The organism is Streptomyces sp. NPDC002446 (genome assembly GCF_053595675.1).
The window spans coordinates 1-55965 of the sequence record NZ_JBSFYC010000047.1 but is presented as its reverse complement, the minus strand read 5'-3'; the positions used below and the strand labels follow the sequence as shown (position 1 = coordinate 55965).

Below are 55965 nucleotides of genomic sequence, written 5' to 3'. Positions count from 1 at the left end.
GCGGCGGCCCGGAACAGCGCGGCCAGCAGCGTGATCTTCCGCGAGCGCGCCGATGTCGCGGCGACCGCCCCCGACACCTGCGCGAGATCGGCCAGCAGCATACGGCCATGGTGCCCCCGCGGCGCCGTCGCCGCCCGCCCGGCCCGCGCCCGCGTATCGTGCGGACGTGTGGAGCGGTCCCGACGCCTCGAAGCCCTGCACTGCGCCCCGGACGCCGTCCACGCGCTGCGTCCGGAGCGGCTCTGGTACGCCGCGTACGGCTCCAACATGCACCTCGACCGGCTGACCTGCTACCTCGCCGGCGGCCGGCCCCCCGGCGGGCTGCGCGACCACCCCGGCTGCCGGGACCCCCGGCCGCCCGCCCGCACCGCACCGGTCGTGCTGCCCGGCCGGATGTACTTCGCCACCGAATCGCAGGTGTGGACCGGCGGCCGGGCCTTCTACGACCCCGACCACCCGCCGGGATCGCGCGCTGACGCCGAACTGCCCGCCCGCGCCTATCTTCTGACGCTCTCTCAGTTCTCGGACATCGCCGCCCAGGAGATGTACCGGGAGCCGGGCACCGACCTCGATCTGACCGAGGTGCTCACCCACGGCCGGGCCCGGATCGGCCCCGGCCGGTACGAAACCCTGGTGTGCGCCGGGCTGCTGGACGGTGTTCCGGTGCTGACCTTCACGGCCCCCTGGAGCGGCGAGGACATCGCCGCTCAGCTGAATCCGCCCTCCGCGGCCTACCTGGAGCACATCGCCGCGGGAATCATCGCGTCCCATGGATGGACCGCGCCCCGGGCCGCCGCGTACCTGGCGACCTGCCCGGGAGCGGACGGCCACTGGACGGCGGCGGACATCGCGGAGCTGCTCGGCACACCCGGGACTCCCTAGCCGGACAGTCCGGGCAGCTCGGGCAGGTCGGCGAAGGAATCGAGCACATGGTCCGGTGTGCCGTCCGCCGCACGGTGCGTCTCCGGCAGGTACTTGCCGGTCTTGACGAGCACACCGGTGATCCCGCATCGCTGGGCCGCCAGCACATCGCCCTCGATGTCATCGCCGACCATCAGCGTCTCCGCGGCCGACGCACCGAGATGGGCCAGGGCGGTGGCGAAGAACGCCGCGGCGGGTTTGCCGGTGACCACCGCCTCGACCCGGGCCGCCCGCTCCAGCCCCAGCAGGAACGCGCCGGTGTCGAGGTCGAGCCCGGCGTCGGTGCGCCAGTACAGATTCCGGTGCATGGCGATCAGCCGGGCGCCGCGCTGCAGATGCCCGAAGGCGGCGTTGAGGGCCGGGTAGCTGAACTCCTCCCCCGCCCCGCCGAAGACCACCACGTCCGGCGCCGCGCAGTCCGCGGCCCGGTCGCCGCTCTCCAGGATCTCCACGCCCTCCAGATCGTCCCGTACATCGCCGCTGCTGATCAGCAGACAGCGCCCGCCCGGATGGTGTTCCCGCAGGTAGGCGGCGGTGACGGCAGGGGCCGTGAGGATGTCGTCGGCATCGACGGGAAACCCCTGCCCGGCCAGTTTCCGGGCGATCACGGCGCGGGTGCGCGAGGTGGTGTTGGTGACCAGGGCCAGCGGGACCCCCGCGGCGCGCAGCCGCTCCATGGCCTCGACGGCGCCGGGCAGCGCCTTCCAGGACACGGTGAGCACGCCGTCGATATCGATCAGAGCCGCTCTGATTCCGTCCATACGCCGACGGTAACCACGGCCCGCCGGAGGGGGCGTACGGCGGCGCGGCACCGGCCGCCCGACTTGCGAAGCACCGGCATCTGCGGTTAGTTCGAAATGAGGTGTGGACGTGGCTTCCGTCTCCCCTGGGTAGGGGGTGCACACTGTGCTGTTCACCGACCGTACGGACGCGGGGAAGCGCCTCGCCGAAGCGCTACGGCACCTGAAGGGGGAAGATCCCGTCGTTCTGGGCCTGCCGCGCGGCGGGGTCCCGGTGGCCTTCCAGGTGGCGCGGGCGCTCAAGGCGCCGCTCGATGTGATCGTGGTCCGCAAGCTGGGGGTCCCCTACCAGCGCGAGCTGGGGTTCGGCGCCATCGGAGAGGGTGGCGTACGGGTGATCAGCGACGACATCGTCCGTCGCGGCCGGCTCGATCAGACGGACCTGGACTCCGTGCAGCAGGCCGAGGAGGCGGAACTCCTGCGCCAGGCACACCGGTTCCGCGAGGGACGGCCCCGGCTGCACCTGGAAGGGCGGACGGCGATCGTGGTGGACGACGGGATCGCCACCGGTTCCACGGCGGCCGCGGCGTGCGAGGTGGTACGGGCGCAGGGCGCGGCCCGGGTGGTGCTGGCCGTGCCGGTGGCGCCTCCGGACGCGGCCGACCGGCTGCGCAGCAAGGTCGATGAATTCGTCTGCCTGTCCACCCCGTTCGGCTTCGCCGCCGTCGGCGAGTGGTACCGGGACTTCTCCCAGACCCCGGACGACGAGGTGGTCTCCCTGCTGGCACAGGCCGCGCACGGGGCGGGTGCGGAGAGTGACACCGACCCGCTCGCCCGGGGGCCGGGGGACACGGACGTGGTGGAGGAGGTGGCGATCGACGCCGCCGGGGTCCGGCTGACCGGTGACCTCAATCTGCCCGCCGGTGCGAAGGCCATCGTGATGTTCGCCCACGGCTCGGGCAGCAGCCGGCGCAGCCCGCGCAACCGCCTGGTCGCCACGGCGCTGAACCGGGCGGGCCTGGGCACCCTGCTCTTCGACCTGCTCACACCGGCGGAGGAGGCCAACCGGGCGAACGTCTTCGACATCGCGACGCTGGCCGAGCGGCTGACCGGTGCCACCGACTGGATGCGCGGCCGCGCGGACGTCCCGATCGGCTACTTCGGCGCGAGCACCGGCGCCGCGGCGGCGCTGCGGGCCGCCGCCTCCCCCCGGGCGGACATCGGCGCCGTGGTCTCCCGCGGCGGCCGTCCGGACCTCGCGGGAGAGCTGCTCGTCGGCGTGCGGGCCCCGACCCTGCTCATCGTCGGCGGCAACGACCCCCTGGTCCTCGACCTCAACCGCGAGGCCGAGGCGGCGCTGCGCTGCGAGACCCAGCTGGAGATCATCCCCGGCGCCACCCATCTCTTCGAGGAACACGGCGCCCTCGACCAGGTCGCCGCTCTCGCCAGGGACTGGTTCCTCGGCCACCTGGTCGGGTAAGGCCTGGTCGGCCAGGGCCTTTTTGCCCCTGGCCCGTCGGACGGGCCCTAGTCGATGGTGATCTCGCCCATCGCGCTCCAGCCGTCCGCGCCCTCGATGGTGGTGCTCACGATGTCGGGCGTGCGGCGCAGCAGCGGGCGCATGGTTTCGAGGCCGGCGCGGAAGTGGTCGGAGTTGACGTGCGCCTCGGCGGCGTCGTCCTTGAACGCCTCTACCAGGACGTAGGTGTGGGGGTCCTCGATGCTGCGGGACCACTCGAACCACAGGTTGCCGGGTTCCTCGCGGGTGGCGCTGGTGAAGGCTTCGACGTGCCGGGGCCAGTCCTCGGCGTGCTCGGGCTTTACGGGAAACTTGACGACGATGAAGATCATCCATCGATGATAGGAGATCTGCGGTCATCTGCCGTCAACCGGGTCATTCAGGGGCGATGCCCCCTGTCAGCCCGTCACGGCCGACACCCCCCCGGCAGGCCCAAGGGGCACCCGGGTGCTCGGGTGCCCCTTGGGCGAGGGACCGGGTGCGGTCCTCAGGTCAGCACTGCGGACGCTTGCCGTGGTTGGCTCCGCCCTTGCGGCGGGCCCTCTTCTTGCGACGGCGCTTCGAGGACATGACGTCTCCCTTCTCCGTACCTCAACAATACGTTTCGCGGAATTTCTACCACTTCACAGTGGCGCCCCGCCCCGTGCCGAGAGGTCCAGGTACCGCCAGACCCGTCGCGGAACCAGGCCCGCCGGTGCTCACGAGCGGGGCGGCATCCAGTGGTCGACCTTGAAGTCGCCCTTCTCCAGGGTCTCGAAGGGGGCGGAGCCCAGGCACTTGCCGACGCTGTTCTTCGGCAGGCCGTCCATGGCCCAGCTGTAGCCCAGCCGGTCCTTCTTGCCGTCGTCCAGCACGGTGAAGCCGAACCGCTTGCCCTTCAGATCACCGATGTGCGGCATGCCCGGTGCGTCGTTGAAGTGCGACTCGGTCACCACGCCGGTGGCCACGGCGACCGGGCCGCCGGTCACCAGGCAGTCGATCCGGCCCTTGGCGTAGCCGCCCCACTCCTTGCCGACGTGGTGGCTGACGTAGAACGTGCCGCGCGCCTTGTCGGCGAAGCCGTGGGCGTCGAAGGCGAAGTGCACCCTGTCGCCCGGCTGGCGCTTGAGCTTGGCGGAGCCCGTGAGCGAGGGTTCGTCGACGGTGTGCCGGGCGGCCTGCGGCCCGCTCTCGACGGCCGATGCCGGCCCCGTCAGACCCAGGGTCAGCACGGCCGCGGTACCCGCGGCGAGAGCAGTGGCGGCCTTGACGAGGGGGCGACGCATTCCAGGCATTCTTTCTCCAAGGGCGATATGAGGGTCGAATCCGGTACGGCGGGGCGGAGTTCGGGACTTCCCTGCCGATCTCCACACTCCTCTTCGCCGCGACACCGCACCTCACCCCACAGGCGGAACGGCCTCCGCCGCGCGGCGGAGGCATGGGCGCGACTCCCCCGCCCCGCGGTGTGGATCACACAGAGCGCCGCATGGTCCAGCGGTCCATCCCGTCATTGATCGCGACATGTCCGAAGTACGGGAGCCGCCGGCAAGGCATCTCCACGGAAGCGTCACAAAGTCTTCGTACTGTCTTCCACAGCTGCCGTTTAGCGTTGCTAGCCGCTCGATCCTGCGTGCGAAGGTGAATCAGGTCGTCGGCGTCCCTGGCGGCGCAGGCAGCAGAGAAAGATCGCAGATGGACTACTGCTCGTCGTGCCACCGGAACCTCAACGGGGCTCTCGTGTGCCCGGGATGCGGTGATTACGCCCCGGACATCGCCCCGCCCGCCTACCGCGGCGGCTCGGCGGTCCCGACGGCCGCCACCACGACGGCCTGGGAGTCATGGGACGCGTGGCAGCCGGAGCAGACCCCGGTGCCCGGTCACGGGGACGGCAGTCCCGACGCCACCGCGCCGGTCGACGACCTCGCGCCCGAGGAGGCCGGGGCGGACGATTCCGGCACCGGTGCGGGCAGCGTCCCGGTCGGCGCCGCCACCGGGCAGGGGCGGGCGGCCCGGCGCCGGCAGCTGGCGCGCTGGAAGAAGCACAAGCGCCGTGCCGTGGCGGCGACGGCCTTCGCGATCGCCGGCGGTGCCCTGACCGTTGCGCTGCTGCCGGACAAGGGCGGCAACGGCCAGACGCATGCCACCGCGGCGGCGGACCCCGAGAGCGCGGCCAAGTCCCTGCCGACGGCCACCGACGCGTCGGAGCAGCCGGCGGAGCGGGCCTCGCGGCACCCCGGCACGCGTCCGTCCCTCCCCACCGGCCGGCACCGCAAGCCCACCGCCGACACGGCGCCCGCCGCCACGACGCAGCAACAGCAGCCGGACAGCGGTCCCACGGCCCGCCCCTCCACGCCTCCCAGCGCAGCGCCGCACACGGCACCCGCATCCGCCGACGAGGCGCACACCGACGACGCCGACGCCCCGGCGCCGAAGGCGGCCGCGCCCGCACCCCGCGGGCGCTCCGACGCCGGCTCACCGCCCGAGAGCAGCGAGCCGACGACGGCTCCGAGCACGCCGGAGGCCGAGCCGGCCCCGCCGTCGGACGAGCAGGCATCGCCGTCGGACGTGTGTCTGCTGGGAGTGGTCTGCGTCGGCTGACGGCCGGTCACCCCGCGCAGTACACGTCCCGCTCCGAACGCCGGCCCTCGACGAGGAACGCGGTGACCCCGCGGTCGCCGCAGGCGTTGCCGGTGCCCAGGTAGACGCCGTGCCCGCCGCGGCCGACGCTGATCAGGCGGGCCCGGTCGCCGAGCGCCCTGCGCATCTTCAGGGCGCCGGAGTACGGGGTGTAGGGGTCCCGGAGGTTCTGGATCATCAGGATGTTGGAGGGGCCCTCCGCGGTGATCCGGGTGGGCCGCTCGGCCGGTGCGTCCTTCCAGAAGGCGCAGGGCGAGACATTGACCGTCATCCCGGCCGTGAGCGGATGCCGGGCGCGGTCGGCGGCCACCGCGCGCCGGTACACGGAGACCCGGCCTGGCCAGCGGACGTCGTTGCAGATGACCGCGGTGGTGACCGCCGCGTCCTGGTCGCGCAGGGGCGCGGCCAGTGCGGCGGGCAGGGCCGGCTTTGCGGAGGGGTTGCGGGCCGCCCGGACGAGCCGGGCCAGCGGGGTGAAGGCTTCGTCGTTGTCGAGGGCGTTCTGCAGCGCCTGCCGCAGGCGGTTGCCGGTCAGCGGGACGCCCGGCGTCGTCGACTCCTTCGGCGCGCGGTCCAGCTCCGCCGCCAGCCTGAGGAACAACGGCCGGATGTCCTCGGCCCGTCGGGCCAGCCGCAGGCCCTCCTCCTCCCGGGCGGGGTCCGATGCCCAGGCCGCGAAGTCGGGGAAACGGTCGTCCGCGCCCACCGCCATGTTCGCCAGCCAGCCCCGTGCGACCCGGGACGGGTCGGGGTCGCCGCTGCTGTCCAGCACCCAACGGCCGGTGCGGTGAGGGTACTTCTGCGCATAGACGGCGCCCGCATAGGTGCCGTACGAGACGGCCCAGGCCGACAGCTTCTGCTCGCCCAGCGCCTGGCGGAAGCGGTCGATGTCGCGGACCTCGTTCGCCGTGGTGAAACTGCGCAGCACGGCACCCCCGTGGCGGGCACACGCCGCGGCGGTACGCCGGGACCGCGCGACGTTCTCCTCGATCCCGCCGTCCGGTGCCGGCCAGGAGCGCAGGTGCACCAGATGCCGGTCGTCCGCGCCGAGTGCACAGCTCGCCGTCGTACTGCCGCCCACCCCGCGCGGGTCGAAGCTGACGATGTCGTATGCGCCCGCCGTCTCCTTGCGCAGCGCCTCCCCCTGCTGCCCCAGCCACCGCACCCCGGAGCCGCCCGGTCCGCCGGGGATCATCAGCAGCGTCCCGCGCCGCGCCGCAAGCCGCTCGCCGCGCAGGCGGGACACGGCGAGGGTGAGCTGCCGGCCGTCGGGATCGCGGTAGTCGAGCGGTACGGGCAGCTCGGCGCACTCCTGCCCGGCGGGCCCGGCGCCCTGGGCGCAGGGGTGCCACGCCAGGGCGGGGACGGCGGCAGCGGTTTTGGCCCCCGTCCCCGGGGTCGCGGCGGCGGGCAGGGGCATCGCGGCTGCCGTGGCGGAGAGCGCGAGGAGGAGGGGGAGCAGGCGCCGGAGGGGAGCGCTGCGGGGATAAGTCGTCATGGGACAAGGGTTGTTGAGCCGGGCTCTTTCCCCCATCCGGCAGACCTGATGCCGGTGGTGGGGGTATCCCCCGGAAGTCGCCCGCGGCGTGGGCGCGCACCGGGGGCTCCCCGTTCCGGCGGGGCCGCGGCGGGTGCCCCGGCCGGGTCTGCCCGGCCCGGTCTCCTCAGCTCGCCGGGCCGTGGATCAGGCGGTGGGACAGCGCCCACCAGATCTCCGCGAGATCGGCCGGGTCGCGCAGGCTGGTGCCGGTGATCTCCTCGAAGCGCCGGAGCCGGTTGCGCAGGGTGTTGGGGTGGACGTAGAGGGTGCGTGCGGCGGCCTCCAGGCGCAGGCCCTGCCGTAGGTAGGCGGCCGCGGCCTCCTCCAACTGGGCGCAGTCCTCGCCCCGTTCGGCCAGCGGCGCCAGGCGCAGCCGCACCAGCTGCTCGCCGATGTCCGGCATGGCCACGACCGTGGCCCGCAGCCCCAGTTCCTCGCGGGTGAACACCCCGACGAGCCCGGAGCCGACCGCGGCGCGGAGCGCATGGGTCGCCCGGGTGAACTCGGTGGCGAGCCCCGACGCGGGCACCGGGGCGCCGAGCCCCACGACCAGGCTGTGGCACAGTCCGCCCGGCCGCCCCGCCAGCAGCCCCGCCACATCCCCGTCCACGGTCGTGACCAGGGGCTTTCCCACGGCGTCCAGGGCGAGCCAGGGGCGCAGCAGATCGACGGTGCGGGCGAGTGCGCGGTCGCCGGTGCCGGAGTCGGAGTCGGACCCGCGGGGGTGGGAGCCGCTGCCGGTGGGCCCGGGAGACGCGGGCAGCCGCGCGCGGAACGGCAGGCGCAGGGCGTTGTGGTCGTAGGCGCGGTCCACCTCCCCGTCAGCGGGCCGGCCGTCGGACGGTCCGGTGCCCACCGCGCCGCCCTTGAGGGAGGGTTCGTCCCCCCGCGCCTCGCCGAGCAGCAGCGCGCGGACCAGCGCCGCCCGCCGGTCGTCGGTCATGGCCACCGTGCGCGGCTGAAGGCCGGTCCGGCAGCTGCGGACGATGCGCAGGGTGAGGGCGTCGGTCCAGGCGCGGAGCGTCTCGGCGATCGGCAGCAGCTCCTCGGCGGTGCCCTGCCGGGCGGCCATCTCCTCGCCGAAACGCCGCCAGACGATGTCCGTGCCGATCCGGTAGGCGGAGATGATGTCCTCGACGGGCAACGAGCGGGCCAGGGCCGCCACTTCGGCGAGGTGCGCGGCGGGAATGTCGTAGGTCCGGCCGCCGCGTCCGGCGCGCTGCGGTGACCTGCGGTCCTCGGCGGACCAGCGCTGCACCGCCGACAGGCCGTTCTGCAGGGACGCCAGCACCCGCGGCCGGAGGACGTCCGCCGGCACCGCCGCATAGGAGGGGAGTTGGGCCCGGAGGCCGTCGACGACCTCGTCGGCGAGGGGGCCGATTCCGGCGTGCAACGCGGCTACGGCCTCCGGCACCGTTGTGGAAGTCTCCACCCGTCCCCTCCCGACTCGGTGTCTTTCCCCATGGCGAAAGCGATCATTCGTCGCCATGCTACGAGGAAGCCGCCCGAACCCCTACAGATGTTCGATCCTGGACGACTTTTGAGCAGTCGTAAGGATCCGTCTGTCGTTCGGTAGGCGGCCCTGCTTTTCCTTCCCCGTCACCCCCCATCATCAAGGAAATCCATGGCTGTTTCCTGGCGCCGTATCGCGGTGCCCGCCGCCGCGGTCGGCGTACTCGTCCCCGCGGCCCTCGGCACCCACGCACTGCTCTCGGACTCCGGTGGTCCCGGCGCGCCCCCGGCCGGTATACGGGCCACCGGGTCCGCGGGCCCGGACACCGCGCCGGAGAGCAGTGGCACGGCCGCGGGGCCGGAGGGCGGTGCCGTCGTCGCCAAGCCGTCCGACGCGCCCGCCGGTTCCGGCCGTTCGGTCTCCGTGCGGCTCTCGTCGTACGACGCCCGCAGCAGGCAGGCGGTGCTGAAACCGTCCGCGGGCAAGACCGTGCGCACCGGCGATGTCGTCGCCGCCGCGCCGAGCCGGCACGCCCCGTCGGGGGCGCTGTTCAAGGTGGGCAAGGTCACCGGGACGCGCGACGGCGAGGTCCGGGTGACCACCTCCCCCGCGACGCTCTCCGAGCTGCTCGGCGAGCAGAAGGTGGACCAGCGGGCCGCCCTGCGGGCCGGTGAACTCACCGTCAAGCCGCTCTCGTCCGGCGTCACCGTACGGAAGCCGTCCGCCGGCGACGGCCAGGAAGGCGGCACCCCCGCCACGCCGCCCGGCGAGGCGAGCCCTTCCGCGAGCGGCAGCCCGGACCCGGCCACACCGAGCCCCTCCGCCTCCGCTTCCTCCTCCGCCTCCGGGGCGGTGCGCCCCCAGCTCGCCCGCACCTCCCCGCGCGGTTCGGTGCCGCCGGGTGCGGCCAAGGCGCTCACCACCCTGCGGCTGGGCGTCAATGTGCCGCTTCCCAAGGGCGTGGAGGCGACCGGCAAGTCCCCCGCCCGGCTGTCCGGCGAGGTGACGTTCCGGCCCGAGCTGATCTTCCAGTACGAGAAGCGCGGCGGGCTGAACCTGCTGCCGCAGCGCGCGGCCATCGGCCTCGGCGGCTCCTACGCCTACGGCTGGCAGGTGCACGGCAAGGTGCGCGGCACCGCCGACACCGGGCAGGTCGCGGTGCCGCTGGCGGCGGTCACCGGACGGCACGTCTTCTGGGTGGGTCCCGTTCCCGTCGTGGTCAGCACGGAGGTCACCTTCACCTACCGCTTCACCGCGGGCGGGCGCGTGGTGCTCGACGCCGACCAGCGCACCTCCGGTTCGTTCGCCGTCGGCGCCCGCTACGACCGCGGGCACGGGTGGCAGCCGCTGCACGAGGCGCGCCAGCAGACCAAGGGAGCCACTCCCCGGGTCGAGGGCGCGGCCACCGCAACGGCCCGCGTCGGCGCGCAGGCCCAGGTGTTCCTGTACGACACGGCGGGCGTCGGCGGCGAGCTGTCCGTCCACCTCACCGGGCGGGCCGCGGCGGCCACCGGCGGCCGCGCCCCGGCGTGGGCGCTCAGCGCGGGCTACGACCTCAAGACCCAGCTGATGCTGCAGCTGAAGATCTTCGGCATCCAGATCGTGGACCTGAGGACCACGCCGTTCGCCCTGCACGACGAACGGAAGCTCTTCGGCCACGGGAAGCTGCCCCCTGCCTGAGCGATCCGCTCGCGCAGACGCCCGGCCGGGCTTCCGGCCGGGCGTCTGCCCGTTACTCCTCCAGCCAGATCTCCTCCATGTTGCCGATGGCGTCCTCGGTGTGCCGCACGCGGAAGACGGACACCGTGCGGCCGGTGCGGTCGAGGGGCGCGACCTTCCTGAGGGCGAGGTCGCACAGGCCGCCCCAGTAGAAGACATTGACGTCGGCGTCCATGTCGACGTCCGCTTCGCGCAGTTCCTCCGCGGTGATGCCGAAGGCGGCGGCCACGTCGGCCGGGGATCCGTCGAAGTCCCAGTGGTCCTCTCCGTGCCAGCCGGCGGCGAACAGCCGTGTCCCGTCGGGGTGGACGATCTTCCAGGCCCCGTAGGTCATGTGGTAGTCGATGGTGCACGAGGCGATGATCACGGCCTTGGGGAAGCGCTCGGCGAGGGATTCCGCCTCCTCCCAGACCGGGTAGACGCCGTTGCAGTGCACGAGACCGGGGTCGGTGATCTCGGTGACCTCTCCCCAGCTTCCGACCCGGACCAGTTCCAGATCCGCGCGGGTGCCGGCGGATACGCCATCGGTCGCGGGGACCGTTCCCAGGTCGTCGAGGACCGTGTCGACGGTGCCGAAGGATGCGGCGAACCGGCGGGCCGCGGCCGGGTCATGCGCAGGGAGCCCGGCCGCGTCCGTGGGGGCGCCGGGGTGGACGACCGTCAGCGTGTACGCGCCGTAGCGGACCACGTCCGCGTCCGCGGGGAAGTCCCAGAGAGAGGATTCCGTCATCCCGCCACACTAACTTCCGCCACTCCGGGCGAAGTTGGCGGTCAGGGCACGCACCACCATGCTCGGGACCCGAAGTGTGGTGTCCCGCCACATGTGCGCCTGACCTGGGCGTTTCTACGGTGTGTCGACACGTCAACGTCCCCGTAGCCGCCCGGAAGTGGTGACCATGGCCGCACCCGCAACCTCCCCGCCCGCGTCCGCCGGCCTCACCCGCGTCGTCGCCGCCAGTCTCATCGGGACCACCGTCGAGTGGTACGACTTCTTCCTCTACGGATCCGCCGCCGCGCTGGTCTTCAACAAGCTGTTCTTCCCCGGTTCGGATCCCCTCGTCGGAACCCTGCTGTCGTTCCTGACGTACGCGGTGGGGTTCGCCGCGCGGCCCGTCGGGGCACTGGTCTTCGGGCACTACGGGGACCAGCTGGGCCGTAAGCGGCTGCTGGTGGTGAGCCTGCTGATGATGGGCGGTGCGACGTTCGCGATCGGACTGCTGCCGACGCACGCCACGGTCGGTACGGCGGCGCCGGTGCTGCTCACCACGCTGCGGCTGGTCCAGGGGTTCGCGCTGGGCGGGGAGTGGGGCGGCGCGGTGCTGCTGGTGTCGGAGCACGGCGACGCCCGGCGGCGCGGGTTCTGGGCGTCCTGGCCGCAGACCGGTGCGCCCGCGGGGCAGTTGCTGGCCACCGGTGTGCTGTCGCTGATGACGGCGCTGCTGCCGGAGCCGGCGTTCGCGGCGTGGGGGTGGCGGGTGCCGTTCCTGCTCTCGGGCGTCCTGGTCGTCGTCGGACTGTGGATGCGGATATCGGTGGATGAATCCCCGGTGTTCCGGGCGGCGTTGCGCAGCGCCGAGGCCCGGCGGGCGGCGGGCGCGGCGGTGGAGAGGGCGCCGCTGGTCGCGGTCCTGAGGCAGCACTGGCGCGATGTGCTGATCGCGATGGGCGCGCGGATGGCCGAGAACATCTCGTACTACGTCGTCACGGCCTTTGTGCTGGTGTACGCGACGACGCACACGGGCCTGCCGCAGCAGACCGCGCTGAACGCGGTGCTGATCGCCTCGGTGCTGCACTTCGCGGTCATCCCCGCCTGGGGCGCGCTCTCGGACCGGATCGGGCGCCGGCCGGTCTATCTGCTGGGCGCGGTCGGCATCGCCTGCTGGGCGTTCCCGTTCTTCGCGCTGGTGGACTCCGGCCGGTTCGGGCCGCTGCTGCTCGCGGTGGGCGTCGGCCTGGTCTTCCACGGTGCGATGTACGCGCCGCAGGCGGCCTTCTTCGCGGAGCTGTTCGCGACCCGGATGCGCTATTCGGGTGCTTCGATCGGCGCCCAGTTCGCGTCGGTGGCGGCCGGTGCGCCCGCCCCGCTGATCGCCACGGCGCTGCTCGCCGACTACGGCAGTCCGACGCCGATCGCCCTGTACGTCATCGCCGCCGCGCTGCTCACGCTGATCGCGGTGGGCGCGGCGCGGGAGACCCGCGACCGGGACCTCGCGGCGGTGGACGGGGCCGAGGCGCCGGAGACGGCGAGGATCTGACGTACGACGAGGACGTGACGTACGACGAGGATCTGATGTGCGGCGGGGGCGCGGCGGGCCTCGGGACGCGCCGGGAGACGGACGACGGGCCCGCCACGCCCCCGCCGGACGTCAGGACTTGCCGCGCTTGGGCCGCAGGGAGTCCTTGGCGTCCCGGAGGTTCTCCCTGGCGTCCTCGACGGTCTCCTCGACCTTGCCCTTGACCTGGTCCGTGCGGCCCTCGCGCTTGAGCCGGTCGTTGCCGGTGGCCTTGCCGGCCACCTCCTTGGCCTGGCCCTTCATCTTGTCCCTGGCTCCCTTGCCGGCCATATCGCACTCCTTTTGTCCGGTGGTCCGGTGAACGGAGCGAAAGCTCCGGGTCCACGCTGACCCAGGCCGCGCCGGCCCGCACCCGGAGCCGACTCCCGCTACTCCTCCGTATCGAGCGGCACGGCGGCGGAGAGCTGGTGCAACCGCAGCGCCAGCTGGATCTCCAGGGCGCGGGCCGGGTCCTGCCAGTCGGGTCCCAGCAGCCGGCTCACCCGGTCCAGGCGCTGCGCGACGGTGTTCACATGGACGTGCAGCTCGTCCTTGGTGCGGGCCGGGCTCATCCCGCAGGCGAAGTACGCGCTCAGGGTGCGCAGCAGCTCGGTACCGCGTCGGGCGTCGTAGTCGGTGACGGCACCGAGCGTGCGGTGGACGAAGCCGTCCACGTCGCGGGTGTCGGCGAGCAGCAGTCCGAGGAAGCCGAAGTCGGCGGCGGCCGCGCCCTGGCCCGCCCGGCCCAGTGCGCACAGCGCCTCCCGGCAGCGACGGGCCTCGGCGTAGGCGCCCGCGACGGCCGCGGGGCGGGCGGCGGGGGCCGGGACGGGAGCCGAGGCACCGACCGTGACGGGCAGGTGCAGCGCGGCACCGAGCCGGGCGGCGACCTCCCGGGCGGTGTGCGCCGGATCGCCGTCGGGCCCGAGCGGCAGCAGCAGAACGGCGCCGCCGTCCCGTACGGCGGCCAGACCGTGGCGGGTGGCGGCCAGGTGGGAGGCCGCCGACCACAGGCGCCGGCGGTCGGCGCCGTCGGGGTGGGGCGGGCTCTGGCCGCCGGAGGTCCGCGCACCGGAGGTCCGCGCCGCCAGCACCACATGGGGCGTGTCCAGGTCGGCGCCGATCCGGGCGGCGCGTTCCCGCAGCAGGCGGGGGTCGCGGTCGGCGGCGTCCAGGAGGTCGTCCAGCAGCTCGCCGCGTACCCGCTGTTCGGCCTCGCCGGCGGTCCGGCGGGCGAGCAGGAGCAGGGCGGTGACCATCGCGGCCCGCTCCAGGGTCCGCTGGTCGACGGGGTCCAGTGCCGGGTGGCCGCGCAGGACGAGGGCGCCCAGGACCTCGCCGCCGCCCCAGACCGCGGCGACCCAGTCTCCCCCACTCTCGGCTTCTCCCCCACTCTCGGCTCCGCTCGACCGGGGGGACCCCCATGCCCGGGAGGTACCCCCATCGTCCCGTACGGCGTGGCCGTCCGCGCGGGAGCGGTCCAGGGCGGCGGCCGGCGCCTGCCCGGGAGCGGTGAACTCCACCTCGCCGTCCAGGACTTCGGCCACCGCGTCCGCGACGTCCTGGACCCCGCCGCCGCGCAGCACCAGTTCGGTCAGCCGGTCATGGATGCCGGAGGCCCGCTCGATGACCGCACTGCGGTCGCGGATGATCTCGTTGGCGGCCTCCAGTTCGGTGAGCGCCTTGCGGGTCTCGGCGAGGAGGTTGGCGGTGTCGAGGGCGACGGCCGCGTGCGCCGCGTGGGCGGCGAGCAGCGCGATCTGGCCGGGGTCGAAGACCCGTTCGCGGCGGTCGGCGGCGAAGAGCACGCCGATGACGCCGCTGCCCAGCATCAGCGGCACCCCGAGGATCGCCACCAGCCCCTCGTCGCGGACGCCCGAGTCGATGGTGCGCGTATGCCGGAACCGCTCGTCGTGGAAGTAGCTGTCGGTGACGTACGGGCGGGCGGTCTGTGCGACCAGCCCGCCCAGGCCCTCGCCCATGCCGAGCCGCAGCTGCTGGAAGCGCGCGGAGACCGAGCCGTCGGTGACCCGCATGTAGGTGTCGCCGGCGGACGGGTCGTTGAGGGTGAGGTAGGCGACCTCGGTGCCCAGGAGGGCGCGGGCCCGGCGCACGATGGCGCGCAGCACGGCGTCCAGGTCGCGCAGCCCGGCCAGGTCGTGCGCGGTGGCGTAGAGCGCGGACAGCTCGGCCTCGCGCCGTCGGCGGCCCTCCAGTTCGGTCCGTACCCGCAGCGCGAGGAGCTTGGCCCGCTCCAGTGCGGCGAGCCGGCCGGCGGGCGCGCCCTCGGCGCGGGCGCGCAGCACCGGACGCTCGTACTCCTCGGCGGCGGCCCCGGTGGCCAGCAGGCGGAGAAAGCCGAGCGCGCCGGTCTCGGTGCCGGACTCGGGCGTCGGCTGGTCGTTGGGCATGGTCACAGGGATACCTTCGGGTCGTCGCCGCGCGCCAGACTCCGCCGCCCGCGGGATGCGCGGGCGTACGGACCGGGCTGCTCAGTGCGCGGTCCAGCCCCCGTCGAGCACCAGCGAGGCACCGGTCACGAACGACGCCTGCGGGGTGCAGAGGTAGGCGACGGCCTCGGCGACCTCCTCCGGTTCGAGCAACCGCTTGAGGGCGGAGTCGGCGAGCAGGATGTCGGCCAGTACGCGTTCCTCGGGGATGCCGTGTGCCGCGGCCTGGTCGGCGAGCTGCCGCTCGACGAGGGGCGTGCGGACGTATCCGGGGTTGATGCAGTTGCTGGTGACGCCGTGCGGGGCGCCCTCCAGGGCCGCGGTCTTCGACAGGCCTTCCAGGCCGTGCTTGGCGGCGACGTAGGCGGACTTGAAGGGCGACGCCCGCAGCCCGTGCACGGACGAGATGTTGATGACGCGGCCCCAGCCCTGCTCGTACATATGGGGCAGCGCACCGCGCAGCAGCCGGAAGGGTGCCTCCAGCATGACGGTCAGCACCTGGTGGAAGACCTCGGGCGGGAACGTCTCGATGGGGCGGACGAGTTGGATGCCGGCATTGTTGACCAGCAGGTCGGTGCCCGCCGCCGCCCGCTCGGCGGCGTCCAGGTCGGTGAGGTCCAGGGGGCGGGGTTCGATGCCGCCGCGGGCGCCGTCCGGGAGGGCCGCGACGAGGCCGGCCAGGCCCGCCGCGTCCCGGTCGACCGCGCGCACCGTGGCTCCGGCCGCCGCCAGGCGCAGGGCACAGGCCCGGCCGATGCCGCCGGCCGCGCCGGTGACGAGGGCGGTGCGGCCGTCGAGTTCGAGGGACACCGGCCCCGGAGTACGTGGCGGGCCCGGCGTTCCTGGCGTTCCTGGGGTTCCTGGGGTGCCGGTCATGGTCATGTGTCCGCACCCTAGGCGGCGACGGACCCGGCACCGATGTGCCGCGGCCCCACACTTCGGGGGCCGGGTGTGGCGGCCGTACACCCCTGCCGTGCACCCCTGCCGTACATCCCTGCCGTGCGCGCCGGGCCGCGCCCCGGCGCGCTTCACCCGATCGGCCGCCCCGGATCGCCCCGCCCCCGCGGGCCTCCTAGCGTCGTACGACGCAGCGTGCCGAGCGCCGACCGCCGCCACAAGGGAGTCCGAGATGCAAAGGCTCATCGCCGTGCCGACCGTGCTGCTCGCCCTGGCCGCCGCGGGGTGCGGGGACACCGAGGGCCGCGGGGAGCCCGTGCCGTCGTCCGCCGGTACGGGCACCGGGCCGGGCCCCCAGCGCTCCGCTCCCGGCTCGGCCGCCCCCTCCCCCGCCGTCCCCGGGCAGCCGGTGAGCTGCGGCGAGATCCAGAACGCCCTGGGCGAGGCGGGCGATGTCGCGCTGTACGCGGATCCGGGCGCCGGCGGCACGGTGGGCTGCGAGGAGGCCCGCGATGTGATGTCGGAGTTCTTTGTGCGGGCGCCGCGGGAGGGCGACAGCGAGCGGGGCACTTTGGCCGTACGCGGCTGGTTCTGCCAGTACGAGAGCGGCCCCACCGGCACCTGGATCACGAGCTGCCGCAAGGACCGGCGGGAGATGCACACGGAGGAGCCAGCCGAGCAGCCGGGCTCCCCGGACGGGCCCCAGCTGCCCCCGCTGCCCGTGGAACCGTCGGACCCGATGGAGGAGCCGTCGACCGAGGAACTGTAGACGGCGGGCCCCGGGGCCACCCCGGCGACTGCCCCCGGACTGCTGCCCCCTGACCTCTCCTCCCACCTGTCCCGACCTGCTACTCCGGGACCTGCTCTTCCTCAGAGTCCTCCGCCATCCCCTGGAACCACGTAGGCCCGGCCTCCACCGCCCGCTTGATGCGGACCAGCGAGTACTCGTCCAGCTCCGGCAGGGCGTCCACCGCGAACCAGCCGACGTCCAGGGACTCGTCGTCGTTGACCCGCGCCGTGCCGCCGACCGCGCGGCAGCGCAGCGTCACGTCCATGAACTGGCAGACGTCGCCGTTGGGGTAGTGCGTGGGCGGCATGGTGTCGACGAGGACCACCCGCTCGGCGACGACCCGCACCGCGGTCTCCTCGTAGACCTCGCGCAGCGCGGTCTCGGCGGGCTGCTCGCCGGGTTCGGGGATGCCGCCGATCACCGACCAGCGGCCGGTGTCGGCCCGCTTGCCCAGCAGGACACGGCCCCCGTCGTCGAAGACGACCGCGCTCACCCCGGGCAGCCACAGGAGCTTGCGGCCGATGGAGCTGCGGAGGTCACGGATGAAATCGGGCGTTGCCATGCTCCGACCCTACGGGACCCGGCCCCCTGGTCCGGCCCCCGGAAAGTCCCCTGGTTCCACAGACCCATCGGACGAGCCCTAGGCGCCCGCCGGGGTCCCGTTGGTCCGCGGGAGCCGGCGGCGGACGGCGCGGACGGCGCCCTCGGCGTCATCGACGGTGACGGTGAAGGTGTGCCCGTCGCCGAGCCTGAGCACCAGGCCCTCGCCGCGGCGTACGACCACGGCCGTGCCCTGCTCGGGGCGCCAGCGGTAGCCCCAGCCGCCCCAGTGGCGGGGGGTGACCTGGGGCGCGAAGTCGGCGCCGACGACGGTGTCCAGGGGGATCCGGCGGCGCGGCACTCCGATGTAGCCGCACCGCACCTCCAGGCAGTCCTTGTCGACGCGCACGGCGACATGGACGAAGGCGAGCGTGCCGAAGAGCACCAGAAGACCGGCCGCGACACAGCCGACCACCGACATCACCAGGGGTGCCAGACCGTGGGTCCAGCTGCTCGCGACGGCGAGCTCGATGCCCAGTGCCAGACAGCCCGCGCCCACCATGGCCAGCAGCCACTGGATGCGGTTGGTGGCGCTGCCGTGCCAGACCTCGGGGGTCACCGCGTGGGCGCCGCTGACGTGGGCCGCCGGGCCGTCGGAGCCGTCGGTACTGCCGTGGTTGCCGGGGGCTGCTGCCCCCTCGTGGGGGTGGTCCCTCATGAGACGCAGCGTACGCGTCTTCACACGCTATGGCAGCGCGTCGGAGGGACCGTTCGGAGGGACCCGTTCAGCCGCTCAGTACGCCCGCGGTGTCCGTGCGGCTCTCCGCGAGCAGCCGGCCCTCGGCGTAGGCGAGCGCCACCTCCGGCAGCGCGCCCGGGCGCCCGCTGAGCAGCACGCTGAGCCCGCCGGTGGGGGCGGCCGCGGGTGCCGGTTCGGCGCCGGCGCGGCGCAGCGCCTGGGCGGCGACGGCCTCGGCCGACCCGTGCAGGGCGAGCGCCGGGGCGCCGGGCTGCTGGAGCGCGGCGCGGATCCGTTCGGCGACCAGCTCGTAGTGGGTGCAGCCCAGGACGACGGCCCGTACGTCGCGCGGGGTGAGGCGCGCGGCGGCCGCGACGGCGGCGTCGATGGCGGCCTCGTCGGCGGTCTCGACCGCGTCGGCGAGCCCGGGGCAGGGCACCGCGGTGACGGCCACGCCGCGCGCGAAGCGTTCGATCAGGTCCCGCTGGTAGGGGCTGCCGGTCGTGGCGGGCGTGGCCCAGATGGCGACGGGGCCGCCGCCGGCCGCGGCGGGCTTGATCGCCGGGACCGTGCCGATGACCGGGACGGCGGGCTCCAGCTCGGCGCGCAGGACGGGCAGGGCGTGGACGGAGGCGGTGTTGCAGGCGACGATCAGCGCGTCGGGGCGGTGTGCGGCGGCCGCGCGGGCCACCGCCAGGGCGTGTGCGGCGACGTCGTCGGAGGTGCGCGGGCCCCAGGGCATGCCGTCGGGGTCACTGGAGAGCACCAGATCCGCGTCGGGTCGCAGTCGCCGTACGGCGGCGGCCGCCGCGAGCAGCCCGGTCCCGGAGTCCATCAGCGCGATCTTCACCCGGACACTTTACCGGTCCGGACGTCCGACTTGTCATACCGGGCGGGGGCGGCTCGTTCCGGGCGGACCCGCCGTCCTCGGCCTGTACGTCGGACCGCCGCCGTACGGTGCGGCAGACTGCGCCCCGTGGGTGCGATGGGGTGGATCGGTGTCGGGTCGGTGCTGGCCTGGGTGTGGCTGCTGCTGGGGCAGGGCTTGTTCTGGCGCACGGACGTACGGCTGCCGGACCGCCGCGATCCCGGGCGCTGGCCGTCGGTCGCGGTGGTGGTGCCGGCGCGGGACGAGGCGGCGGTGCTGCCGGAGAGCCTGCCTTCGCTGCTCGGGCAGAAGTACCCGGGCCGGGCGGAGGTCTTCCTCGTCGACGACGGCTCCTCGGACGGGACCGGCGCGCTGGCCCGTGAGCTGGCCGACGCATGGGGCGGGCTGCCGCTGACGGTGACCTCGCCCGGTGAGCCCGAGCCGGGGTGGACGGGCAAGCTGTGGGCGCTGCGGCAGGGGATCGCGCTGGCCCGGGACCGGGTGGCGCCGGAGTATCTGCTGCTGACCGACGCGGACATCGCGCACGATCGGGAGAGTCTGCGGGAGTTGGTGGCGGCGGCCCGGTCGGCGGAGCTGGACCTGGTGTCGCAGATGGCGCGGCTGCGGGTGGTGACGCCCTGGGAGCGGCTGATCGTGCCGGCGTTCGTGTACTTCTTCGGGCAGCTCTACCCGTTCCGCCGGGTGAACCGGCCCGGGGCGCGGACCGCGGCGGCGGCCGGCGGCTGTGTGCTGCTGCGGCGGGAGGCCGCGGAGCGGGCCGGCATCCCGGAGGCGATCCGGCACGCGGTGATCGACGATGTGGCGCTGGCGAGGGCGGTGAAGCGCAGCGGCGGCACGGTCTGGCTGGGGCTGGCGGACCGGGTGGACAGCGTACGGCCGTATCCGCGGCTGGCCGAGCTGTGGCGGATGGTCTCGCGCAGCGCGTACGCCCAGCTGCGGCACCGGCCCCTGCTGCTGCTCGGCACGGCGCTGGGACTGGCGCTGGTGTATCTGGCGCCGCCGGTCGTGCTGGCGGCCGGGCTGGCCGGCGGCGGCCCGGCCGTCGCGCTGGCGGGCGGGGCGGCCTGGGCGGTGATGTGCGGGACGTATCTGCCGATGCTGCGCTACTACGGGCAGCCGGCCTGGGCGGCGCCGCTGCTGCCGTTCACCGCGGCGCTCTATCTGCTGATGACGGTGGACTCGGCGGTGCAGCACTACCGGGGGCGCGGCGCGGCGTGGAAGGGCCGGACGTACGGGGCGCCCTGACACCGCCCCCCGGTGGCGGTGTCACTTGCTGGCCGGGGACCAGTCCAGGCCCCAGCCGTAGGCGTAGTCCACGGTGCGCTGGGGGCTGATGCCGGGCTCGGGGACGAGGTAGCGGGCCTCGCGCTGGACGACGAGTTCGCTGCCGGTGTGGGAGATCAGGGCCAGCGCGCAGACGTTGGACGGCACCGTGCAGGCGTCGAGCGAGAACTCGACGGGGGCGCCGTACTGGGGCTGGAGGGTGACCGTGGCGCTGAGGCCCTCGAAGCTGCGGGCGCCCGCGTAGACGGTGACGAAGATCAGGATGCGCTTGATGCGCGCCTGGTGGTCGAGGTTGATGGTCAGGTTCTCGCCGGCCGCCACCGCGCCGGTGCGGTCGTCGCCGTCGAGCTGGATGTACGGCGGGGCGTGCAGGGCGCCGAAGTTGTTCCCGAGCGGGTGGACCACTCCGGCGGCGCCGTCGGCGAGTTCGTACAGCGCGCACAGATCGAGGTCCAGCTCGCCGGACGGGGGCAGCAGCGCGCCGCGGGCGCCCATGGCCTGCATCGCCTTGCGGCCGAGTTTCTTGGTCAGCCGCTTGCCGACGCCGCCGCTCGACCAGTTGAGGTTCACCCGCATCGCCCCGGAGGTGCCACCCTGCTTCGTCAACGAAACGGCAGGGGCGTCCTTCGTGAGGGTGACTTTTGTGAGACGAACGGCAGGGGGCGCGGGAGCCGGCGCGGGCTGCCCCGGCGGGGGCGGAATTGACGCCGCCGGTTGACCCGTCGGCAACGGGGGCGCAGGCGCCGTCAGCGGGGGCGCGGGAGCCGGCGCGTGGGGCACCGCGGGGGCCGGGCCGGGAGCCGGGGCCGGCGGCGCCGCGGGCTCGTCGACACTGATGCCGAAGTCGGTGGCCAGGCCCGCGAGTCCGGTGTCGTACCCCTGCCCCACCGCGCGGAACTTCCACGCGCCCTGCCGCCGGTAGAGCTCGCCGAGCACGAAGGCGCTCTCCGTGGTGGCGTCCCGGCTGTCGAAGCGGGCGATCTCGGCGCCGCTCGCCGCGTCCAGCACCCGGATGTGCAGGCCGGGCACGCTGCCGAAGGTGCCGCCGTCGGCGGAGGCGGCGAGCACCACCTTGTCGACGGCGGCTTCGACGGAGGCGAGGGCGACGGTGAGGGTGTCCGTCATCGCGCCGCCGGCCGGGCGCTTGCCCTCGTGGCGTACGGCGCCGGAGGCGTGCACGGCCTGGTTGTAGAAGACGAAGTCGCCGTCGTCGCGGACCTTTCCGGCCACCAGGAGCAGCGCGGAGGCGTCCACGTCCGGTGTCCCGGGGGCGGCCTGCCAGCCCAGTTCCACCCGGACCCCCTGGGCCGGGACCGGGACATTGCCGCCCTTGAGCATCGACATCGCTGCGCCTTCCTCTCGTCCGCCGGGCCCCGTCAGTGGTGGCACTCCCAACCTACTTGGCCCGAACCGCTCCGAACGTCCCCCCGTTCACCCGCGAGAAGCGAGGTCTTTACACGATCCCTACGGGCGATCGCGACCGATTTCCACAAGTTCGCTCGCATTGGCGAGCGACGACCGCTCCGAACACCTGAAACAACCCTCTTTTCAGGCTCCCCAATCAGCACATCGTGGGCTTAACTTATGAGGCATGACCTCCCCCCGCTCTACCTACGGCGGCGGCTACTACGCTTCGCCTTCCTTCCCGGACACTCCGATCTACGACAGCCTCGTCGCCGAACGCGGTACGCCCCAGATCGCCCCGATCCGGGTGAACCCCTCCCCTTACGACACGGGTTCGTCCTATTTGCCGGCGCTGCCCTCGGCGCTGCCGGCACTTCCGGCCGCTCCCTCCCACCCGTCCCCGGGGCAGGGCTACCCGGGTGCCGCCGCGCAGCCGGTCGCTCCGCTGCAGCACGCCCCGGCGCCGTACATCCCCCAGCAGGCGGGCGTCCGCGGCGGCTATCAGGCCCCGCAGCAGCCCCAGCCGCAGCGCCCGGCACCGGGCATGGGCACGGGGTACGAGGCCATGCGGCCCGCCGCACCGGTCGCGCCCCGCCCGGCCGCCCCGTACGACGATCCGTACGGGCGGCAGTATCCGCGCGGCTACTGACCCGGGGCGATCGGTCAACTGTCCGAGGCGGCTGGCAGGATGGGAAACATGCCGAAGCCTGCGCTCCAGTCGATCCATCTCTACCCGGTCAAGTCCATTGCGGGGACCGACCCCGGCGAGGCGGTCGTGGAGCCATGGGGGCTCGCCGGGGACCGACGGTGGCTGCTGGTGGACGCCGAGGGCGGGCAGCTCACCCAACGGCCGCAGCCGGCGCTGGCGCTGGCGCGCGCCGAGGGGCTGCCGGGCGGCGCCCTCCGGCTCACCGCCCCCGGGATGGCGGCGCTGACGGTCGGGGTGCCCGAGTCCGGGGAGACCGTCCCGGTGGAGATCTGGAAGGACAAGGTGGAGGCGGTCCCCGCGGGCGAGGCGGCCGCCGAGTGGTTCAGCGGGTATCTGGGCCTTGAATGCCGGCTGGTGTACCTCGACGCCCCGGAGAGCCGCCGGCCGGTCGACCCGGAGTACAGCGTGCCCGGTGACACGGTCGCCTTCTCCGACGGCTTCCCGCTGCTGCTGACGACCACCTCGTCGCTGGACGCCCTCAACTCCCTCATCGCCCAGGGGGACCACGCCGATGAGGGCCCCCTGCCCATGAACCGTTTCCGGCCCAATGTGGTGGTGGACGGCACGGCCCCCTGGGCGGAGGACGACTGGCGGCGGGTCCGCATCGGCGAGGTGGTCTTCGAGGTGGCCAAGCCCAGCGCACGCTGTGTGGTCACGACCACCGACCAGCACACCGCCGAGCGCGGCAAGGAACCGCTGCGGACCCTCGCCCGTCATCGCCGCTTCGGCGACCGGCTGGTCTTCGGCCAGAATCTGATTCCCCGCGGGACGGGCACGATCCGTATCGGCGACCCGTTCGAGATACTCGACTGACGGGCCGGCGCGGCCCTGCGCCGTGGTCGCGCCGCGGGCGCTCGCGTCGGCTGCCGGACCATCGCGGCCCGGTTCCCGGTCGGCCGCGTCGGGGCGCCCGGCGCCGCCGAGGGGCGAGGGCGACGGGAGACAGAGACCGCGTGTCGATGCCTGCGAGGGACACCGGAAGCGACCATCTGATCCCTGTCCAGCAGCTGCGGCCCGGAGACCACGCCTTTGTGAGTTACGGCAATGACGAGGTGCGCTGGGAGGTCGTCACGGCTTTCGTACGGCTCGGGCTGGCCCGCGGCGAGAAGGTACTGGTCCTGCCCTGCCCCGGGGTGCCCGAGGAGGAGGTGCTGGCCCGGATCGACTTCCCCAGCCGCAGCACGATCCAGGCGCGCGCCCGCGGCCAGTTGGTGGTGAGCAGCATGCACGAGGTGATCTCGCCGGACACCGAGTTCACCGCCGGGCGGCAGCTGGACCGGCTGTCCGCGGAGACCGACCGGGCGACGGCCGAGGGCTATACGGGCCTGCGGGCGTTCGTCGACATGGGCTGGGTGGCCGCGCTGGGCTCGGACGTCGAGGCGATGGCCTGCCGCGAGACGGGCGCAGGGGAGCTCTTCGCCGGCCGCCCGTACACGGAGGTCTGCGCCTACGACCGCCGCCGGTTCGACCGCTCGGTGGTCGCCGCCATGGCACGGGCGCACCCGCGCGCGCTGCTGGAACGTCTGGGCGATCTGCGCTCCGTGCGCGACCCGGACGGCGCGCTGCGCTTCATCGGCGAGGCGGACGCCGCGCATCACGACGCCTTCCGCACGGCGCTGCAGATCGCACTGGCGCACACGGCGCCGGCCGGGCGGCTGACGGTCGATCTGACCCGGCTGCACTTCCTCTCGGTGGGCTGCGCCGTCAGCCTGCTCACGCTGGCCCGCGGCGCCGTGGGCCATGAACTGATCGAGGTGCGCTGCCACCGCGGGCAGCGCCGGATGCTGCGGCGGCTGGGCGGCGGGACGGTGCCGCTGCTGGTGCTGACGGAGGTGGTACGTCCGTGGTGAACCCCGATGCTGCGGGCCCGGCGGAGGATCCGGCCGAGGAGTCCGGCCGCCGGCTGCTCCAACGGCGCTTCACCGCCCGGCTGCTGCCGCAGCTGCGGCTGCTGGTCGAGGAGTGCGCCGCCCGGGAGGGCCTGTGCGAGCCGCGGCGGGGCGAATTCGTCCTGGCCGTGGACGAGATCGCGGGGAACGCCGTGGAGCATGCGGGCGGTTCGGGGCAGCTGGTGCTGCGGCGGGTGGACGATGAGCTGGAGTGCCGGATCAGCGACGCGGGGCCCGGGTTCAGCGAGGCGGTGATCCCCGAGCTCCTGCCGGGCCTGGACGGTGCGACGAAGGGGCGCGGGCTGTGGCTGGCGCGCCTGGTGGCGGACCGGTTCACGGTCACCGCGGCGGCTCCGGGGGCGGGCGCGGTGGTGACCCTCGCGGTACGGCTGCGCTGAGCGCCCCGGCCCCGGACGGCCCCGGGACCTGCCCTCCGTACGGCCGCAAGCCGCACTCCGTACGGCGTGAGGTAACTCTCTCTTGTCAGAACTCTCGCATGGAGCACCCCTGATGAGGTATTCACGGACACGGAGAGGGGGCGAGGATGCGAGCGATACGAGGCGTATGGCGCTGGCGGCGCAATCCCCTGCGGCGCCGGACCGACCGGATCGAGGCCTGGGTGGCGCTCGCCGCCGCCCTCCTGATCGCTCTCGGGGCGCCCTTCGCGGGCTGGCTTACCGGACGGGCGGCGCACGGCGCGCTGCTGGAGACCGTACGTCTGCAGCATCAGCAGCGCCATCTGGTGTGGGTCACGGTCGACCGGCTGGTCTCCCGGGCCCCGCTCGACCCCGATCCGGAGACCTCGTCGCAGCGCGATGCGCACCTGCGGGTGGTCGCCCGCTGGACGGCCGTCGACGGCAGCGCGCATACCGGGCAGCTCGCCGCGCCGCGCCCGGTGGAGTCCGGTGAGCGGTTCCGCATCTGGACGGACGTACGGGGCCGGGTGATGCCCCGGCCGATGGACGTCAGCACGGCCGGTACGCACGCCGTACTGGCCGGTCTGGGCACCACGGCCGCCGTCGGCGGGCTGATCGAGGGTGGCCGGCGCCTGGTCGTCGGGCAGCTGATGGTGCGTCGTTTCCGCCGCTGGGACGCGGAGTGGGAGCGCGCGGGCCAGGACTGGGGCCGGGCCGACGCCGGGAGTTGAGCCGTCCGTTCCTTCGGGGCTGACCAGGCGCTGACCGTGTCAACTGCCGCCCGCCGGGCGCGCTACGGTGGGGGCGCCAGCCTCTCGGCTGGGGCTCGGAGGACCCGAATGCGGACATCCGCGTACGGATGGCTGCCGGGACGACATCAGCCGCACGAGGTGGGGGCACGACAGCGCCATGGCACAGGGCTCGGTCCAGGTGACGCACTCCGGAACGTCGCGTTGGCGGCGCCGCACCGGGGAGTACAGCTCGCTCGCCGCCGCCCTGGAGGCCGCCGGGGACGGTGATGTGCTGACCGTCCCGGCCGGTACGTACCGGGAGAACCTGGTGCTGCAGCGCGCGGTGACGCTGCGCGGCCCGGACGGGTCGCGCGGTTCGGTGCGGATCGCCCCGGCCGACGGGGTCGCGCTGACGATACGGGCCTCCGCGACCGTCCACGATCTGCATCTGGAGGCGACGGATTCGGCCTCGCCCGCGCTGCTGGTGGAGGACGGCGCGCCGGAGCTGACCGGTCTGAGAGTGGTGACCCGATCCGCGTCCGGCATCGAGGTCCGCGGCGGCGCCCGCCCGACGGTGCGCCGCTGCACGGTCGACAACGCGGGCGGGGTGGGCATCAGCGTCCTGGAGGGGGCCGGCGGCCTCTTCGAGGAGTGCGAGGTGGTGGCCGCCGGGCAGACCGGGGTGGCGGTGCGCGGCGGGGCCCATCCCCGGCTGGAGAACTGCCGGATCCACCATGCCTCGGGCGCCGGGCTGTCGGTCAACGGCGAGGGCAGCGCGGTCGAGGCGGTGGGCTGCGAGCTGTACGAGATCAAGGGCGCGGGCATCCAGGTGGCCGCGCGGGCCACCGGCCACCTCACGGACTGCACGGTGCACCGGACCTCCGCCGACGGCGTCACCCTGGACACCGACGCGGTCCTCACGCTGGCCGACTGCGACATCCACGACATCCCGGAGAACGCGGTCGACCTGCGGTCGCGTTCGGTGCTGACGCTGACCCGCAGCACGGTGCGGCACTTCGGCCGCAACGGCCTGTCCGTATGGGACCCGGGCACCCGGGTGGACGCCAACCAGTGCGAGATCCACGACAGCACCGGCGACTACCCGGCGGTGTGGGTCAGCGACGGCGCCACCGCCGTGCTGGACTCGACACGGGTCCATGACGTGCCGGACGCACTGTTCGTGCTGGACCGCGGCTCCCGCGCCGACGTGGTGGACTGCGACATCGCGCAGGTCCGCAACACCGCGGTGTCGGTGAGCGACGGGGCGACCGTGCAGCTGGACGACTGCCGGATCCGCGAGGCGGCGACCGGTGCCTGGTTCCGCGACCACGGCAGCGGCGGCACGCTCGCCAACTGCACCATCGACGGGGCGCAGACCGGCGTGATCGTCACCAAGGGCGCGGATCCCACCATTGAGGGCTGCACGGTGAGTTCACCGGCCGAGGCCGGGTTCTACGTCTCGGCCGAGGGCCGCGGCACCTTCCACGGCTGCCGGGTCACCGGGAGCTCCGGCTTCGGCTTCCACGTCATCGACGGCTGCCGTACGACGCTGACGCGGTGCCGTACGGAGCGGTGCGCCCGCGGCGGCTACGAGTTCGCCGACAGCGGCGCCGGGCAGGGTGACGGGCCCACGGTCCAGGACTGCACCAGCGACGAGAGCCGGGCCGCGGCGCCGCCGGCCGCCGTGGCGGCGCCCGCCGTGCAGCCGGCGACGCAGACGGCCGGGCTGCTGGGCAACGTCCCGGCGCAGAGCCCGCTGCCCGCCGCCGCGGCGGCCGAGCCGGTCGTCAGCAGCCGGCCCTCCGACGAGGTGCTGGGCGAACTCGACACCCTGGTGGGGCTGGAGAGCGTCAAGCGCGAGGTCCGCAGCCTGATCAACATGATCGAGGTGGGACGCCGGCGGCAGCAGGCGGGCCTGAAGGCCGCCTCCGTGCGCCGCCATCTGGTGTTCACCGGCTCCCCCGGCACCGGCAAGACGACCGTGGCCCGGCTCTACGGCGAAATCCTGGCGTCCCTGGGGGTGTTGGAGCGCGGGCATCTGGTCGAGGTGTCGCGGGTGGACCTGGTGGGCGAGCACATCGGCTCGACGGCCATCCGTACGCAGGAGGCGTTCGACCGGGCGCGCGGCGGGGTGCTGTTCATCGACGAGGCGTACGCCCTCTCCCCCGAGGACTCCGGCCGGGACTTCGGCAAGGAGGCCATCGACACCCTCGTGAAGCTGATGGAGGACCACCGGGACGCGGTGGTGGTGATCGTGGCGGGCTACACCGCCGAGATGGAGCGCTTCCTCGCGGTCAACCCCGGTGTGGCATCGCGCTTCTCACGGACCATCACCTTCGGCGACTACGCCCCCGAGGAGCTGCTGCGGATCGTCGAGCAGCAGGGCGAGGAGCACGAGTACCGCCTCGCCGAGGGGGCCGGCGAGGCGCTACTGAAGTACTTCACCGTACTGCCCAAGGGCCCCTCCTTCGGCAACGGGCGTACCGCGCGGCAGACGTTCGAGGCGATGGTCGAGCGGCACGCGGGCCGGGTGGCGCAGCTGGCCGACCCGAGCACCGACGACCTGACCCTGCTCTACGCGGACGATCTGCCCGAACTGTCCTGAGCGGCCGGCGGTCCCGACCCCGGCCGCCGGCAGCCGGGGCCGCCCTCGGGTTCTTCCCGCTGGCTCGGCACCGCCGGGTCGAGCCGGGCGATCAGCTCGGCGCGGACCGTTTCGAAGACCGGGTCGGACTGGTAGTCGCTGTGGCCCAGGATCTGGGCGGGCAGCGGGTTCTGCAGGGTGCGGCCGAAGGCGAGCGGGTCGCGCAGCGGGCCCTGGTCGATCCGCCGGCCGTCCTCGCAGGTGAGCAGGATCGGGCCGCCGATGGGGTCGGTGAAGCGCCACAGGTTGCGCCAGTCGTCCATCTCGCGGTGCAGTCCGGTGAGCGCGGGCGGTCCGAAGAAGGCGGGGAACCAGCGCCCGTAGAGGCGTTCCAGGGGGCTGCCGTACGTCAGCAGGGCGACCCGGCTGCGGGTGACCAGGTCGAGCTGCCAGACGGCGGCGGCCGCCAGCACACTGCCCTGGGAGTGTCCGGAGATCACCAGGCGGCCGTCGAACCGCTCGGTCCAGGTGGCCATCCGCCAGGTGAGGTCGGGGACGGCGCGCTCGGCGTAGCAGGGCGGCGCGAACGGGTGGGCGGCGCGCGGCCAGAACGTCCCGACGTCCCAGAGGATGCCGATGGTGCGGCGGGCGGAGTGATCGCGGTAGGCGCGCCGGCCCATGGCGATCAGCAGTATGACGCCGGCGCCCATCATCCAGGAGCCGAGGGACTCGGCGGTCTCGGCGGCGGCGTGCACGACGGGCGGTGCCCCGGCGGTGGCGGGGCCGGGCGCCAGGCGGGTGAGGCCGGCACCGGCCACCGCGCCGGCTCCCAGGACGAGGGTGACCACGGCGGTGGCAGCGACCAGGACGGGTGCCGCGTCGGTGAGTCCGGCGCGGGCGATGGTGCCGGCGATCCGCCGCGTACGGCGCTCGTCGGGGCGCTCGCGCGGGTCGTAGAGCCCGGGAACGTCCTTGACCACCTGCCCGCGGACGATCACCACGCGGACGGCCGCGAGCACGGCGACGACCGCGACCACCACCAGCAGCACGGGGATGACCGACGCCTGCCAGGACAGCAGGACCGGCGGGCCGGGGATGGGGGCGTTCTCCTGGCCGGGCGTCGCGCCGCCGTCCATCCAGTCGGCGAAGCGCTGGGCCACGCCCCCGGACAGGACACCGCCGACCGCGCAGGCCAGCAGGGCGACGGCGGGCCCGCCCATGCCGCGCAGGGCGGTGCGCTCGTCGTCGCGGGCGGCGCGCTGCAGCACCCAGGCGGTCACCGCCAGCGCGAGGACCAGCAGGCCCTGGAAGGCCGCGATGCCGCCGAAGGCGGAGGCGCCGGGCAGCGGGCCCTGACTGCGGGCCGCGGGGCGCGCCCAGCCGGTGTGCACGGCGATCAGCGCGAGCACGGCGAGCGCGGCGTACGGCAGGGCCCGTACGACCAGGCGGTCGGATTCGTCGTCGGGGGCGGCCTCGCTGCGGGCGGTCCGCCAGACGAGGATGAGCGTGACCGCGGCGAGCAGGATGACCAGGGCGGTCAGCGCCCGGCCGGTGACGGCGAGGGCCGTCTGGCCGCCGGCCCGCCGGTCCGTCTCGGCGCCGGCGGCGAGCAGCACCGCGGCGATGGTCAGCACCCCGGCCGTGGTGTGCGCGGCGCGCAGCCGGGCGACCAGCCGGCGGCCGTACCAGAAGCCCTCCAGGCTGAGCGCGGTGCGTTCCGCGTGCGGTGTGTAGCGGGAGCTGCCGGGCTGCCGGGGCGGCGGGGAGGCGGATTCGTACGCGCTCCAGGTGCGGTGCGAGAGCCACCACAGGAAGCCGATGACGAGCAGCGGCACCACGGAGGCGAGCGCGAGGCGGCGGCCGGGGGCGCTCCACCAGCCGGAGTTGTCGGGGCTGAGGAAGCCCAGCCAGGACTTGCCGGCGGAGCAGGCGGTGGTGCCGGCGCACTGCCAGGCCGTGAGGTCGAGGGCGACCTCGCAGGCCGCGGCGGCCAGCAGGACAGTGAGGGTGAGCGCGAGCAGGCGCACCAGGAGGTCGTAGATCCGCTGTGCCCGGTGGCCGGCCGGGGCGGCGGGGCGCATCCAGTGGGCGAGGTTGGCGACCATGAAGGGCACCAGGATCAGCCACAGGGCGCGGGCGCCGTTGCCGGAGGTGAGATTGGACCAGCAGTACGCCTCGCGGACCGGCCGGCCGTGGTAGTCCTCGGGCCGCTGCTCCGCGTCCGCGTCCTCCGTACGGCGGTAGCAGGCGGCGGTGTCGTCGCCGGTGATCAGCTGCACCCGCGGGTCGCCGAGCATCTTCTGCGCGGTGGTGCCGCCGACGCCGTGCACCAGCAGCTCCAGTGAGAGCTGCGGTGCGTCGGCCGGTGGCCGATCTCCGGTCGCGGCAGGGTGCGTTGGGCGGGCGTGCGGTGTCGGTTCCGCGGTCTCCACTGGCTTTCCCCCGTTGTCCGTGCGGCCCGTGCGGTGCGGTGCCTCAAGGATTGTCCCCTGCGGGCGGATGCGCCTCCACCCGTTCCGGACAGCTGGGTGCCGCACGGCGGTGTCCCGGGCGGCCGCGGGGGCGCTGTCAGTGGCGCGTGCGAGGATGAGGGAACCAATGATCGCAGGCGGGAGCCAGCGCGTACGACCCGACGTGGCGAGCCGGGCGGAAGGGACGGGCCGGGGTGAGCGACAGCCAGAACCTCCTTGCGGAGCAGCGGCGTGCCCTGATTCTCGACGAGGTCAGGCGGCGCGGCGGGGTGCGGGTCAATGAGCTCACCCGCAAGCTGAGCGTGTCGGACATGACGGTCCGTCGCGATCTGGACGCGCTCGCGCGCCAGGGCATGCTGGAGAAGGTGCACGGCGGCGCGGTGCCGGTGAGCGAGCCGAGCGCGCACGAGCCCGGTTTCGAGGCGAAGTCGGCGCTGGAGCTGAGCGCCAAGGAGGACATCGCCAGGGCTGCGGCCGAGATGGCGGCGCCGGGCAGTGCGATCGCGCTGGCGGGCGGCACGACCGCGTTCGCGCTGGCGCAGCAGTTGCTGGATGTCCCGGATCTGACGGTGGTGACGAATTCGGTGCGGGTGGCCGATGTGTTCTACACCGCGCAGCGGGCGGCGGCCAGCGCCGGCGGGGCGCCGCGTGCGGGGGCCGCGACGGTGGTCCTGACGGGCGGCGTGCGCACGCCGTCGGACACGCTGGTGGGGCCGGTGGCCGACGCGGCGATCCGGTCGCTGCACTTCGATGTGCTGTTCCTCGGGGTGCACGGCATATCGGTGGAGGCGGGGCTGTCGACGCCGAATCTGGCGGAGGCGGAGACCAACCGGCACTTCGTACGGTCCGCGCGGCGGGTGGTGGTGGTCGCCGACCACACCAAGTGGGGCAAGGTCGGGCTGAGTTCGTTCGCCTCGCTGGACGAAGTCGATGTGCTGGTGACGGACGCCGGGCTGCCGGCCGGGACGCGGGCGGAGTTCGCGGAGCTGCCGCCGGAGCTGGTGGTGGCGGGCGAGCAGCCGGCGGACGCGGCGGGCTGACCGGGGGGGGCGGTGGGGGCTGCACGGACCAGAGACTTCTGACGGCGCGTCAGCTATGGTGGCGGGCGCCGGGCAGCCGCCCCCGGCTTCCGCTGACCGCCTTGCAGGGGGTGCTCGTCCCATGGCACGCCGACTCCGCCCCGTCGAGCTCGACTTCGCCGGGTCCGCCCCGCTGCGGCTGGTCTTCGCCGCGGACATCGCCGCGCCGCCGAAGGCGGTGTACGCGGCGCTGGCGGACGATGTGCCGGGCTGGTCGGCCTGGTTCACGGGCGTGGCCCGGGCGGCGCCGACTGCTGACGGCCGGGGGCGGGAGGTACGGCTGGCGGGTGGCACCCGCTTCACCGAGACGGTCCTGGCCGCCGAGCCGGACGACCACTACGCCTACCGGGTCGACACCACCAACGCCCCTGGTCTGCGGGCCCTGTTGGAGGACTGGCGGCTGACGCCCTCGGGAGGCGGCACCCGGCTGCGGTGGACCTTCGCGGCGGACGGCCCGGCGCCGTTCCGCTGGGCGATGACACTGGCCAGGCCCGGCCTGGGCCGTGCCTTCCGCGAGTCGGCGCGGGCCCTGGACCGGCGGCTCACCGGGGCCTGAGCCGCGGCGCGGCCCGCCGGTGCACCCGGTCCGGGCCGGCAGCCGGAGCCCCCGCGGCCGGCGGGCGGACCGCCGCCCTCAGGAAGGCCAGGCCCCCGTGGCCAGGAACTCCTCGATGGCGCGCGCGTACGGCGCGATGTCCAGCCCCTGGGAGGCCAGCCAGTCGTCGGAGTAGTACTTGTCGAGGTAGCGGTCCCCGGGGTCGCACAGCAGCGTGACGACGGATCCCCTGCGGCCCTCGGCGACCATCTCCGCGACGATCTTCAGCGCGCTCCACAGGCCGGTACCGGTCGAGCCGCCCGCCTTGCGGCCGATCGCCGCCTCCAGGGCACGGACGGCGGCGATGCTGGCGGCGTCCGGCACCTTCATCATCCGGTCTATCGCACCGGGTAGGAAGCTCGGCTCCATCCGGGGCCGCCCGATGCCCTCGATCCGGGAGGCGGTCTCGCAGCCGGTCCCGGCGTCGCCGGTGAGCCAGCCGTCGAAGAAGCAGGAGTTCTCCGGGTCGGGCACACAGATACGGGTGTCGTACTGCATGTAGTGCACATAGCGGGCGATGGTCGCGGAGGTGCCGCCGGTGCCCGCGGTGGCCACGATCCAGGCCGGTTCCGGGTAGCGCTCCAGCCGCAGCTGCTGGTAGATCGACTCGGCGATGTTGTTGTTGCCCCGCCAGTCCGTGGCGCGTTCGGCGTAGGTGAACTGGTCCATGTAGTGGCCGCCGGACTCGGCGGCGAGCCGGGCGGAGACCTCGTAGACGGTCCGCGGGTCCTGGACCAGATGGCAGGTGCCACCGTGGAATTCGATCAGCCGGGTCTTCTCCCGGCTGGTGGTGGCCGGCATCACGGCGATGAACGGCACCCCGATCAGCGAGGCGAAGTACGCCTCGGAGACCGCCGTGGAACCACTGGAGGCCTCGATGACGGGCTTGCCCGGACGGATCCAGCCGTTGCACAGCCCGTAGAGGAAGAGCGAGCGGGCCAGCCGGTGCTTGAGGCTGCCGGTGGGGTGGGTCGACTCGTCCTTGAGGTAGAGGTCGATGCCCCACTTCTCGGGCAGCGGGAAGCGCAGGAGGTGGGTGTCGGCGGTGCGGTTGGCGTCCGCCTGGACCTTGCGTACGGCTTCGTTGAGCCAGCTGCGGTAGTCCGGGTCCGAGCGGTCGACATCGACGGTCGGCGCCGGGGCCCCGGCCGCGCTCTCGTGGTCGGGCCGGCTCTGCGGCTGCTGTGCGGTGCTCACCGGCGCACTCCTCAGGGGGTTTCCAGACCCGTGCGCTACGCCGGGCCGATTCCGACTATAGCCACCCTCGGCACCCTTCTCACCTGCATAAACATCACTTTGGGATACCCCAAGGAGGCCCTGGGAGGGGGCTGTTGCGGGCCTCGGACGCCGGGGACCCTGGTGCACCGGGCGTCCTCGCGGCAAACTTCCCACAAGGGGCGGTGGAGGGCACCTGCCCGTCTCACCGAGGAGGTGCCGGCCATGGCGGAGCCGGAGTTCAACGCGACCGGCGTACGGATCGAGCGGTGGCTGCGGTCACTGACCCGCGCCGGCCAGGTGGTCATCAGAGACGGCAGGCTGGCGCTGCTGACCAGCTACGGCACGGAGATCGACAGCGCCCCGCTGCAGGCCGTACAGGCCCACCGGCCGCTGTTCGCGGCCCGGGACCGGGCGCTGGCCACCCTCAACGGGCACCGCTACTCGCTGACCCTCGGTGCCCCGGAACTCTTCTTCAAGGCCCTGGAGGCGGCGCGTCCGCCACGTGCCTGAACGCCGGCTCCGCCTCCCCGGCCGAGGTGGTGCGGTTGCGGGAGCGCACCGGCTGACTGACCCTGGACTCGTATCACTGAGGGTTCACCAGCGGTGACGTTGTGATGCGGCGGGCATCGCTGGACCCGATCTTCGCCCCTGCCCGGTACGGGGGGCGCCCGGCCTCATCAGGGAGTCGCGGTCGTGATCACGCAGCCCAGCAGGCACTGCACGGTGGAGCTCCAGGCCGTTCCGGCCCGCATCAGCCATGTGCGCAGCATCGTCTCCGCACAGCTGCGGCACTGGCGTCTCGACGCCTTGATCGACCCCGCCGCGCTCGGGGTGACCGAACTCCTCGCCAACGTCCACCGGCACGCCCGCTTCACCAAGCAGTGCACCGTCGAACTGTGCGTACTCCTCGATCAGTTGACGGTCTCGGTGCACGACGAGGACCCCCGGCTGCCGCGGATCCGGGCCGCCGGCAGCTGGGAGACCTGCGGTCGCGGTCTGGCGCTGGTCGCGGCGCTCAGCGAGAGCTGGGGGATGCGCGCGGAGGGCAACGGCAAGGTCGTGTGGTTCACCCTTCCGGCCCTGGCCACCCCACCCGACGAGACCCCCGCGGCCCGGGCGCGCTGGCAGCCGCTGCGGCTGGAGGACGAGCCCCGGACGACCGACGGGCGCTCCCGGACACGGGGCGCGAGGGTCGGCTGACGGGCCGGGCCGGGCCCCGGGCGGGTCCGGCCCATTGACCCCCACCCCGCCCCCGGACTACCCGGGCCGCTCGTATGCGGTGGCTCCGGCAGCGGCGGTCATGCGGCCCCCGTCTTGGGACCGGCGCCGAAGTGCTCCTCCAGGACGGACATCCGGCGCCAGCACTCCTCCTCGTCGGAACAGGATCCAGGGTCCCGGGCCGCCGCCGGACCAGGGTTCGGCCAGCTCGGACATCACGATCAACTCTTCGGTGGGAAGGGCTCTGTCACGTCTTCTTCGAGCCTCGCCGCCCGAGGCCCTCCGGTCGTCGTCCGGCCAGCGGCTCCGTCCGTACGACGGGGGCAGTACGCGGCGCGGGAGCGACTACTCCAGGGGGTGCGGCGGTCCCTTTGTTGATCTCTGTAACTACTAGTATGTACAGTGCGCTCATGAGCACTCAGGGACAGCTCGGCACTCAGGGACAGCTCGGCGCGCAGGAACCGCTCGGCACCCGGGATCGGCTGGTGCACAGCACCCAGGAGCTCCTCTGGGAGCGGGGCTATGTCGGTACCAGCCCCAAGGCGATCCTGGAGCGCGCGGGCGTGGGCCAGGGCAGCATGTACCACCACTTCTCCGGCAAGTCCGACCTCGCACTGGCGGCGATCCGGCGCACTGCGGAGGGCATGAAGCAGGCCGCCGAGGAGTGTCTGACCGGCCCCGGCACGGCGTACGAGCGGGTCGCCGCCTATCTGCTGCGGGAGCGGCGGGTGCTGCGCGGCTGCCCGATCGGCCGGATGACACAGGACCGGGACGTGGTGCGGAGCCCCGAGCTGCGGGCGCCGCTGGACGAGATGTTCGGCTGGCTCCAGGGCCGGATCGCCGGGGTCCTCGCCGAGGGGCAGCGGCGCGGCGAACTGGCCGCGGGGCTGGATCCGGCGGCCACCGCCGCGACCGTCGCCGCCGTGGTCCAGGGCGGATATGTGCTGGCCCGCGCGGCCGACGACCCGGCGCCGTTCGACGCGGCCGTGGAGGGCGTGCTGGCCCTGCTCGCCGCCCAGGTCACGGCCGGCTGAGTCCTGCCGCGCGCCCGGTGTCCGTCCGGCCCCGGCAGCCCCCGCGCACCGATACACGCACACCACACCGGTAACCCATAGCCCGTATCCCGTATCCCGTATCCCGTAAAGGAGTTCACCCCCATGGAGATCACCCGACAGCGGCCCGCCAGTCAGCCGGGCCCCGCCGCGCACTTCACCGGGACCGTCTGGCTCGATGAGATTGCCGCCCCGCCGGCGCCCTCCCGTCTGCGGATGTTCAGCGTGCACTTCGCGCCCGGCGCGCACACCGCCTGGCACACCCATCCGCACGGCCAGGTCCTGCACGTCACCGAGGGTGCCGGCCTGGTGCAGCGCGCGGGCGGCCCCGTCGAGCCGATCCGCGCCGGGGACACCGTCTGGATCGCACCGGGCGAACGGCATTGGCACGGCGCGGCGCCCGACACCTTCATGACCCACCTGGCGACCGTCGAGGCCGCCGACGACGGCACCACGGCCGAGTGGGCCGAGCTGGTCGGCGAGGCGGACTACCCGGGCGCGTGACCGCCCACGACACGACCGATCGGCCCAGCCCCAGCCCACCGCCCCCGTACGGAGCTTCCTCATGCACGCCATGCAGTACGCGATCACCCTGCCCGCCGACTACGACATGCGGATCATCCGGCACCGGGTGGCGTCCAAGGGCCACCTTCTCGACGACTTCGCGGGGCTCGGCCTCAAGGCCTACGGGATCCGCGAGCGCGGGGTCGACGGCTCGCCGGTCAACCAGTACGCGCCGTTCTACCTCTGGGCCGATCCGGAGGCGATGAACCGCTTCCTCGTCGGTGACGGATTCCGCGGTGTGGTCCGCGACTTCGGACGGCCGGTGGTCCAGCACTGGCAGGGCCTGTTCCACCGGCCCGGTCCGGCCGCCGGGGCGGCCCCCCGCGCCTTCACCCGGCGGACCGAGAGCCTCGCCGAGCGCGCCGACGTGCCCACCGCCGTCGCACAGGCGGTGGCCGCCCACGAGGAGCTCGCCGCGGCGGACGGGGTGCACTCCACCGCGCTGGCCGTCGACCCGCGGCACTGGGAGCTGGTCCACTTCACCCTGTGGGCGGACGGCGTGTCCCCTGACGCGGGCGACCGCTATCAGGTGCTGCATCTGTCCGCGCCGGGCGTCGGGCGGCTGGGCACGGGGCGGCAGTGGTGAGCCCGCTTCCCGGGCCGGCCGCTGCCGGTCCCGCCGGTGCCGCGGGCGCCCCCGCCCCGGCCGTCCGTACCGTCCTCGGCGATATCGCCCCCGCCGACCTCGGTGTCTGCGACGCGCACGACCACCTCTTCCTGCGCAGCCCCCTGCTGGCGGGCCAGGAGCTGGCCGACCCGGAGGCCGCGGCCGCCGAGCTGAGCGCCTTTCGCGCGGCCGGCGGCGCGGCGGTGATCCAGTGGACGCCGTACGGCATGGGCCGGGGTGCGGCCGAACTGCCGCGGCTGTCCAGGGAGTCGGGGGTACGGATCGTCGCCGCCACCGGGCTGCACCAGGCGGTGCACTACGCCCCCGAGGTGCTGGACCGCGTCCGTCCGGACCTGGCCGGGCTGTTCGTCGCCGAGCTGACCGAAGGCATCGGCGGGACCGGACCGCGGGCCGGAATGATCAAGGTCGCGGGCGGCTTCCACGGCCTGGACCGCCACGCCCGGTACGTCATGGCCGCGGCCGCCGAGGCCCAGCAGGCGACCGGCGCGGCCATCGGCGTCCATCTGGAGCTGGGCACCGGTGCGCTGGACGTACTGGAGCTGCTCTGCGGGCAGCGGGCGGTCCCGCCGGACCGGGTGATCCTCGGGCATCTCAACCGTTCACCCGATCTCGTGGTGCACCGGGCGGCCGCGCAGGCGGGGGCGTATCTGGCCTTCGACGGCCCCTCGCGCGCGCACCAAGCGACCGACTGGCGGCTCCCGGACGCGCTGGCCGCGCTCGCCGATGCGGGTTTCGGGGACCGGATCCTGCTCGGCGGCGACACCACGACGGCCGGTGCCCGGTCGGTGAACGGCGGCCCGGGGATGCCGTATCTGCTGCGCCGCCACCGGGAGCGGCTCGAACTCGCCCTGGGTGAGGACGTGGTGACGCGCTTTCTGACGGCCAACCCGGCGCGGGCGTTCGCGGCCGGCTGGCCGGGCACGGGAGGCGCCGTCAGCTGACGGCGGGGCCGCCCCCCGGCCTGTCCACCGCGCCCCGCCGCCCCGCCCGCTACCCCTCCACCACGGCCAGCGGATCGTCCAGCACCGGCTGCCAGGCCAGCTCCGCCGCGCCGACCAGGCTGTTGTGGTCGAGGCTGCACGGCAGGATCGGCACCCCGCCGCTGCGGCCCCACAGGCTGCGGTCGGCGACCACCGCGCGCAGCCGCTCCGGGTCGGCCTCCACCAGGGCGCGGTGCAGCCCGCCGAGGATGATGCGGTCGGGGTTGAGGATGTTGACGAGTCCGGCGATGCCCAGTCCGAGGCGGTCGATGAGGAGATCGGCCGCGGCGCGTACTCCCGGGTCGGCGTACTCGTCCCGGAGCAGCTCGGCCGCCTGCTGGAGCAGCGAGACCTCCGGGCCCGGCTCTCGGCCGGCCGCGATGAGGAAGGCGAGCGGGTCCGCCTCGACGTCCAGACAGCCGCGGCTGCCGCAGTGGCAGGGGGCTCCCTCGGGGTTGACGGTCAGATGGCCCACCTCCAGGGCCAGGCCCGAACTCCCGCTGTGCAGCCGCCCGTCGAGCACCAGCGCGCCGCCGACGCCCCGGTGCCCGGAGGCCACACAGAGCAGATCGCGGGCGCCCCGGCCGGCGCCGTGCCGGTGTTCGGCGAGCGCCATGAGGTTGACGTCGTTGCCGGTGAAGCCGATCGTCCCGGTCGCAGCCGGGATGCCGGCCTCGGTCAGCGCACGCAGGAAGAGTTCCCGTACGGGGGCGCCGGAAGGCCAGGCGAGGTGCAGCGGGTTGAGGGCCTCGCCGTCCGGTTCCGCGACCGCGGACGGCACCGCGAGGCCGGCGCCCAGGCAGCGCCGGCCGGTCTCGCGCAGCAGGTCCGCGCCGGCCGCCACGACGTCGGCGAGGACATGGGCCGGGTCGGCGGGGATGGTGCCGCAGCCGGTCGAGGTCGCCACGATGCGGCCCCCCAGGCCGACCAGCGCGACCCGGAACCCGTCGGCGTGGATCTGCGCGGCGAGCACGACGGGGCCGTTCTCGTTGACGAACAGCCGGTGGGAGGGGCGTCCTTGGGAGCCGGCGGATGCGGTGGGCCGGGAGTCGACGGTGATCAGGCCGAGGGCTTCGAGCTCGGCGGCCACGGCGCCCGCGGTGGCGCGGGTAACGCCGAGTTCGGAGGTCAGGACGGCGCGGGTGGGCGCGCGTCCGGTGTGTACGAGCTCCAGTGCGGGTCCGAGGGCGCCACGGCCCCGCTCCAGCCTGGTTGTCCGAGTCTGGGTCACACCCCTATTCTGGCTTTGTGCCGACGCTAAACAAAATACGGAGGGTCCTCACCCGGGACCAGGGCTCCGCACCCACCGATCGACACCCCCGAACCCACCGAAACCCCCACGATCAGCCCCAGCTGACCCGTCTGCGCATCGCCCTCACCGCGTTCTTCGCCATGGACGGCTTCCTCTTCGCCGGATGGGTCGTGCGCATTCCCGCGATCAAGGCGCAGACCGGCGCCGGCGCGGGCACCCTCGGGCTCGCGCTGCTCGGCGTGTCGGCGGGCGCGGTCGCCTTCATGATGATCACCGGGCGGCTGTGCCGGCGGTTCGGCAGCCATGCCGTGACGACCGCCTCCGCGGCCGCCCTCGCACTGAGCATCGTGCTGCCGCCGCTCACCCGCTCGGCGACCGCGCTGGGGCTGGTCCTGCTGCTCTTCGGCGCCGCGTACGGCTCCCTCAACGTCGCGATGAACAGCGCCGCCGTCGACCTCATCGCGGCCCTGCGCCGCCCGGTGATGCCGAGCTTCCACGCCGCCTTCAGCCTCGGCGGCATGCTCGGCGCCGGGCTCGGCGCACTGATCGCGGGCGGCCTCTCCCCCCTCGCCCATCTGTCGCTGCTCGCCGCAACCGGCCTGCTGGCGACGGCCGTTGCGGGGCGCGTACTGCACACCCACCCCGCACCGGTCGTGCCCGAGCGGATGCCGGCGGCGCAGGACGGCCCCGGGACCGCCGGCGAGGGACGGGGGCGGCGTCCGGCCCGTCTGGTCCTCGTGTTCGGCCTGATCGCCCTGTGCACCGCGTACGGGGAGGGGGCGATGGCCGACTGGGGTGCGCTGCACCTCTCCCAGGACCTGGGTGCCGGTCCGGGGATGGCCGCCGCCGGATACGCGGTGTTCGCGCTGGCGATGACCCTGGGACGGCTGTCCGGAACAGCGGTGGTGCAGCGCTTCGGCCCGGCCCGGTCGCTGATCGCGGGCGGGACGACGGCGACCGCCGGGATGCTGCTCGGCGCGCTCGCGCCCACCGCCTGGTCGGCCTGTCTCGGCTTCGCCGTCGCGGGCATCGGGCTCGCCAACATCTTCCCGGTCGCCATCGCCCGGGCCGGCGAGAGCGGCGGCGCGGACGGCGTCGCGGTGGCCTCGACCATCGGCTACGGCGGCATGCTGCTCGGCCCGCCCGCCATCGGGTTCCTCGCCGAGGCGTTCGGCCTGCCCGTCGCGCTGACGACGGTCGCCCTGCTCGCCGCGGCCGCGGCCGGGATCGCGTATGCGACCCGCGGCCCGCGGCGGCCGGCTGTCAGTGGCGGCTGGCACACTCGTGAGCATGGAGATCACTGAGTTCGTCGAAACGCTGCGCCTGGACGGGGGGCTGCTCGCCGACGCCGCCGAGGAGGCGGGGCCAAACGCCTCGGTCCCGGCGTGTCCCGAGTGGCAGATGCGGGATCTGGTCGTCCATGTCGGGCGGGTCCACCGCTGGGCCACGGAGATCGTGACGCAGGGCGTGCAGCAGTACGGCCGTCCCGCCGCGGCACCGGACCTGGCCGACGGCGAGCTGGTGGACTGGCTGCGCGAGGGCCACCACCAGCTCGTCCTGGCCCTGCACACGGCCCCGCAGGACCTGTCGGCCTGGACGTTCTGGCCCGCACCGTCCCCGCTGGAGTTCTGGGCGCGCCGCCAGGCGCACGAGACGTCCGTGCACCGCGTGGACGCCCAGCAGGCGATCGGCGCCTCCCTCACCCCGCTTCCCGCCGCCTTCGCCGCCGACGGCATCGACGAACTCCTGACGGGCATTCACTCCCTCGACCGCAGCCGGCTCCGTACGGACCTGCCGCGGACGCTGCGGCTGCGCGCGACCGACACCCCCGGCGCCGACTGGACCGTCCGCCTCTCCGCGGCGCCCCCGCACACGGTGCGTACGGCCACCGCCGGCGCCGGCGCGGACGGCCCGGAGCCCGCACAGCCCGCCGACTGCACGATCGAGGGCCCGGCCGAGGAGCTCTACCTCGCCCTGTGGAACCGCCTGTCCTGGGACACCCTGACGATCACCGGCGACAAGGCCCTTCCCGAGCTGTGGCGGGAGTGCGGCGGGATCTGAGGCGCGCGGGGCGCATCGCGGACCGCGGGCGCGCTCCGCCCTGGCCGGGACGTCGTCCGGATTCAGCCCAGCCAGCCCGGCCGCACCAGCCCCGACTCATAGGCCAGGACGACGAGTTGGGCGCGGTCGCGGGCGCCCAGCTTGACCATGGTGCGGCTGACGTGGGTCTTCGCGGTGAGCGGGCTGACGACCAGGCGGCGGGCGATCTCCTCGTTGGACAGACCGATGCCGACCAGGGCCATCACCTCACGCTCCCGGTCGGTGAGCCCGGACAGGGCGCCGGCCGCGGCGGGTTCCTTGGAGCGGGCCGCGAACTCGGCGATCAGACGGCGGGTCACACCGGGCGAGAGCAGTGCGTCCCCGGCAACCACCGCGCGCACGGCCCGCAGCAGCTCCTCCGGTTCGGTGTCCTTGACCAGGAAGCCGGAGGCCCCCGAGCGGATCGCCTCGAAGACGTACTCGTCCAGCTCGAAGGTGGTCAGCATGACGACCTTCACATCGGCGAGCTGCGGGTCCTCGGTGATCCGGCGGGTGGCGACCAGACCGTCCAGCACCGGCATCCGGATGTCCATCAGGACGACGTCGGGCCGGTGTGCGCGCACCCCGGCCAGCGCCTGCTGCCCGTCCGCGGCCTCGGCGACCACCTCGATGCCGGGCTGGGCGTCCAGCAGCACCTTGAAGCCGGCCCGGACCAGCAGTTGGTCGTCGGCGAGCAGTACCCGGATCACGGCTCCTCCTCGGTGGCGGGGTTCCGGGTCACCGTATCCGCGTCCAGGGCCCGGTCCTCCTCGGTCGTCCGCGGCTTCTCCAGCGGGATGCGGGCCAGGACGCGGAAACCGCCGTCGGGGCGCCGGCCGGCCTCGACGGTGCCGCCCAGCGCCGCGGCCCGTTCCCGCATCCCGGCCAGGCCGTTGCCGCCGCCGGTCAGCTCGCCGGGACCGGTGGTCGCCGGGCCGTCGTCGTCGACCCGGATCTCCAGTGCCCCGGGAACGTAGCGGAGCAGCACCCGGGCGGTGCGGGAGCCGGAGTGGCGGACGGTGTTGGTGAGCGCTTCCTGGACGATGCGGAAGGCGGCGAGGTCGGTGCCGGGCGCCAGGGCGGCGCGGGTGCCCTCGGTGGTGACGTCCACCGTGAGGCCGGCGCTCCTGGCCTGTGCGGTGAGTTCGGGCAGCCGGTCCAGTCCGGGGGCCGGGGAGCGCGGGGCGTCGCCCGGCGTACGCAGGGTGTCGAGGACCTGGCGGACCTCGCCGAGCGCCTCCTTGCTCGCGGCTTTGATGGTGGTCAGCGCGTTGCGCGCCTGCTCGGGGTCGCGCTCCAGCAGCGCCAGCCCCACGCCCGCCTGGACGTTGATGACGGAGATGGAGTGCGCGAGGACGTCATGCAGCTCGCGGGCGATCCGCAGCCGCTCCTCGTCGGCCCGGCGGCGCTCCGCGGCGGCCCGTTCGGCACGTGCCCTGGCGAGTTGTTCGCGGCGCACCCGTACGAGTTCGGAGAGCGCCACCACGGCCACCGCCCAGGCGGTGACGAACAGTTCCTGGCCCCAGGGGGCGGGCCCGTCGTGCGGGGGCGGAAGGAAGCGGTAGAGCCAGTGGGCGACCAGGAGGTGGACGGCCCACACCCCGCCCAGCGCGCACCAGGCGGCCTTGCGGTGCCCGGCGACGATCGCCGCAAAGGCCCCCAGGGCGAGGGTGAGGAAGACCGGCCCGTACGGATAGCCGGCGACGAGGTAGACGGCGCTGGTCGCGGCGGTGCCGAGGGCGACGGTGCGCGGGCAGCGGTACCGGAAGAGCAGCTGGGCCGCGCCGAAGATCAGCAGGGCCCGTCCTGGGGCGTCCAGCGGGACGCGGTCCGGCTGGCTCCGCCCGGCGAAACCCGAGCCGACCATGACGAAGACCGTCACGGCCAGTGTCGAGAGCCAGGGCAGCCGGGCGACGGACCGGCCGCGCGGTTCCTGGGGCGGCGCCGACAGCCACCGCTCCCACACCGGGCCGAGGCGGCGCCGCGCCCACGGCGGCCGTGCGTTCTCCATGCCGCAACGCTAGACCGCGGCGGGGCGGGGCGGCGTCAGCCCGGGGCAGTGATCGGGCGTACTCCCGCGGGAGTACGGGACACGGGTGCGGTCGGCGGGGAGGTCAGCGCGGGGTGCGGAGCCCGACGCTGCGGGCGAGCTGGAGGGCGGCCTGCTCGAAGAACTCCGTACGCGCCTCGACCACCCGGTGGAACTGGCCGAAGAGTTCAAAGCTCAGCAGCCCGAAGAGCTGCGCCCAGGCCCCGACGAGCCGCGCCAGTACGGCGCCCGGCAGTTCGACACCCAGCTGCGCGCCGAGGGCCAGCGCATCGCCCACCACCGCGTCGGGCAGCGGTTCCGCGGGCTCCTGGAGCGCGCCGGCGGCGTGTGCGTCGCGGACGACGCCGATCAGCGCGAGCCCGACGCGGGCGGCCGGCTCCGTGGTGGTGCCGGGGGCGCGGTAGCCGGGGACGGGGGATCCGTAGATCAGCGCGTACTCGTGCGGATGGGCCAGCGCCCAGTCCCGTACGCCGGTGCAGATGGCGGTCCACCGGGCGACGGGGCGGTCGGCGTCGGACGTGGGGAGGGCGTCGCGGGCGTGCTCGGCGGCCTCGCCGACCGCGTTGTAGGCGTCCACGATCAGGGCGGTGAGCAGCTCGTCGCGACTGGGGAAGTAGCGGTAGAGCGCGGAGGAGGCCATACCGAGCTCGCGGGCGACGGCGCGCAGGGAGAGCTTGGCGGCGCCCTCCGCGGCGAGCTGTTTGCGGGCCTCGGCCTTGATGGCCTCGGTGATCTCGCCACGGGCCCGTTCTCTGGCTCCTCGGATCGCAGTCATGGTGAGCAGTGTGCCAGCTTTCAGAGCACCGAACAAAAACGAGAGCACTGCTCTTGCTTTGATGCGGCGCCCGCATGCACACTGTTCATGGACGGTGCGATCACCGCTCGCAACCGAGAGCACCGCTCTCACATGCACGCAGCGCTCCCCGCTCCTCCCCCCACGCCGCACTCCGCCGCGCTCCCACCCACAGGACCCGAGAAACCGAGGAAACGGAACCCCATGACCCACTACCTCAAGCCCGGCCGCCTCGCCGTCCGTCTCAACGGCGCCATCGGCTGGCTCGCCCGCCGCGGTATCAGCCTCGCCGGCTCCGCCGACCTCGCGGTCCGCGGCCGCAAGAGCGGCGAATGGCGGCGCGTCCCCGTCAACCCGCTGGCATACGAGGGCGGCCGCTACCTCGTCTCGGCCCGCGGCCACTCCGAGTGGGTGCGCAATATGCGCGCCGCGGGCGGCGGAGAACTCCGCGTCGGCCGCCGCACCCGCCCGTTCACCGCCGTCGAACTGCCGCCGGCCGAGACCCCGGCCCTGCTGCGCGCCTACCTCGACCGCTGGGGCTGGGAGGTCAGGTCCTACTTCGGCGGCCTCACCGCCGACTCCACCGACGAGGAACTCCTCGCCGCCGCCCCCCGCCACCCCGTCTTCCGGATCACCGAATCCTGAACGGGACCCGGCCCGGTCACGGAACGGGACCCGGCCCGGTCCCGGCCCCGTCCCGGCTCACCGCCGGTCCATCGCCTCCAGCGCCCGCCGTGCCATCGAGTTCGTACGCACGATCTCGGCGAGCGTCGTCGTGCCGCGAGTGACCTTCGCGAAGGCCTGCCAGGCCGGCCGGAAGCCGGTGACCGCGGCGTGCAGCAGGCCGGGGCGGCGGGAGAAGACCTGGAGCATCCGCCGGCCCACACCCATCTCCACACCGAGGCCCGCCTTGATGGCGAAGGCGTAGTTGAGGGCCTGCCGGCGGGCGTCGACCGCGTCATGCGCCTCGGCGACCCGCACCGCCCACTCCCCCGCGAGCCGGCCGGACCGCAGCGCGAAGGAGATGCCCTCGCGCGTCCACGGCTCCAGCAGCCCGGCCGCATCGCCGCACACCAGCACCCGGCCCCGGGACAGCGGCGAGTCCTCGGCACGGCAGCGCGTCAGATGCCCGGAGGAGATGCTCGGTTCAAAGCCGGCGAGGCCCAGCCGGCCGATGAAGTCGTCCAGGTAGCGCTTGGTCGCCGCGCCCTCGCCGCGTGCGGAGATGACGCCGACGGTGAGGGTGTCGCCCTTGGGGAAGACCCAGCCGTAGCTGCCGGGGATCGGGCCCCAGTCGATGAGCACCCGGCCCGCCCAGTCCTCGGCGACCGTCTCGGGCACCGGGATCTCCGCCTCCAGACCGAGGTCGACCTGGGCGAGCTTGACCCCGACGTGTGCGCCTATCCGGCCCGCGCTGCCGTCCGCGCCGATCACGGCGCGCGCCAGCACCACCTCGCCGTCACCCAGCACCACCGCGACGGTGCGCCGGTCCGGCACCTCGGCGCCGTGCTGCTCCACCCGCGAGACCGTGACGCCCGTACGGACCGTCGCGCCCGCGTCCTTGGCCGACTCGACCAGCCGGGAGTCGAACTCGGGGCGGTTGATCAGGCCGAAGAGCATGTTCTTCGAGCGGCGGGTGCGGGTCAGCCGCCCGTTCAGCGAGAACGTCACGGCATGCACCCGGTCCCGCAGCGGCAGGTCGAACCCGGGCGGGAGGGCGTCCCGCGAGGGGCCGATGATGCCGCCGCCGCAGGTCTTGTAGCGGGGCAGCGCCGCCTTCTCCAGGAGCAGCACCCGGCGTCCCGTACAGGCCGCGGCATGCGCGGCCGAGGCGCCCGCCGGCCCCGCGCCCACCACCACGACGTCCCACACCCGCTGGTTGTCCTCGGCTGCCCGCTCGCTGCTCACCTGTGCTTCTGCTCCCGTTCGATGCCTGGCTGCGCGTCGTACCGCCCGCATCCTACGGGCCGCTGCCGCGCGAACGCCCTGTGGGAAGATCGGGGGCACTCATGCCCGTACGTCCGGCCCGTCCGGCTCACGAGGCCCGGACGGCCCGTACTGCACAACGCCGCGACCACAAGGAGCGTTCCATGTCCAACAGCCCGCTCGCGCAGACCGTCGCCGCACTGCAGCCCCGCGCCAGGGCCGAGCTGGCCGAGCTGGTGGCCTTCAAGTCCGTGGCCGACCCCGCGCAGTTCCCGCCGAGCGAGTGCGAGGCGGCCGCCGACTGGATAGCCGACGCCCTGCGCGCGGACGGATTCCAGGACGTCGCGCTGCTGGACACCCCGGACGGCACCCGGTCCGTGTACGGCTTCCTGCCCGGTCCGGCCGGCGCCCCGACCGTGCTGCTGTACGCGCACTACGACGTGCAGCCGCCGCTGGACGAGACCGCCTGGGTCTCCCCGCCGTTCGAGCTGACCGAGCGCGACGGCCGCTGGTACGGCCGCGGCGCCGCGGACTGCAAGGGCGGTGTGGTCATGCATCTGACGGCGCTGCGCGCGCTCACGGAGCACGGCGGGGTACCGGTCAACGTCAAGGTGATCGTGGAGGGTTCGGAGGAACAGGGCACCGGCGGCCTGCAGCGGTACGCCGAGGCGCACCCGGAGCTGCTGGCCGCCGACGCCATCGTCATCGGCGACGCCGGCAACTTCCGCATCGGCCTGCCGACCGTCACCGCGACCCTGCGCGGGATGACGCTCGTACGGGTCCAGGTCGACACCCTGGAAGGCAATCTGCACTCCGGCCTGTTCGGTGGCGCGGCCCCCGACGCGCTGGCCGCGCTCATCCGGATCCTGGACTCGCTGCGCGCCGAGGACGGCTCGACGACGGTGCAGGGGCTGGACTCGGACGCCGCCTGGGAAGGCCTGCAGTACCCGGAGGAGGAGTTCCGCAAGGACGCGAAGGTTCTGGAGGGTGTCGAGCTGATCGGCAACGGCACGGTCGCGGACCGGATCTGGGCGCGGCCGGCCGTCACGGTGCTGGGGATCGACTGCCCGCCGGTCATCGGCGCCACCCCGTCCGTACAGGCGGGCGCCCGGGCGCTGGTGAACCTGCGGGTGCCGCCGGGCACGGACGCCGCGGAGGCGACGAAGCTGCTGGCCGCGCACCTGGAGAGCGCCGCGCCGTGGGGCGCCCGGGTCGCGGTCGAGCAGGTCGGGCAGGGGCAGCCGTTCCGTGCGGACACCGGCAGCCCGGCGTACGCGTCGATGGCGGCGGCGCTGCGGGAGGCGTACGACGGCGAGGAGATGCAGACGTCCGGCATGGGCGGATCGATCCCGCTGTGCAACACCCTGGCCGCGCTCTACCCGGACGCGGAGATCCTGCTGATCGGGCTGAGCGAGCCGGAGGCGCAGATCCACGCGGTCAACGAAAGCGTCTCCCCGCAGGAACTGGAGCGGCTCTCGCTGGCGGAGGCGCTGTTCCTGCAGCACTACGCGGAGAGCCGGCGCGTGTCGGCGGAGTAGCCCCGCGCCATCGGCCGTCCCGCCGTTGCTCCCCCACGCCCTTCAGGCAGCGGGGGGGGCAACGGCGCTACACGCCCACGGCGGGGCGGCCCGGACGTGGGGACCAGCGCATCAGCCGGACGCGGGAACGCCTGCCTCCAGGTGCAGCGGACAGCCCCGTTCGCGGGCGCGCAGGGCCCACCGCAGCCGGTTCCAGCGCACCGGCGGCAGCAGTTTCTCGGCCTCGGCCTCGGTGACGAAGCGCCAGTCGCGCAGTTCGGCGCCGGGCAGCAGCAGCTTGCCGATCCGCTCATCGGTCAGGGTGCCGCCGTCGTAGAGCAGGCGCAGGCCCCCGAAACCGGGCGGCTTGGGGGCTTCCCAGTCCACCACCAGCAGCCGCAGCGGGTGCGGCAGCTCGATCCCCAGTTCCTCGGCGACCTCCCGTACGCCGGCCTGGGCGGGCGGCTCGCCGCGCTCCACGACGCCGCCGGGGAACTCCCAGCCGGCCTTGTAGGTGGGGTCGACGAGCAGCACCCGGTCCTGGCCGTCGAAGAGCAGTACGCCGGCGGCGAGCGTCTCGGCGGTCGGTTCCGGGGTCTGGACGATGTCGCAGGCTCCGGCGCCGGTGCGCAGGGCCTCGGCGACCCGTTCGGCGGTCTGCCGGGGCGTCAGCCGGGTGGTGTCCACGACATGCGCATCGCCCGTGAGCCACGGCAGCGCGTCGGCGTACGGGCCCAGGTGCTCCAGGCTCCAGCGGCGGACCGACGCAGTGCCCTCCTCGTCCCCCGGCGTGTCCTCGCGGTGCGCTATCCGCGCCCGCAGGATCGTTTCCTCCGCATGCAGCAGAACGTGCCGCACGGGTATCCGGCGGGCGGCGAGGGAGCCGAAGATCTCGTCGCGGTACTCCTGGCGCAGCAGGGTCATCGGCGTCACCAGCGGGCCCGGCACCTCGGTGAGCAGCGCGGCGGCGGTGTCCACGACCATCCGTCGCCAGGACGGCAGGTCCTGATAGTCGCCGACGTCCTCGAACCGCTTGGCCGGCAGCATCAACCGCAGTCCGCTGCCCAGGAGTTCGGGGTCGTAGAGCGTGCTTCCGGGAAGCAGGTCGAGCAGTTCATGAGCCGCAGTGGTCTTGCCCGCACCGAACGTGCCGTTCAGCCAGACGATCACGGTTTCCCCTCTTCCCTAGACCCAGGTGAGTTGCCCGCAACACCCTGCCACGGAAACGCTCGGGACCACGGGCCGCGCAGGCGACCGGGCGCAGTGCACCTTCGATCTCCGGCCCGGCCAGGGAGACTTCGGCTTCCCATGGACGCGCCGGCCGTGAAACGCGCCGCGAGGAGGATGCCGGTCCCGTATCCCCCGCCGCGAAGCCCCCGGCAAACAAGCGCTCCCCAGCCCCTCCTGTACCGAAACCCTCACCCGCATACCGGGTGCCCGTACCCCGTCGGGCGCACGGGGAGCCGCATATGACGGCGGCGCATCGTTCGGCCGCACGCCGCGCCGGGCACCATGCGGCGGCCTCGCCCCACCAGCGGAACCAAACAGAACCGAACGCGCCCGAGGTGCGCCTCACCCCGAACGCCGGGCCAGTTCCAGGGATTTGGTCGGCGATGAAGCAACCGCCCCTCTCCTCTTCCAACAGACTCCAACAAGCCCTACCGTAAACACCCGCCAATGACAGGTACACGCCCCCACGGCACCTCTCATGAAGACGGAGGACGCGAACCATGCGCGTTCACATCCGCACCACCCACCGGCGAGGCCCGCGAAGAATCGTCGGAGCGCTGTCCGCCGCGCTGCTGTGTACGGCAGGGGTGACCGCGCCGCCCGCCGCGGCCCGTACGCCCGACGCCCCCGCGCCCGCCGCCACCGCGCCCGAGGCCCGCACCGCCGCCGCGCCACGGCTTCCCGACGGGCTCGCCAAGACGCCCCCGATGGGCTTCAACAACTGGAACTCCACGCACTGCCGGGCGGAGTTCGACGAAGCGATGGTCAAGGGCATCGCCGACCTCTTCCTCTCCAAGGGCCTCAAGGACGCCGGCTATCAGTACGTCAATCTCGACGACTGCTGGGCGCTGCCCACCCGTGACCCGAACGGCAGGCTCGTACCGGATCCGAAGCGCTTCCCGCACGGCATCAAGGCGGTCGCCGACTATGTCCACGCCAAGGGCCTGAAGTTCGGCATCTATACGAGCGCCGGAACCAAGACCTGCAACGAGGCAGGATTCCCGGGCGGCCTGGGGCACGAGAAGTCCGACGCCCGGCAGTTCGCCGACTGGGGCGTGGACTACCTCAAGTACGACAACTGCAATAACCAGGGCGTGGACGCCGAGCAGCGGTACCGCACCATGCGGGACGCGCTCAGGGCCACCGGCCGGCCCATCGTCTACAGCATCTGCGAATGGGGCGAGAACAAGCCCTGGGAGTGGGCGTCGGACGTAGGGCATCTGTGGCGCACCACCGGCGACATCAGCGACTCCTGGTCGAGCATGCTCCAGATCGCCAAGCAGAACCTGCCGCTGGCGCCGTACGCCGGTCCCGGGCACTGGAACGACCCGGACATGCTGGAGATCGGCAACGGCGGGATGACCGACACCGAGTACCGCAGCCACTTCTCCCTGTGGTCGATGATGTCCGCGCCGCTGCTGATCGGCTCCGATCTGCGCAAGGCGACCCCGGAGACCTTCGAGATCCTGGCGAACCGGGACCTCATCGCGCTCGACCAGGACCCGCTGGGCAGCCAGGCCACCGTACTGAAGTCCGCGTCCGGCCGCTGGACGCTGGTCAAGCAACTGGCCGACGGCGACCGCGCGGTGGCGCTGTTCAACGAGACCGACCAGCCGCAGCGGATCACCACCACCGCCCGGGACGCGGGCCTTCCCCCGGCCGACGGCTACCGGCTGCGCGACCTGTGGGAGCACCGCGACACCCACACCACGGGCACCGTCTCCGCGACCGTGCCACCGCACGGCACCACCGTCTACCGCATCTCCGCCGACGCGCGCTGGGCCGACCACCCGCCGGCCGTCGAGACCGGCACCGACCGCACACCGCTGGTCGAGGCCGGCACCGCGACCGCCCTCCGCTCCACCGTCCGCAACCTCGGCGGCACCCCCGCCGAGCACCTCACCGTGACGCTCAAGGCACCGCGCGGATGGCGGACCGAAGCCACCTCGCCCGCAACGGCCCGCGCGCTGCCGGGCGGCGTCACGCTCACCACCGGCTGGCGGATCACCGCACCGGCCGGCACCGCGCCGGGCGCCTACGCTCTGCCGCTCACCGCCGACTACCGCTCACCGGGCGGCGAACGGGTCGCCACCACCCTGCCCGGCACCGCACACGTCGTGGTGCCGCCACCGGCCGGAACCGCGCACGCGGCCGAACTCCCCTGGCTGACCGCGAACAACGGCTGGGGCCCCGTCGAGAAGAACACCAGCGTCGGGGAGAGCGACGGCGGGGACGGCCGGCCGATCCGCATCGGCGGCACCGCCTTCGCCAGGGGCCTGGGCGTCCACGCCGCCTCCGAGGTCACCTTCTACACCGGCGGGCGGTGCTCCGCGTTCCGCGCCCGGATCGGCATCGACGACGAGTCCGGCGACCGCGGCTCCGCCGGCTTCGAGGTGTGGGCCGACGGCCGGCGGGTCGCCGAGAGCGGCACCGTGACCGGCGCGGACGCCGCACACACGATCAGCGCCCCGGTCAGCGGAGCCCGCACCGTCCGGCTCGTGGTGACCGACGGCGGGGACGGGATCGACCACGACCACGCCGACTGGGCCGAGGCCGAGTTCGGCTGCTGAGCGGGGGACGGACGGCCGATCGCCGGGCCGGCGTTGCGGGCCCGGCGGTCAGCAGGTGGGCAGCCCGGGGATGGGCTGGTCGTTCGCCCCGCCCTTGAGGTAGACGACGCTGACATAGACCCCGGAATTGCCGCTGTCGTCATCGGTCTTGGCCCACCAGACGTTCGTCCACTCCCCGTACGTCTCACGGCGGCCCAGGTTCGCCTGGCAGTAGAAGTAGTTGGTGCCCATGTTCAGGGTGCCGACCTGCTGGAAGGACGCGGTGTACGAGTTCGCGCTCCGCCACACGTCACAGTTGGTCTTGCCGCCGCCGATGGACACACACGACGTCGACGGCGCCGGATCGCCGCCACCGCTGCCGCCCGTCGTGGTGGTGCCGCCTCCGGATCCCCCGGACGCACCGCCGTCCGAACCGCCCGAGCCGCTACCGCCGTCGGTACCGCCCTGGCCGCCGCCGTCACCGCCGGTCTGCTCCCCCGAACTCCCGCCCGCGCCACCGGGCTTGGGCTTGTGCGAGGTGCCGCCGTCCGCGGGCCCGTCCGAGGCCGACGGCGACGCGCTCTTCCCGCCGTCCCCGCCCTTCTTCCCCGTGCTGTTCTCCTTGCCCTTGGCGTCGTCCTTGCCGGAGTCCGGGCTCGGCGTACCGGGCCGGCCGGGTGTCTCGGCGGGCTTGGCCGGGCGCCGTCCGCCGTCCGCGACCGTGTCGCTCGGCCCCCCGCCGACCAGCGCATACGTCACCCCGCCACCGGCCGCGAGCACCGCGAGCCCCGCCGCCACGGCCAGCACCACACGACGGCGGCCACGCGCGGGCAGCCGCTCCGTGTCCCGCCCGGGCGGGCTCTGGGGCAACGGATGGACACCCGTACTGCCGACGGCCGGACCGGCAGCCACACCCGGCGGGTCACAGGCCGGGCCGGGAGTGGTGTACGAGAAGCCCGGCGCCTGGGGGCCGGGCTCGGCGGGACCGCCCTGCGGAGTGTGCTGCTGCGGTGCGGGCGTCGGCTGGGTGACCGGCGCTGCCTGAGCGCCCGGCCCCGGCGGCGGAGGCGGCGGGGCGACCGCCCGCAGATCCGTCGCCGTGGGCAGATGCGGCGCACCGGGCACCGGCCCCGGCAGCGGCTCCCGGCCCTCCGCCACCGCCTGCAGCATGCTCCTGGCCTGGGCGGCGGACGGCCGGTCGGCCGGGCTCTTGGCCATCAGGGCATGCAGTACGGGGGTGAGCGGGCCGGCCCGCCGGGGCTCGGGCAGCGCCTCGGTGACGATGGCGGTGAGCGTCGACCACACCGACGTACGGCGGAACGGCGCGCCGCCGCCCTCGACGGCCGCGTACAGCGTCATGCCCAGCGACCAGATGTCCGAGGCCGGGGTGGGGTCCTGGCCCTGCGCCCGCTCGGGCGGCAAGTAGTCGAGCGAGCCGACCAGTTCACCGCTGCGGGTGATGTTGGTGGTCGCACCGTCGCCAGGGGCCTCGATGCTGGCGATGCCGAAGTCGGTGAGCACCACCCGGCCGCTGCGGTCCAGCAGCACATTGCCCGGCTTCACATCGCGGTGCAGCACGCCCACCTGGTGGGCGGCGTCCAGCGCGTCCATCACCTGGGCGCCGATCCGGGCGATCTCCCGGGGGTCGAGGGTGCCGCGCTGTTCCAGGGCGTCGTCCAGCGAAGGCCCGTCCACCAGCTCCATCACGATGACCGGCCGGCCGTCCTCGTCGATGACGTCGTGGACGGTGACCACACCGGAGTGCCGGATACGGGCCGCGGCCCGCGCCTCGCGCTGCATACGGGTCCGCAGATCGGCCAGTTCGGGCGCGGAGGCGTCGGTGTAGGCGCGCAGGACCTTGACCGCGACCTCACGGCCCAGCACCTCGTCGACCGCGCGGCAGACCACGCCCATACCGCCGCGTCCGATCCGTCCGGTCACGCGGTAGCGGCCGCCCAGCACCCGCCCGGTCAGATCGGCGTCCTGGCCGCGCTGGGGCCCGCTCGCCGCGGCGGCGGCCGGAACACCCTCGCCCGCGCCGCCCGCCTCACCGGGTCCGCGCACACCGTCCGCGGGTCCGCCCACGCCGTCCGCCCCACGCGCCTCGTCGACCCCGCGCTGCTCGCGCTCCCCCGGTGTCACCGTCGCCGATCCCCTCGATACCCGTGTCTGTGCCCGTACGCCGTGCAAGTCGCCCGTACGTCGCCGTACGGCGCGGTCGGCAACAGACTACGGGGCGCGCGGGGGCCCGTGGGGGCGTCAGGGGGTGGGGACGAAGGCATCGAGACGGGACTGTTGTGCGGCGGCCGCGGCGGCACCCACCAGCCCGGCGTCCGTCCCCATCAGGGCGGGCACGACCGTCAGACCCGAGACGAACGACAGCGTCGCGTACTCGCGCAGCGCCGACCGCAACGGATCGAACAGGACATCGCCCGCGCCGGCCACGCCCCCGCCGATCACCGCGATGTCGATCTCGACGAGGGTGGCGGTGGCGGCGATCCCGGCCGCCAGGGCCTGGGCGGCGCGTTCGAAGGAGCGCACGGCGACGGGGTCACCGGCGCGCGCGGCGGCGGCGACGGCTGCGGCGCTGGCGTCCCCGTCGGGGCCCGGCCGCCAGCCGTCGGCCAGCGCCCGGCGGGCGATGTTGGGGCCGCTGGCGATCCGCTCGACACAGCCGCGGGCCCCGCACGGACAGGGGTCGCCGTCCAGGTCGACGCTGATGTGACCGATGTGCCCGGCGTTGCCCGTGGGCCCCGGATGCAGCCGGCCGTTGAGGACGAGTCCGCCGCCGACTCCGGTGGAGACCACCATGCACAGCGCGTTGGCGTGACCGCGGGCGGCACCCTGCCAGTGCTCGGCGGCGGTCATCGCGACGCCGTCACCGACCAGCACGACGGGCAGCTCCCCGACCAGGGCCCGCACCCCGGCAACGACCGGGAAACCGCGCCAGCCCGGGATGTTGACCGGACTGACCGTGCCGGCCCGGGCATCCACCGGACCCGCGCTGCCGATGCCGACCGCCGCCACCCGCCGCCACTCCGGCGCCGCGGCCAGCTCCCGGACCACCTCGGCCACCGCGCGCATCACCGTCGCCCCGTCCTCGTCGGCGGGCGTGGGCCGGACGGCTCGAACGATCAGTCTCCCCCGCGGGTCCACCAGAGCGCCGGCGATCTTTGTGCCGCCAATGTCCAACGCTGCGCTGAGGTCCGTCTGCATCGGTGTGGAATCTCCTGGTGGGCCCGGGGGCCGGGCGTACCGGCCCGGCGTGCGAACGACAGTCTTCCGTCGATTGACAACGTTGTCTAGAGGCTATGCTCGACGCCACATCCGCCGCCGACAGAATCAGGACCGCACACCGTGACCGACACCGCGCGCGGCACGTCCCGCCGCTATGGCACCCGGCCCACGATGAAGGATGTCGCGGCGCGCGCCGGGGTCGGCCTCAAGACGGTATCCCGCGTGGTCAACGGCGAAGCGGGGGTCACCCCGGACACCGAACGCCGTGTCCAGGAGGCCATCACCGCCCTCGGCTTCCGCCGCAACGACTCCGCCCGGATCCTGCGCAAGGGTCGTACGGCCAGCATCGGTCTCGTACTCGAGGACCTGGCGGACCCCTTCTACGGACCGCTCAGCCGCGCCGTCGAGGAGGTCGCGCGCAGCCACGGCGCGCTGCTGATCAACGGCTCCAGCGCCGAGGACCCGGCCCGCGAACAGGAGTTGGTGCTGGCGCTGTGCGCACGGCGGGTGGACGGGCTCGTCGTCATTCCGGCCGGCGACGACCACCGCTATCTGGAGCCGGAGATCTCGGCCGGGATAGCCACCGTCTTCGTGGACCGCCCGGCCGGCCGGATCGACGCCGACACCGTGCTCTCCGACAACTTCGGCGGCGCCCAGGACGCGGTGGCCCATCTCATCGCGCACGGCCACCGCCGGATCGGCTTCATCGGCGACCAGCCGCGGATCCACACCGCGCGCGAGCGGCTGCGCGGCTATCGCACCGCAATGGCCGCCGCGGGCCTGCCCGTTGACGACTCCTGGGTGTCGCTGGGGTCCACCGCCCCCGACCGCGTACGCTCCGCCGCGACCGCCATGCTGGACGCGGCGGAGCCGGTCACGGCGCTCTTCGCGGGCAACAACCGCGTCACCGTCACCGCCGTACGCGTCCTCGGCGAACGGCCGCGCCCGGTCGCGCTGGTCGGCTTCGACGACTTCGAGCTGGCCGATCTCGTCCGCCCCGCGATCACGGTCGTGGCCCAGGACCCGGCCCGCATGGGCCGCACGGCGGCCGGACTGCTCTTCCGCCGCCTGGAGGGCATCGCGGACCCGCCACGGCGCGAGGAGATCCCCACCCGCCTGATCACTCGCGGGTCGGGGGAGATTCGGCCGGGGGACTAGTGGCCCTTCCGCCGTTCCGCTGCGCTTTGCCTGCTGCCCACGTTTTCGGCTGGCCCGCCGTGGGGGTTTGTCGCCGTTGCGCCTGCGGCGAGCCCTTCCGCTGCGCTTTGCCTGGGCCGACTTTTTCGGCTTTCCCGCCGTGGGGGTGTCTCGCCGTTTCGCCTGCGGCGAGCTGGTTGCCGCTGCGCGGGGCTTTTCGGGGTGCGGTGTCGGTCCTCCGGGGCAGGGTGTCCGGACTGCTTCGCTTTACGTCCGGACACCCTGCC

At 74.0% G+C, this 55965-nt stretch carries 52 protein-coding genes (1 of these 52 only partly in view); 27 read left to right on the top strand and 25 right to left on the bottom strand.

Translation table 11 applies throughout. The annotated features are described in order from the left end of the window. Positions 1–101, bottom strand: the 5' portion of a protein-coding gene (locus ACWD6P_RS24650) for an ATP-dependent DNA ligase (RefSeq protein WP_451446325.1). The gene continues 1447 nt to the left of window position 1, outside the view; the window shows 101 of its 1548 coding nt (coding positions 1–101); its start codon is at positions 99–101; its stop codon lies off the left edge, out of view. Between the two features lie 67 nt (positions 102–168). Here ACWD6P_RS24650 and ACWD6P_RS24645 point away from each other — a divergent pair, with 67 nt between their 5' ends. Then, on the top strand, positions 169–882 hold the full coding sequence (locus ACWD6P_RS24645) for a histone deacetylase (protein ID WP_451446324.1): 714 nt from the start codon (positions 169–171) through the stop codon (positions 880–882). On the opposite strand, the gene ACWD6P_RS24640 is transcribed toward ACWD6P_RS24645, so the two are convergent. Then, positions 879–1733 carry an HAD-IIA family hydrolase gene (locus ACWD6P_RS24640; RefSeq protein WP_451446323.1) on the bottom strand — a complete coding sequence of 285 codons (855 nt, stop codon included), beginning with the start codon at positions 1731–1733 and terminating at the stop codon, positions 879–881. The two genes, ACWD6P_RS24645 and ACWD6P_RS24640, sit on opposite strands and share 4 nt — an antisense overlap. A 94-nt stretch (positions 1734–1827) precedes the next feature. Here ACWD6P_RS24640 and ACWD6P_RS24635 point away from each other — a divergent pair, with 94 nt between their 5' ends. Next, complete coding sequence (locus tag ACWD6P_RS24635) at positions 1828–3141, top strand: phosphoribosyltransferase family protein (RefSeq protein WP_451446322.1); 1314 nt, start codon at positions 1828–1830, stop codon at positions 3139–3141. Between the two features lie 47 nt (positions 3142–3188). On the opposite strand, the gene ACWD6P_RS24630 is transcribed toward ACWD6P_RS24635, so the two are convergent. The 3 genes from ACWD6P_RS24630 to ACWD6P_RS24620 all read right to left on the bottom strand — a co-directional run bounded on the left by ACWD6P_RS24630 (position 3189) and on the right by ACWD6P_RS24620 (position 4454). Beyond that, positions 3189–3512 carry a putative quinol monooxygenase gene (locus ACWD6P_RS24630; protein ID WP_451446321.1) on the bottom strand — a complete coding sequence of 108 codons (324 nt, stop codon included), beginning with the start codon at positions 3510–3512 and terminating at the stop codon, positions 3189–3191. A 160-nt stretch (positions 3513–3672) separates the two neighbouring features. After that, a complete protein-coding gene (locus ACWD6P_RS24625) occupies positions 3673–3750 on the bottom strand; it encodes a 50S ribosomal protein bL37 (protein WP_384428599.1) in 78 nt (25 codons plus the stop codon). A gap of 128 nt (positions 3751–3878) precedes the next feature. Then, positions 3879–4454 carry a hypothetical protein gene (locus tag ACWD6P_RS24620; RefSeq protein ID WP_451446320.1) on the bottom strand — a complete coding sequence of 192 codons (576 nt, stop codon included), beginning with the start codon at positions 4452–4454 and terminating at the stop codon, positions 3879–3881. 397 nt (positions 4455–4851) lie between these two features. Here ACWD6P_RS24620 and ACWD6P_RS24615 point away from each other — a divergent pair, with 397 nt between their 5' ends. Then, entirely contained in the window at positions 4852–5757 is a 906-nt protein-coding gene (locus ACWD6P_RS24615) for an SCO2400 family protein (protein ID WP_451446319.1), read from the top strand. Positions 5758–5764: 7 nt separating this feature from the next. Here ACWD6P_RS24615 and ACWD6P_RS24610 read toward each other — a convergent pair whose 3' ends face one another. Both ACWD6P_RS24610 and ACWD6P_RS24605 read right to left on the bottom strand, forming a co-directional pair. Then, positions 5765–7294 carry an alpha/beta hydrolase gene (locus ACWD6P_RS24610; RefSeq protein ID WP_451446318.1) on the bottom strand — a complete coding sequence of 510 codons (1530 nt, stop codon included), beginning with the start codon at positions 7292–7294 and terminating at the stop codon, positions 5765–5767. Positions 7295–7460: 166 nt separating this feature from the next. Further along, entirely contained in the window at positions 7461–8768 is a 1308-nt protein-coding gene (locus ACWD6P_RS24605; RefSeq protein ID WP_451446317.1) for a PucR family transcriptional regulator, read from the bottom strand. Positions 8769–8960: 192 nt separating this feature from the next. Between ACWD6P_RS24605 and ACWD6P_RS24600 the strand changes: the two genes are divergently transcribed. After that, positions 8961–10469, top strand: coding sequence for a hypothetical protein (locus ACWD6P_RS24600; protein WP_451446316.1), 1509 nt, complete (start codon positions 8961–8963; stop codon positions 10467–10469). 52 nt (positions 10470–10521) lie between these two features. On the opposite strand, the gene ACWD6P_RS24595 is transcribed toward ACWD6P_RS24600, so the two are convergent. Further along, positions 10522–11238 carry a DUF6333 family protein gene (locus tag ACWD6P_RS24595; RefSeq protein WP_451446315.1) on the bottom strand — a complete coding sequence of 239 codons (717 nt, stop codon included), beginning with the start codon at positions 11236–11238 and terminating at the stop codon, positions 10522–10524. Positions 11239–11404: 166 nt separating this feature from the next. Between ACWD6P_RS24595 and ACWD6P_RS24590 the strand changes: the two genes are divergently transcribed. Beyond that, on the top strand, positions 11405–12763 hold the full coding sequence (locus tag ACWD6P_RS24590) for an MFS transporter (protein ID WP_451446314.1): 1359 nt from the start codon (positions 11405–11407) through the stop codon (positions 12761–12763). Between the two features lie 111 nt (positions 12764–12874). Here the strand turns inward: ACWD6P_RS24590 and ACWD6P_RS24585 are convergent, their stop codons facing one another. The 3 genes from ACWD6P_RS24585 to ACWD6P_RS24575 form a co-directional block, all read right to left on the bottom strand. Beyond that, entirely contained in the window at positions 12875–13072 is a 198-nt protein-coding gene (locus ACWD6P_RS24585) for a CsbD family protein (RefSeq protein WP_451446313.1), read from the bottom strand. A gap of 98 nt (positions 13073–13170) precedes the next feature. Beyond that, the gene (locus ACWD6P_RS24580) at positions 13171–15192 is read right to left on the bottom strand and encodes a helix-turn-helix domain-containing protein (RefSeq protein ID WP_451446331.1); all 2022 of its coding nucleotides are present in this window, start codon (positions 15190–15192) and stop codon (positions 13171–13173) included. An 81-nt stretch (positions 15193–15273) separates the two neighbouring features. Continuing rightward, complete coding sequence (locus ACWD6P_RS24575) at positions 15274–16113, bottom strand: 3-hydroxybutyrate dehydrogenase (protein WP_451446312.1); 840 nt, start codon at positions 16111–16113, stop codon at positions 15274–15276. 247 nt (positions 16114–16360) lie between these two features. On the opposite strand from ACWD6P_RS24575, the gene ACWD6P_RS24570 reads away from it, so the two are divergent. Continuing rightward, complete coding sequence (locus ACWD6P_RS24570; protein WP_451446311.1) at positions 16361–16897, top strand: hypothetical protein; 537 nt, start codon at positions 16361–16363, stop codon at positions 16895–16897. A 79-nt stretch (positions 16898–16976) separates the two neighbouring features. Here ACWD6P_RS24570 and ACWD6P_RS24565 read toward each other — a convergent pair whose 3' ends face one another. The 3 genes from ACWD6P_RS24565 to ACWD6P_RS24555 all read right to left on the bottom strand — a co-directional run bounded on the left by ACWD6P_RS24565 (position 16977) and on the right by ACWD6P_RS24555 (position 19047). Continuing rightward, complete coding sequence (locus tag ACWD6P_RS24565) at positions 16977–17480, bottom strand: NUDIX hydrolase (protein ID WP_451446310.1); 504 nt, start codon at positions 17478–17480, stop codon at positions 16977–16979. Between the two features lie 78 nt (positions 17481–17558). Next, on the bottom strand, positions 17559–18176 hold the full coding sequence (locus ACWD6P_RS24560) for a hypothetical protein (RefSeq protein ID WP_451446309.1): 618 nt from the start codon (positions 18174–18176) through the stop codon (positions 17559–17561). A gap of 67 nt (positions 18177–18243) precedes the next feature. Then, positions 18244–19047: a glutamate racemase gene (locus tag ACWD6P_RS24555; protein ID WP_451446308.1), complete on the bottom strand. Its 804-nt coding sequence runs from the start codon at positions 19045–19047 to the stop codon at positions 18244–18246. A 135-nt stretch (positions 19048–19182) separates the two neighbouring features. Between ACWD6P_RS24555 and ACWD6P_RS24550 the strand changes: the two genes are divergently transcribed. Continuing rightward, positions 19183–20331 carry a glycosyltransferase gene (locus ACWD6P_RS24550; protein WP_451446330.1) on the top strand — a complete coding sequence of 383 codons (1149 nt, stop codon included), beginning with the start codon at positions 19183–19185 and terminating at the stop codon, positions 20329–20331. Positions 20332–20352: 21 nt separating this feature from the next. Here the strand turns inward: ACWD6P_RS24550 and ACWD6P_RS24545 are convergent, their stop codons facing one another. After that, positions 20353–21714, bottom strand: a complete 1362-nt coding sequence (locus tag ACWD6P_RS24545; RefSeq protein WP_451446307.1) for a TerD family protein — start codon at positions 21712–21714, stop codon at positions 20353–20355. Positions 21715–21961: 247 nt separating this feature from the next. Here ACWD6P_RS24545 and ACWD6P_RS24540 point away from each other — a divergent pair, with 247 nt between their 5' ends. From ACWD6P_RS24540 to ACWD6P_RS24515, 6 genes are all read left to right on the top strand, one after another. Then, positions 21962–22423 carry a DUF6643 family protein gene (locus ACWD6P_RS24540; protein ID WP_451446306.1) on the top strand — a complete coding sequence of 154 codons (462 nt, stop codon included), beginning with the start codon at positions 21962–21964 and terminating at the stop codon, positions 22421–22423. A 48-nt stretch (positions 22424–22471) separates the two neighbouring features. Then, positions 22472–23296 carry an MOSC domain-containing protein gene (locus ACWD6P_RS24535; protein WP_451446305.1) on the top strand — a complete coding sequence of 275 codons (825 nt, stop codon included), beginning with the start codon at positions 22472–22474 and terminating at the stop codon, positions 23294–23296. A 146-nt stretch (positions 23297–23442) separates the two neighbouring features. Then, the gene (locus ACWD6P_RS24530) at positions 23443–24333 is read left to right on the top strand and encodes an MEDS domain-containing protein (RefSeq protein WP_451446304.1); all 891 of its coding nucleotides are present in this window, start codon (positions 23443–23445) and stop codon (positions 24331–24333) included. Next, a complete protein-coding gene (locus ACWD6P_RS24525; protein WP_451446303.1) occupies positions 24327–24770 on the top strand; it encodes an ATP-binding protein in 444 nt (147 codons plus the stop codon). The genes ACWD6P_RS24530 and ACWD6P_RS24525 overlap by 7 nt, the downstream gene beginning before the upstream one ends. 146 nt (positions 24771–24916) lie before the next feature. After that, positions 24917–25519: an Rv1733c family protein gene (locus ACWD6P_RS24520; RefSeq protein ID WP_451446302.1), complete on the top strand. Its 603-nt coding sequence runs from the start codon at positions 24917–24919 to the stop codon at positions 25517–25519. A 178-nt stretch (positions 25520–25697) separates the two neighbouring features. Next, the gene (locus ACWD6P_RS24515) at positions 25698–28124 is read left to right on the top strand and encodes a right-handed parallel beta-helix repeat-containing protein (protein WP_451446301.1); all 2427 of its coding nucleotides are present in this window, start codon (positions 25698–25700) and stop codon (positions 28122–28124) included. Here ACWD6P_RS24515 and ACWD6P_RS24510 read toward each other — a convergent pair. Continuing rightward, positions 28094–30535 carry a hypothetical protein gene (locus tag ACWD6P_RS24510; protein ID WP_451446300.1) on the bottom strand — a complete coding sequence of 814 codons (2442 nt, stop codon included), beginning with the start codon at positions 30533–30535 and terminating at the stop codon, positions 28094–28096. The genes ACWD6P_RS24515 and ACWD6P_RS24510 overlap by 31 nt on opposite strands. 233 nt (positions 30536–30768) lie before the next feature. On the opposite strand from ACWD6P_RS24510, the gene ACWD6P_RS24505 reads away from it, so the two are divergent. Together ACWD6P_RS24505 and ACWD6P_RS24500 are read left to right on the top strand one after the other, a co-directional pair. Further along, complete coding sequence (locus tag ACWD6P_RS24505) at positions 30769–31614, top strand: DeoR/GlpR family DNA-binding transcription regulator (RefSeq protein ID WP_451446299.1); 846 nt, start codon at positions 30769–30771, stop codon at positions 31612–31614. 121 nt (positions 31615–31735) lie between these two features. Beyond that, entirely contained in the window at positions 31736–32209 is a 474-nt protein-coding gene (locus ACWD6P_RS24500; protein ID WP_451446298.1) for an SRPBCC family protein, read from the top strand. 78 nt (positions 32210–32287) lie between these two features. Here the strand turns inward: ACWD6P_RS24500 and ACWD6P_RS24495 are convergent, their stop codons facing one another. Then, the gene (locus tag ACWD6P_RS24495; protein WP_451446297.1) at positions 32288–33445 is read right to left on the bottom strand and encodes a PLP-dependent cysteine synthase family protein; all 1158 of its coding nucleotides are present in this window, start codon (positions 33443–33445) and stop codon (positions 32288–32290) included. 243 nt (positions 33446–33688) lie between these two features. Here ACWD6P_RS24495 and ACWD6P_RS24490 point away from each other — a divergent pair, with 243 nt between their 5' ends. The 6 genes from ACWD6P_RS24490 (at position 33689) to ACWD6P_RS24465 (ending at position 37869) form a co-directional block, all read left to right on the top strand. After that, the gene (locus ACWD6P_RS24490; protein WP_451446296.1) at positions 33689–33976 is read left to right on the top strand and encodes a hypothetical protein; all 288 of its coding nucleotides are present in this window, start codon (positions 33689–33691) and stop codon (positions 33974–33976) included. 183 nt (positions 33977–34159) lie between these two features. Further along, positions 34160–34666: an ATP-binding protein gene (locus ACWD6P_RS24485; protein ID WP_451446295.1), complete on the top strand. Its 507-nt coding sequence runs from the start codon at positions 34160–34162 to the stop codon at positions 34664–34666. A 428-nt stretch (positions 34667–35094) separates the two neighbouring features. Further along, positions 35095–35718, top strand: a complete 624-nt coding sequence (locus ACWD6P_RS24480; protein WP_451446294.1) for a TetR/AcrR family transcriptional regulator — start codon at positions 35095–35097, stop codon at positions 35716–35718. Positions 35719–35841: 123 nt separating this feature from the next. Next, positions 35842–36240 carry a (R)-mandelonitrile lyase gene (locus tag ACWD6P_RS24475; protein WP_451446293.1) on the top strand — a complete coding sequence of 133 codons (399 nt, stop codon included), beginning with the start codon at positions 35842–35844 and terminating at the stop codon, positions 36238–36240. Between the two features lie 61 nt (positions 36241–36301). Further along, positions 36302–36886 carry a DUF4865 family protein gene (locus tag ACWD6P_RS24470; protein ID WP_451446292.1) on the top strand — a complete coding sequence of 195 codons (585 nt, stop codon included), beginning with the start codon at positions 36302–36304 and terminating at the stop codon, positions 36884–36886. A gap of 83 nt (positions 36887–36969) precedes the next feature. Then, positions 36970–37869: a phosphotriesterase family protein gene (locus ACWD6P_RS24465; protein ID WP_451446329.1), complete on the top strand. Its 900-nt coding sequence runs from the start codon at positions 36970–36972 to the stop codon at positions 37867–37869. A 49-nt stretch (positions 37870–37918) separates the two neighbouring features. On the opposite strand, the gene ACWD6P_RS24460 is transcribed toward ACWD6P_RS24465, so the two are convergent. Then, on the bottom strand, positions 37919–39139 hold the full coding sequence (locus ACWD6P_RS24460) for an ROK family protein (protein WP_451446291.1): 1221 nt from the start codon (positions 39137–39139) through the stop codon (positions 37919–37921). A gap of 17 nt (positions 39140–39156) precedes the next feature. Here ACWD6P_RS24460 and ACWD6P_RS24455 point away from each other — a divergent pair, with 17 nt between their 5' ends. Continuing rightward, the gene (locus ACWD6P_RS24455; protein ID WP_451446290.1) at positions 39157–40464 is read left to right on the top strand and encodes an MFS transporter; all 1308 of its coding nucleotides are present in this window, start codon (positions 39157–39159) and stop codon (positions 40462–40464) included. Next, the gene (locus tag ACWD6P_RS24450; protein WP_451446289.1) at positions 40451–41221 is read left to right on the top strand and encodes a maleylpyruvate isomerase family mycothiol-dependent enzyme; all 771 of its coding nucleotides are present in this window, start codon (positions 40451–40453) and stop codon (positions 41219–41221) included. The genes ACWD6P_RS24455 and ACWD6P_RS24450 overlap by 14 nt, the downstream gene beginning before the upstream one ends. Positions 41222–41283: 62 nt before the next feature. Here ACWD6P_RS24450 and ACWD6P_RS24445 read toward each other — a convergent pair whose 3' ends face one another. The 3 genes from ACWD6P_RS24445 to ACWD6P_RS24435 form a co-directional block, all read right to left on the bottom strand. Then, positions 41284–41949, bottom strand: a complete 666-nt coding sequence (locus ACWD6P_RS24445; protein ID WP_451446288.1) for a response regulator — start codon at positions 41947–41949, stop codon at positions 41284–41286. Beyond that, positions 41946–43250: a sensor histidine kinase gene (locus ACWD6P_RS24440; protein ID WP_451446287.1), complete on the bottom strand. Its 1305-nt coding sequence runs from the start codon at positions 43248–43250 to the stop codon at positions 41946–41948. The genes ACWD6P_RS24445 and ACWD6P_RS24440 overlap by 4 nt, the downstream gene beginning before the upstream one ends. 103 nt (positions 43251–43353) lie before the next feature. Next, the gene (locus ACWD6P_RS24435; RefSeq protein WP_451446286.1) at positions 43354–44064 is read right to left on the bottom strand and encodes a TetR/AcrR family transcriptional regulator; all 711 of its coding nucleotides are present in this window, start codon (positions 44062–44064) and stop codon (positions 43354–43356) included. A 222-nt stretch (positions 44065–44286) separates the two neighbouring features. On the opposite strand from ACWD6P_RS24435, the gene ACWD6P_RS24430 reads away from it, so the two are divergent. Then, entirely contained in the window at positions 44287–44727 is a 441-nt protein-coding gene (locus tag ACWD6P_RS24430) for a nitroreductase family deazaflavin-dependent oxidoreductase (protein WP_451446285.1), read from the top strand. Between the two features lie 57 nt (positions 44728–44784). On the opposite strand, the gene ACWD6P_RS24425 is transcribed toward ACWD6P_RS24430, so the two are convergent. Next, entirely contained in the window at positions 44785–45990 is a 1206-nt protein-coding gene (locus tag ACWD6P_RS24425; RefSeq protein ID WP_451446284.1) for a geranylgeranyl reductase family protein, read from the bottom strand. A 182-nt stretch (positions 45991–46172) separates the two neighbouring features. Here ACWD6P_RS24425 and ACWD6P_RS24420 point away from each other — a divergent pair, with 182 nt between their 5' ends. Then, positions 46173–47546 (top strand): M20/M25/M40 family metallo-hydrolase, encoded by a 1374-nt coding sequence (locus tag ACWD6P_RS24420; RefSeq protein ID WP_451446283.1) that lies wholly within the window; start codon positions 46173–46175, stop codon positions 47544–47546. Between the two features lie 111 nt (positions 47547–47657). Here the strand turns inward: ACWD6P_RS24420 and ACWD6P_RS24415 are convergent, their stop codons facing one another. Next, positions 47658–48695, bottom strand: coding sequence for an NUDIX hydrolase (locus ACWD6P_RS24415; protein WP_451446282.1), 1038 nt, complete (start codon positions 48693–48695; stop codon positions 47658–47660). Between the two features lie 560 nt (positions 48696–49255). On the opposite strand from ACWD6P_RS24415, the gene ACWD6P_RS24410 reads away from it, so the two are divergent. Continuing rightward, positions 49256–51325 (top strand): NPCBM/NEW2 domain-containing protein, encoded by a 2070-nt coding sequence (locus tag ACWD6P_RS24410; protein ID WP_451446281.1) that lies wholly within the window; start codon positions 49256–49258, stop codon positions 51323–51325. A gap of 48 nt (positions 51326–51373) precedes the next feature. On the opposite strand, the gene ACWD6P_RS24405 is transcribed toward ACWD6P_RS24410, so the two are convergent. Together ACWD6P_RS24405 and ACWD6P_RS24400 are read right to left on the bottom strand one after the other, a co-directional pair. Next, positions 51374–53266, bottom strand: coding sequence for a protein kinase domain-containing protein (locus ACWD6P_RS24405; protein ID WP_451446328.1), 1893 nt, complete (start codon positions 53264–53266; stop codon positions 51374–51376). A gap of 297 nt (positions 53267–53563) precedes the next feature. After that, positions 53564–54520 carry an ROK family protein gene (locus tag ACWD6P_RS24400; protein WP_451446280.1) on the bottom strand — a complete coding sequence of 319 codons (957 nt, stop codon included), beginning with the start codon at positions 54518–54520 and terminating at the stop codon, positions 53564–53566. Positions 54521–54661: 141 nt separating this feature from the next. On the opposite strand from ACWD6P_RS24400, the gene ACWD6P_RS24395 reads away from it, so the two are divergent. Continuing rightward, positions 54662–55699, top strand: a complete 1038-nt coding sequence (locus ACWD6P_RS24395) for a LacI family DNA-binding transcriptional regulator (protein WP_451446279.1) — start codon at positions 54662–54664, stop codon at positions 55697–55699. The last annotated feature ends 266 nt before the right edge of the window (positions 55700–55965 follow it).

Excerpts from the sequence above, each read along its gene's own strand:
- ACWD6P_RS24410 (WP_451446281.1), top strand. The coding sequence starts at position 49,256 with ATGCGCGTTCACATCCGCACCACCCACCGGCGAGGCCCGCGAAGAATC.
- ACWD6P_RS24440 (WP_451446287.1), bottom strand. The coding sequence starts at position 43,250 with ATGGAGAACGCACGGCCGCCGTGGGCGCGGCGCCGCCTCGGCCCGGTG.
- ACWD6P_RS24490 (WP_451446296.1), top strand. The coding sequence starts at position 33,689 with ATGGCGGAGCCGGAGTTCAACGCGACCGGCGTACGGATCGAGCGGTGG.
- ACWD6P_RS24585 (WP_451446313.1), bottom strand. The coding sequence starts at position 13,072 with ATGGCCGGCAAGGGAGCCAGGGACAAGATGAAGGGCCAGGCCAAGGAG.
- ACWD6P_RS24500 (WP_451446298.1), top strand. The coding sequence starts at position 31,736 with ATGGCACGCCGACTCCGCCCCGTCGAGCTCGACTTCGCCGGGTCCGCC.
- ACWD6P_RS24595 (WP_451446315.1), bottom strand. The coding sequence starts at position 11,238 with ATGACGGAATCCTCTCTCTGGGACTTCCCCGCGGACGCGGACGTGGTC.
- ACWD6P_RS24580 (WP_451446331.1), bottom strand. The coding sequence starts at position 15,192 with ATGCCCAACGACCAGCCGACGCCCGAGTCCGGCACCGAGACCGGCGCG.
- ACWD6P_RS24625 (WP_384428599.1), bottom strand. The coding sequence starts at position 3,750 with ATGTCCTCGAAGCGCCGTCGCAAGAAGAGGGCCCGCCGCAAGGGCGGA.
- ACWD6P_RS24570 (WP_451446311.1), top strand. The coding sequence starts at position 16,361 with ATGCAAAGGCTCATCGCCGTGCCGACCGTGCTGCTCGCCCTGGCCGCC.
- ACWD6P_RS24520 (WP_451446302.1), top strand. The coding sequence starts at position 24,917 with ATGCGAGCGATACGAGGCGTATGGCGCTGGCGGCGCAATCCCCTGCGG.
- ACWD6P_RS24630 (WP_451446321.1), bottom strand. The coding sequence starts at position 3,512 with ATGATCTTCATCGTCGTCAAGTTTCCCGTAAAGCCCGAGCACGCCGAG.
- ACWD6P_RS24620 (WP_451446320.1), bottom strand. The coding sequence starts at position 4,454 with ATGCCTGGAATGCGTCGCCCCCTCGTCAAGGCCGCCACTGCTCTCGCC.
- ACWD6P_RS24435 (WP_451446286.1), bottom strand. The coding sequence starts at position 44,064 with ATGACTGCGATCCGAGGAGCCAGAGAACGGGCCCGTGGCGAGATCACC.
- ACWD6P_RS24575 (WP_451446312.1), bottom strand. The coding sequence starts at position 16,113 with ATGACCATGACCGGCACCCCAGGAACCCCAGGAACGCCAGGAACGCCG.
- ACWD6P_RS24475 (WP_451446293.1), top strand. The coding sequence starts at position 35,842 with ATGGAGATCACCCGACAGCGGCCCGCCAGTCAGCCGGGCCCCGCCGCG.
- ACWD6P_RS24530 (WP_451446304.1), top strand. The coding sequence starts at position 23,443 with ATGCCTGCGAGGGACACCGGAAGCGACCATCTGATCCCTGTCCAGCAG.
- ACWD6P_RS24565 (WP_451446310.1), bottom strand. The coding sequence starts at position 17,480 with ATGGCAACGCCCGATTTCATCCGTGACCTCCGCAGCTCCATCGGCCGC.
- ACWD6P_RS24480 (WP_451446294.1), top strand. The coding sequence starts at position 35,095 with ATGAGCACTCAGGGACAGCTCGGCACTCAGGGACAGCTCGGCGCGCAG.
- ACWD6P_RS24535 (WP_451446305.1), top strand. The coding sequence starts at position 22,472 with ATGCCGAAGCCTGCGCTCCAGTCGATCCATCTCTACCCGGTCAAGTCC.
- ACWD6P_RS24550 (WP_451446330.1), top strand. The coding sequence starts at position 19,183 with ATGGGGTGGATCGGTGTCGGGTCGGTGCTGGCCTGGGTGTGGCTGCTG.
- ACWD6P_RS24515 (WP_451446301.1), top strand. The coding sequence starts at position 25,698 with ATGGCACAGGGCTCGGTCCAGGTGACGCACTCCGGAACGTCGCGTTGG.
- ACWD6P_RS24470 (WP_451446292.1), top strand. The coding sequence starts at position 36,302 with ATGCACGCCATGCAGTACGCGATCACCCTGCCCGCCGACTACGACATG.
- ACWD6P_RS24545 (WP_451446307.1), bottom strand. The coding sequence starts at position 21,714 with ATGTCGATGCTCAAGGGCGGCAATGTCCCGGTCCCGGCCCAGGGGGTC.
- ACWD6P_RS24540 (WP_451446306.1), top strand. The coding sequence starts at position 21,962 with ATGACCTCCCCCCGCTCTACCTACGGCGGCGGCTACTACGCTTCGCCT.
- ACWD6P_RS24590 (WP_451446314.1), top strand. The coding sequence starts at position 11,405 with ATGGCCGCACCCGCAACCTCCCCGCCCGCGTCCGCCGGCCTCACCCGC.
- ACWD6P_RS24430 (WP_451446285.1), top strand. The coding sequence starts at position 44,287 with ATGACCCACTACCTCAAGCCCGGCCGCCTCGCCGTCCGTCTCAACGGC.
- ACWD6P_RS24610 (WP_451446318.1), bottom strand. The coding sequence starts at position 7,294 with ATGACGACTTATCCCCGCAGCGCTCCCCTCCGGCGCCTGCTCCCCCTC.
- ACWD6P_RS24420 (WP_451446283.1), top strand. The coding sequence starts at position 46,173 with ATGTCCAACAGCCCGCTCGCGCAGACCGTCGCCGCACTGCAGCCCCGC.
- ACWD6P_RS24615 (WP_451446319.1), top strand. The coding sequence starts at position 4,852 with ATGGACTACTGCTCGTCGTGCCACCGGAACCTCAACGGGGCTCTCGTG.
- ACWD6P_RS24400 (WP_451446280.1), bottom strand. The coding sequence starts at position 54,520 with ATGCAGACGGACCTCAGCGCAGCGTTGGACATTGGCGGCACAAAGATC.
- ACWD6P_RS24560 (WP_451446309.1), bottom strand. The coding sequence starts at position 18,176 with ATGAGGGACCACCCCCACGAGGGGGCAGCAGCCCCCGGCAACCACGGC.
- ACWD6P_RS24600 (WP_451446316.1), top strand. The coding sequence starts at position 8,961 with ATGGCTGTTTCCTGGCGCCGTATCGCGGTGCCCGCCGCCGCGGTCGGC.
- ACWD6P_RS24450 (WP_451446289.1), top strand. The coding sequence starts at position 40,451 with ATGGAGATCACTGAGTTCGTCGAAACGCTGCGCCTGGACGGGGGGCTG.